This window comes from Jiella marina, from assembly GCF_024359545.1.
Taxonomy (GTDB): Bacteria; Pseudomonadota; Alphaproteobacteria; order Rhizobiales; family Rhizobiaceae; genus Jiella.
The window spans coordinates 1-56,231 of the sequence record NZ_JAKQZG010000006.1; the positions used below are offsets into that span (position 1 = coordinate 1).

The 56,231-nt window shown below is 63.5% G+C and carries 54 protein-coding genes, 2 tRNA genes and 1 pseudogene (1 of these 57 running past the window's edge); 22 read left to right on the plus strand and 35 right to left on the minus strand.

The features are described 5' to 3' along the window. Positions 1-324 precede the first annotated feature (324 nt). The gene (locus MF134_RS11875; protein ID WP_255339682.1) at positions 325-2,031 is read left to right on the plus strand and encodes a PAN domain-containing protein; all 1,707 of its coding nucleotides are present in this window, start codon (positions 325-327) and stop codon (positions 2,029-2,031) included. Between the two features lie 133 nt (positions 2,032-2,164). On the opposite strand, the gene MF134_RS11880 is transcribed toward MF134_RS11875, so the two are convergent. The 3 genes from MF134_RS11880 to MF134_RS11890 form a co-directional block, all read right to left on the minus strand. Further along, on the minus strand, positions 2,165-4,663 hold the full coding sequence (locus MF134_RS11880; protein ID WP_255339683.1) for a DUF1217 domain-containing protein: 2,499 nt from the start codon (positions 4,661-4,663) through the stop codon (positions 2,165-2,167). Between the two features lie 188 nt (positions 4,664-4,851). Then, positions 4,852-6,204: an adenylate/guanylate cyclase domain-containing protein gene (locus tag MF134_RS11885; protein WP_255339684.1), complete on the minus strand. Its 1,353-nt coding sequence runs from the start codon at positions 6,202-6,204 to the stop codon at positions 4,852-4,854. Positions 6,205-6,440: 236 nt separating this feature from the next. Further along, positions 6,441-7,130 carry an outer membrane protein gene (locus MF134_RS11890; protein ID WP_255339685.1) on the minus strand — a complete coding sequence of 230 codons (690 nt, stop codon included), beginning with the start codon at positions 7,128-7,130 and terminating at the stop codon, positions 6,441-6,443. Between the two features lie 564 nt (positions 7,131-7,694). Between MF134_RS11890 and uvrC the strand changes: the two genes are divergently transcribed. From uvrC to MF134_RS11905, 3 genes are all read left to right on the plus strand, one after another. Beyond that, entirely contained in the window at positions 7,695-9,782 is a 2,088-nt protein-coding gene (uvrC, locus tag MF134_RS11895) for an excinuclease ABC subunit UvrC (RefSeq protein ID WP_255339935.1), read from the plus strand. A gap of 113 nt (positions 9,783-9,895) precedes the next feature. Continuing rightward, a complete protein-coding gene (pgsA, locus tag MF134_RS11900) occupies positions 9,896-10,477 on the plus strand; it encodes a CDP-diacylglycerol--glycerol-3-phosphate 3-phosphatidyltransferase (protein WP_255339686.1) in 582 nt (193 codons plus the stop codon). A 777-nt stretch (positions 10,478-11,254) separates the two neighbouring features. Beyond that, on the plus strand, positions 11,255-13,276 hold the full coding sequence (locus tag MF134_RS11905) for a COR domain-containing protein (RefSeq protein ID WP_255339687.1): 2,022 nt from the start codon (positions 11,255-11,257) through the stop codon (positions 13,274-13,276). A gap of 4 nt (positions 13,277-13,280) precedes the next feature. Here the strand turns inward: MF134_RS11905 and MF134_RS11910 are convergent, their stop codons facing one another. Further along, positions 13,281-13,727 (minus strand): hypothetical protein, encoded by a 447-nt coding sequence (locus tag MF134_RS11910; RefSeq protein ID WP_255339688.1) that lies wholly within the window; start codon positions 13,725-13,727, stop codon positions 13,281-13,283. Positions 13,728-13,877: 150 nt separating this feature from the next. After that, positions 13,878-14,987: a hypothetical protein gene (locus MF134_RS11915; RefSeq protein ID WP_255339689.1), complete on the minus strand. Its 1,110-nt coding sequence runs from the start codon at positions 14,985-14,987 to the stop codon at positions 13,878-13,880. A gap of 129 nt (positions 14,988-15,116) precedes the next feature. Between MF134_RS11915 and moaD the strand changes: the two genes are divergently transcribed. From moaD to MF134_RS11930, 3 genes are all read left to right on the plus strand, one after another. Further along, entirely contained in the window at positions 15,117-15,368 is a 252-nt protein-coding gene (gene moaD, locus MF134_RS11920) for a molybdopterin converting factor subunit 1 (RefSeq protein ID WP_255339690.1), read from the plus strand. A gap of 2 nt (positions 15,369-15,370) precedes the next feature. Next, positions 15,371-15,877 carry a molybdenum cofactor biosynthesis protein MoaE gene (locus tag MF134_RS11925; protein ID WP_255339691.1) on the plus strand — a complete coding sequence of 169 codons (507 nt, stop codon included), beginning with the start codon at positions 15,371-15,373 and terminating at the stop codon, positions 15,875-15,877. A 211-nt stretch (positions 15,878-16,088) separates the two neighbouring features. Continuing rightward, positions 16,089-16,616, plus strand: a complete 528-nt coding sequence (locus MF134_RS11930) for a CBS domain-containing protein (RefSeq protein WP_255339692.1) — start codon at positions 16,089-16,091, stop codon at positions 16,614-16,616. Between the two features lie 82 nt (positions 16,617-16,698). Here MF134_RS11930 and ndk read toward each other — a convergent pair whose 3' ends face one another. From ndk to MF134_RS11960, 6 genes are all read right to left on the minus strand, one after another. Continuing rightward, entirely contained in the window at positions 16,699-17,121 is a 423-nt protein-coding gene (gene ndk, locus MF134_RS11935; RefSeq protein WP_255339693.1) for a nucleoside-diphosphate kinase, read from the minus strand. Positions 17,122-17,219: 98 nt separating this feature from the next. After that, positions 17,220-17,912 carry a glutathione S-transferase family protein gene (locus MF134_RS11940; protein ID WP_255339694.1) on the minus strand — a complete coding sequence of 231 codons (693 nt, stop codon included), beginning with the start codon at positions 17,910-17,912 and terminating at the stop codon, positions 17,220-17,222. 237 nt (positions 17,913-18,149) lie between these two features. After that, positions 18,150-18,224 (minus strand) — tRNA-Thr (locus MF134_RS11945). Between the two features lie 166 nt (positions 18,225-18,390). Beyond that, positions 18,391-18,996, minus strand: coding sequence for a 3-isopropylmalate dehydratase small subunit (leuD, locus tag MF134_RS11950; protein WP_255339695.1), 606 nt, complete (start codon positions 18,994-18,996; stop codon positions 18,391-18,393). A 158-nt stretch (positions 18,997-19,154) separates the two neighbouring features. Beyond that, complete coding sequence (locus MF134_RS11955) at positions 19,155-19,979, minus strand: manganese catalase family protein (RefSeq protein WP_255339696.1); 825 nt, start codon at positions 19,977-19,979, stop codon at positions 19,155-19,157. Between the two features lie 177 nt (positions 19,980-20,156). Continuing rightward, positions 20,157-20,606, minus strand: a complete 450-nt coding sequence (locus MF134_RS11960) for a ferritin-like domain-containing protein (protein ID WP_255339697.1) — start codon at positions 20,604-20,606, stop codon at positions 20,157-20,159. A 229-nt stretch (positions 20,607-20,835) separates the two neighbouring features. Between MF134_RS11960 and MF134_RS11965 the strand changes: the two genes are divergently transcribed. From MF134_RS11965 to MF134_RS11980, 4 genes are read left to right on the plus strand one after another with little or no spacing between them, the layout of a single operon-like run. After that, positions 20,836-21,744 carry an HpcH/HpaI aldolase/citrate lyase family protein gene (locus tag MF134_RS11965; RefSeq protein WP_255339698.1) on the plus strand — a complete coding sequence of 303 codons (909 nt, stop codon included), beginning with the start codon at positions 20,836-20,838 and terminating at the stop codon, positions 21,742-21,744. Next, complete coding sequence (locus tag MF134_RS11970; protein ID WP_255339699.1) at positions 21,741-21,947, plus strand: DUF1737 domain-containing protein; 207 nt, start codon at positions 21,741-21,743, stop codon at positions 21,945-21,947. Before MF134_RS11965 ends, MF134_RS11970 begins: the two co-directional genes overlap by 4 nt. Positions 21,948-22,007: 60 nt before the next feature. After that, on the plus strand, positions 22,008-22,277 hold the full coding sequence (locus tag MF134_RS11975) for a hypothetical protein (protein WP_255339700.1): 270 nt from the start codon (positions 22,008-22,010) through the stop codon (positions 22,275-22,277). Between the two features lie 36 nt (positions 22,278-22,313). Next, positions 22,314-22,991 carry a TIGR02117 family protein gene (locus MF134_RS11980; protein ID WP_255339701.1) on the plus strand — a complete coding sequence of 226 codons (678 nt, stop codon included), beginning with the start codon at positions 22,314-22,316 and terminating at the stop codon, positions 22,989-22,991. Positions 22,992-23,189: 198 nt separating this feature from the next. Here the strand turns inward: MF134_RS11980 and MF134_RS11985 are convergent, their stop codons facing one another. The 9 genes from MF134_RS11985 to infC form a co-directional block, all read right to left on the minus strand. Then, the gene (locus tag MF134_RS11985) at positions 23,190-23,918 is read right to left on the minus strand and encodes a glutathione S-transferase (protein ID WP_255339702.1); all 729 of its coding nucleotides are present in this window, start codon (positions 23,916-23,918) and stop codon (positions 23,190-23,192) included. A gap of 50 nt (positions 23,919-23,968) precedes the next feature. After that, positions 23,969-24,388, minus strand: a complete 420-nt coding sequence (locus MF134_RS11990) for a metallopeptidase family protein (RefSeq protein WP_255339703.1) — start codon at positions 24,386-24,388, stop codon at positions 23,969-23,971. A gap of 164 nt (positions 24,389-24,552) precedes the next feature. Then, on the minus strand, positions 24,553-25,170 hold the full coding sequence (locus tag MF134_RS11995; RefSeq protein WP_255339704.1) for a hypothetical protein: 618 nt from the start codon (positions 25,168-25,170) through the stop codon (positions 24,553-24,555). Positions 25,171-25,280: 110 nt separating this feature from the next. Then, a complete protein-coding gene (locus MF134_RS12000; RefSeq protein ID WP_255339705.1) occupies positions 25,281-26,558 on the minus strand; it encodes a c-type cytochrome in 1,278 nt (425 codons plus the stop codon). Next, a complete protein-coding gene (locus tag MF134_RS12005; RefSeq protein WP_255339706.1) occupies positions 26,555-27,385 on the minus strand; it encodes a cytochrome c oxidase assembly protein in 831 nt (276 codons plus the stop codon). Before MF134_RS12005 ends, MF134_RS12000 begins: the two co-directional genes overlap by 4 nt. Before the next feature lie 161 nt (positions 27,386-27,546). Then, positions 27,547-27,921: a hypothetical protein gene (locus MF134_RS12010; RefSeq protein ID WP_255339707.1), complete on the minus strand. Its 375-nt coding sequence runs from the start codon at positions 27,919-27,921 to the stop codon at positions 27,547-27,549. Between the two features lie 9 nt (positions 27,922-27,930). Then, on the minus strand, positions 27,931-30,570 hold the full coding sequence (ctaD, locus tag MF134_RS12015; protein WP_255339708.1) for a cytochrome c oxidase subunit I: 2,640 nt from the start codon (positions 30,568-30,570) through the stop codon (positions 27,931-27,933). Further along, positions 30,567-31,514 carry a cytochrome c oxidase subunit II gene (coxB, locus tag MF134_RS12020; protein WP_255339709.1) on the minus strand — a complete coding sequence of 316 codons (948 nt, stop codon included), beginning with the start codon at positions 31,512-31,514 and terminating at the stop codon, positions 30,567-30,569. Before coxB ends, ctaD begins: the two co-directional genes overlap by 4 nt. Before the next feature lie 515 nt (positions 31,515-32,029). After that, entirely contained in the window at positions 32,030-32,569 is a 540-nt protein-coding gene (infC, locus tag MF134_RS12025) for a translation initiation factor IF-3 (RefSeq protein WP_255339936.1), read from the minus strand. A gap of 341 nt (positions 32,570-32,910) precedes the next feature. Here infC and MF134_RS12030 point away from each other — a divergent pair, with 341 nt between their 5' ends. Then, positions 32,911-33,720 carry an alpha/beta fold hydrolase gene (locus tag MF134_RS12030; RefSeq protein ID WP_255339710.1) on the plus strand — a complete coding sequence of 270 codons (810 nt, stop codon included), beginning with the start codon at positions 32,911-32,913 and terminating at the stop codon, positions 33,718-33,720. Positions 33,721-34,009: 289 nt separating this feature from the next. Further along, positions 34,010-34,636, plus strand: a complete 627-nt coding sequence (locus tag MF134_RS12035; protein ID WP_255339711.1) for a transglutaminase-like cysteine peptidase — start codon at positions 34,010-34,012, stop codon at positions 34,634-34,636. Between the two features lie 705 nt (positions 34,637-35,341). On the opposite strand, the gene yacG is transcribed toward MF134_RS12035, so the two are convergent. The 5 genes from yacG to cysS form a co-directional block, all read right to left on the minus strand. Further along, positions 35,342-35,539 carry a DNA gyrase inhibitor YacG gene (gene yacG / locus MF134_RS12040; RefSeq protein WP_255339712.1) on the minus strand — a complete coding sequence of 66 codons (198 nt, stop codon included), beginning with the start codon at positions 35,537-35,539 and terminating at the stop codon, positions 35,342-35,344. Further along, entirely contained in the window at positions 35,536-36,213 is a 678-nt protein-coding gene (locus tag MF134_RS12045; RefSeq protein WP_255339713.1) for a Maf-like protein, read from the minus strand. Before MF134_RS12045 ends, yacG begins: the two co-directional genes overlap by 4 nt. 20 nt (positions 36,214-36,233) lie before the next feature. Next, complete coding sequence (infA, locus tag MF134_RS12050) at positions 36,234-36,452, minus strand: translation initiation factor IF-1 (protein WP_019994787.1); 219 nt, start codon at positions 36,450-36,452, stop codon at positions 36,234-36,236. A gap of 312 nt (positions 36,453-36,764) precedes the next feature. Then, positions 36,765-38,054 (minus strand): UDP-N-acetylglucosamine 1-carboxyvinyltransferase, encoded by a 1,290-nt coding sequence (gene murA / locus MF134_RS12055; RefSeq protein WP_255339714.1) that lies wholly within the window; start codon positions 38,052-38,054, stop codon positions 36,765-36,767. Positions 38,055-38,477: 423 nt separating this feature from the next. After that, positions 38,478-40,001, minus strand: coding sequence for a cysteine--tRNA ligase (gene cysS, locus MF134_RS12060; RefSeq protein ID WP_255339715.1), 1,524 nt, complete (start codon positions 39,999-40,001; stop codon positions 38,478-38,480). A gap of 443 nt (positions 40,002-40,444) precedes the next feature. Between cysS and MF134_RS12065 the strand changes: the two genes are divergently transcribed. Then, positions 40,445-40,624, plus strand: a complete 180-nt coding sequence (locus MF134_RS12065; protein ID WP_255339716.1) for a hypothetical protein — start codon at positions 40,445-40,447, stop codon at positions 40,622-40,624. 8 nt (positions 40,625-40,632) lie between these two features. Here MF134_RS12065 and MF134_RS12070 read toward each other — a convergent pair whose 3' ends face one another. Continuing rightward, entirely contained in the window at positions 40,633-41,274 is a 642-nt protein-coding gene (locus tag MF134_RS12070; protein ID WP_255339717.1) for an SOS response-associated peptidase, read from the minus strand. Between the two features lie 73 nt (positions 41,275-41,347). On the opposite strand from MF134_RS12070, the gene MF134_RS12075 reads away from it, so the two are divergent. From MF134_RS12075 to MF134_RS12090, 4 genes are all read left to right on the plus strand, one after another. Further along, positions 41,348-41,773, plus strand: a complete 426-nt coding sequence (locus MF134_RS12075; protein WP_255339718.1) for an NUDIX hydrolase — start codon at positions 41,348-41,350, stop codon at positions 41,771-41,773. A 135-nt stretch (positions 41,774-41,908) separates the two neighbouring features. After that, on the plus strand, positions 41,909-42,358 hold the full coding sequence (locus tag MF134_RS12080; RefSeq protein ID WP_255339719.1) for a TIGR02301 family protein: 450 nt from the start codon (positions 41,909-41,911) through the stop codon (positions 42,356-42,358). A gap of 100 nt (positions 42,359-42,458) precedes the next feature. Beyond that, the gene (locus tag MF134_RS12085) at positions 42,459-42,719 is read left to right on the plus strand and encodes a hypothetical protein (protein ID WP_255339720.1); all 261 of its coding nucleotides are present in this window, start codon (positions 42,459-42,461) and stop codon (positions 42,717-42,719) included. A 199-nt stretch (positions 42,720-42,918) separates the two neighbouring features. Beyond that, positions 42,919-43,896, plus strand: coding sequence for a hypothetical protein (locus tag MF134_RS12090; RefSeq protein ID WP_255339721.1), 978 nt, complete (start codon positions 42,919-42,921; stop codon positions 43,894-43,896). Between the two features lie 9 nt (positions 43,897-43,905). Here the strand turns inward: MF134_RS12090 and MF134_RS12095 are convergent, their stop codons facing one another. Both MF134_RS12095 and MF134_RS12100 read right to left on the minus strand, forming a co-directional pair. Then, positions 43,906-45,270 (minus strand): 8-oxoguanine deaminase, encoded by a 1,365-nt coding sequence (locus MF134_RS12095; RefSeq protein WP_255339722.1) that lies wholly within the window; start codon positions 45,268-45,270, stop codon positions 43,906-43,908. A 402-nt stretch (positions 45,271-45,672) separates the two neighbouring features. Next, positions 45,673-46,464: a creatininase family protein gene (locus MF134_RS12100; protein WP_255339723.1), complete on the minus strand. Its 792-nt coding sequence runs from the start codon at positions 46,462-46,464 to the stop codon at positions 45,673-45,675. Positions 46,465-46,591: 127 nt separating this feature from the next. Here MF134_RS12100 and MF134_RS12105 point away from each other — a divergent pair, with 127 nt between their 5' ends. Further along, positions 46,592-47,056: a MarR family winged helix-turn-helix transcriptional regulator gene (locus MF134_RS12105; RefSeq protein WP_255339724.1), complete on the plus strand. Its 465-nt coding sequence runs from the start codon at positions 46,592-46,594 to the stop codon at positions 47,054-47,056. A 97-nt stretch (positions 47,057-47,153) separates the two neighbouring features. Here the strand turns inward: MF134_RS12105 and MF134_RS12110 are convergent, their stop codons facing one another. From MF134_RS12110 to MF134_RS12135, 6 genes are all read right to left on the minus strand, one after another. After that, complete coding sequence (locus tag MF134_RS12110; RefSeq protein WP_255339725.1) at positions 47,154-48,608, minus strand: aspartate aminotransferase family protein; 1,455 nt, start codon at positions 48,606-48,608, stop codon at positions 47,154-47,156. A gap of 12 nt (positions 48,609-48,620) precedes the next feature. After that, positions 48,621-49,637: an NAD-dependent epimerase/dehydratase family protein gene (locus MF134_RS12115; protein ID WP_255339726.1), complete on the minus strand. Its 1,017-nt coding sequence runs from the start codon at positions 49,635-49,637 to the stop codon at positions 48,621-48,623. Further along, the gene (locus MF134_RS12120; RefSeq protein ID WP_255339727.1) at positions 49,634-50,092 is read right to left on the minus strand and encodes an EamA family transporter; all 459 of its coding nucleotides are present in this window, start codon (positions 50,090-50,092) and stop codon (positions 49,634-49,636) included. Before MF134_RS12120 ends, MF134_RS12115 begins: the two co-directional genes overlap by 4 nt. 95 nt (positions 50,093-50,187) lie before the next feature. After that, positions 50,188-51,579, minus strand: a complete 1,392-nt coding sequence (locus tag MF134_RS12125) for an FAD-binding oxidoreductase (protein ID WP_255339728.1) — start codon at positions 51,577-51,579, stop codon at positions 50,188-50,190. After that, on the minus strand, positions 51,572-53,011 hold the full coding sequence (locus MF134_RS12130) for a UbiA family prenyltransferase (protein WP_255339729.1): 1,440 nt from the start codon (positions 53,009-53,011) through the stop codon (positions 51,572-51,574). Before MF134_RS12130 ends, MF134_RS12125 begins: the two co-directional genes overlap by 8 nt. Before the next feature lie 155 nt (positions 53,012-53,166). Then, the gene (locus tag MF134_RS12135; protein WP_255339730.1) at positions 53,167-53,454 is read right to left on the minus strand and encodes a hypothetical protein; all 288 of its coding nucleotides are present in this window, start codon (positions 53,452-53,454) and stop codon (positions 53,167-53,169) included. A gap of 292 nt (positions 53,455-53,746) precedes the next feature. On the opposite strand from MF134_RS12135, the gene MF134_RS12140 reads away from it, so the two are divergent. Then, a tRNA-Asn gene (locus tag MF134_RS12140) sits at positions 53,747-53,821 on the plus strand. A 47-nt stretch (positions 53,822-53,868) separates the two neighbouring features. Here MF134_RS12140 and MF134_RS24195 read toward each other — a convergent pair. After that, positions 53,869-54,249: pseudogene (locus MF134_RS24195) on the minus strand (IS481 family transposase); the annotation flags it as partial. Positions 54,250-54,671: 422 nt separating this feature from the next. Here MF134_RS24195 and MF134_RS12150 point away from each other — a divergent pair. Next, entirely contained in the window at positions 54,672-55,412 is a 741-nt protein-coding gene (locus MF134_RS12150) for an outer membrane protein (protein WP_255339731.1), read from the plus strand. A 337-nt stretch (positions 55,413-55,749) separates the two neighbouring features. Next, positions 55,750-56,231, plus strand: the beginning of a protein-coding gene (locus MF134_RS12155; protein WP_255339732.1) for an RsmB/NOP family class I SAM-dependent RNA methyltransferase. The gene runs 823 nt beyond the window's last position; the window shows 482 of its 1,305 coding nt (coding positions 1-482); it begins with the start codon at positions 55,750-55,752; its stop codon lies off the right edge, out of view.

Below are 56,231 nucleotides of genomic sequence, written 5' to 3' on the forward strand. Positions count from 1 at the left end.
GAAAGCGCCCCCCGGGGCGCTTTTTCATACTTTACGGCCGCATGGATATCTCCGGCAGCCGATCGCTTCGGGTATTTGGTGGCATGACTTTACGACTTGCAGTGTTGTCACCGTGGACATTCACGCAGAGGAACAGGGAAGCCTCTCAAGGCAAAACTCGAATACGAGCAAAACGTCTTCGGCATGCTCTGGCTTTCCTTGCCCAACGAGGACTGAACTGGCATTGTCCCGCCAACCCTCGTCGGGCAAGACTGAATTGCATTTTTTCGGAGTGGCGTATTGGGCGTTCGGCGTTTCGTTTTGCTGTGCGTTGCTGGATTTCTGTTGTCGAGCCAGACTGGTCATGCAGCGGAATTCAAGCAGATTTTCCAGTCGGAGGACGACTTTCACGAGGAGACCGAGGACGGGCCCTGCGCTGCGCGCTTTTCCGGCGTGATCGGGTCGGCCGATGCGGAAAAGATCGGCATCGGCGGCAATGCGTCCTCAGGCGCGACGCTCTGCCTGGACAGCCCCGGCGGCAGTCTCGGCGTTGCCACCAAGCTCGGCGTCGACCGGGGCTGGAAAACCCGGGTCCTGCCGGGCGAGCATTGCGAGTCCGCATGCGCGATCGCCTTTCTGCGCGGCGCCTACACCACCGGCAACGGCATTCCGGGCGTCTACCACGAGGGAGCGATCTGGGCCGGCGCCAAGCTCGGCTTCCACTCCCCCTCGATCGATCTGCCCGATACGGCGCAGGTCGATCGCAAGGCGGTCGAAGACGCCTTCGAGTTCGCTTTCTCGGCGGCCGCGGAGGTCAACACGCTCCATCAGTCGACCTTCAGCGACGGCAAGCCCGTCATGAACCCCTATCTCTTCCAGCGCTTTCTCGAAACGCCACCGGACGAGATGTACTATATCGACACGGTCGGCGACGCGCTCTTGGCGAACATCAAGGTCTTCGGCGTCGATGCGACAGTGGACGTTACACCGAACGTCGCTCAGACCCTCTGCGAAAATGCCCTGATGGTTTCCGGCGGCTTCGAGCCCATGATCACCTCGCCGGGCCGCGATCCCAACCGCTCGGCCAGGCGTGTGTTCGAGAAGTTCACCGCCGACAATGAAGAGTTCAACAAGACCGGCTACGGAGCCGAGAGCGGGGGCTTCAAGGTCCGGATCATCGAGATGGGAGAGGACGGCATCCTCGCCGTCGCAGGTCATTATCCAAGCGGCGATTACCGCTACTTCCGGCAGTGCTATGTTCAGTTCGAAGGGTCGCGCTATCGCCCCAGGAACTCTTGGGGAACCGAGGGGTCGACGATCGATGTCTGGCTCGATTCCGACTACCGGATGCCGGAAAGTCGGCAGACCATTCTGGAGCGCTGGGACTATGTCAGAAAGACGACCCCCGTCGAGCTTCCCGACCTGGCGGTCTTCCCGTTCCAGGCCCGGCACGCGGACCTGCCGAAGACGGATCTCTACAAGCGATACTTCCTGAACGGCGAAGATGCCTCGTCACGCCCGGCAATGCAGGCCAGCGTGAAACCTCAGCCAACTCGGGAGCCTGCGCCGCTTTCGCTGATCGAGCATCTGGGACGGGACGTTGCGGGCGGCGATCTGCGCCACCTTGCCGTCGCCGACGGTAACGAGTGCCGCAAGACCTGCGAAGACGAGGACGCCTGCAACACGGCCACCTATGATCGCTGGAACAGGCTGTGTTTTCTGAAGAATGTCGGCGAGGGCTCGGAACTGCGCCTGAACGCGAAGGCGACGACCTATCTGCGGGCCGACCTGGAACTGCCTGAATCGCGCGACCGGAAAGACGTCCTGAAGCGTAACAACCGGATCTTCCCGGCGCGGCCCGACGAAACCGTCCGCGCCACTGATTACGAAGGCTGCGCGGACATCTGCCTGTCGAAGGGATGGTGTCTCGGCTTCAATTATCGGCCCCGCTCGGGCGGCAGCGACTCCTCGTGCGAAATGTACTCTGAACCACCGGAGTATGTGCCCACGCAGGAGCCAAGCCGCGACATCGGCTACGTGGTCCAGCCCTGACGCTCTGCCGAGCTGAGGCTCACCGGCAGGACCGATGACCGGCAGAGTGAGCCCTGCCCCGTCCGGGTCGTTGGCGCAACAGCCCTTGGGTTCCATTGCCCACAGACGGTCACGCCCGGCCCTGTGGGCCAGATCAGAGCAGGCTCGGTGCCGATCCGCTCAGAAGCGTCAGCGCCGGATTGGGGGCGGAGCCACCACCGTTCTCGATGTCGTACATGGCGAGGAATCGGTTCACCATCCGCTCGACATAGCGGGTGTCGGACAGCTGTTCGACATCGATCTTCTTTTCCAGGGTGCGGGCCTGAACGTCGATGTCGGCGCTGCTGAACTCGCTCGGCAGGCCGAGGGAGGTCAGGGCGAATTTCAAAAGCGCATCGTCGGCGAGGAATTCATAGACGTTGCTGATCTCTTCCGCCTGCCGCTTGAAATAGAGGGCCAGTCGAACGCCGCCATTCTCTGCGCCCGCTTCCTCCTCCATGCGCTGACGCAGATAGTAGTCCTGCGTGGTCAGCATGCTGGTCACGGTCTGCACAGTGTTCACGTCGCGCTTGATCGTACCATCGGTATCGAAATTGTAGGCCGCCGCGAATTCCAGATAGCGGTCGTCGCCATACTTGGCGGCAACGCTCTCGGAATTCGATGGATCGCTCGTCAGGATCGCCCTGATGTCGTCAGCCGTGAGTTTCTCGTTCTCCAGGCCGTAGGCCTCGAGCGCGAAACGGGTCAGTGTCTGGTTGGACAGGAAATCCTCGATCGTGGCGATCTTCGGCAATTCTTCATTGTAGGCCATCACTCCGCGAGCGGCATTCGCCAGTTGGCCGTCCGTGTCACCCAGGACCTTGTCGTAATAGGCTTCCATCATCCTGAGATTTCCGGCCTCATCGCTGGCAAGCGACAGATTGCCGTAGGAATCGACGTCAAAGGCCTCGGCCAGCTTGATGTACTGGGGAATGCCAAGCCGGTTGGCATAGCTTTCGGGATCGGACAGATCGCTCGTCAGGACGTTGCGAAGAACGTTGGGATCCTGGGTATCGGGATTGAAGCCGATTGCCTTCATCGCATAGTCGAGGGCCGCGTCGCTGGCCAAGAACTCGTCGATGTTCGAGATCGAGTTCATGCTGGACTTGAAGACCTGCGACTGTTCGATGACGTCGGTCAGGAGATCGAGATCGTCCTCGTCTTCGACCTTCTTCAGGAAGCGTTCGATCGTGGCGCCCTGGGCGTCTTCGGTCTGCAGCCTGCGAACGTCAGCGAGCTTGCCGTCCGCGCCGAAATTGAAGGCGGCGGCCAGTCGCACGTAGCGATCATCGTCAAGCTTGCGAGCAAAGCTCTTCGGATCGGACGGATCGCTGCGCAGGACGCGCATGATCGTCGACCGGCTCTCGGTCGCCGGATCGAGACCCACAGCCTTCAGCGCGTAGTTATAGACGGTGCTGTCACCGATGAAATCGACGACCGACTGGATGCTCGACAGATGAGCGGCATAGAGCGTGGCCGACAGTCTGTCGTCCTGGGCGGCGGCGTCGTAATAGTTGTCCAGATAGGCGCCGGTGAGCTTCTCGACGTTCTCGGCGGTCTGGGCACTGTCGCCCACGACATTGCCCATCGTGTCGAAGTCGAACATCCTGGCAAGCGCCATGTATTGCTGCTTGCGCGCCTTCAGTTCGGTCGTCGCTTCCGACATGCGGTTCAAGGCGCTGTCGGGGTCGGACTGATCGCTGGTCAGCATCTGCCAGACATAGGTCTTCGATTCGATCGAGGGGTCCAGGCCGACGGATGTGAGCGCAACATTGAGAAGGCGGGGGTTCTCGATCAGGTCATCAGCCGATTCGACGGATCCGATCGTCGCCTCGTAATAGTCCACCTGGAGTGCGGCGGCCTGTGGCGAGGCTTCCGCCCCTCTGTTGGTATAGTAGAGATAGGCAGTGCTGTTCGCCTCGGCCTCCGACATCAGCCCGCCATCAGGAACCGAGCCGTCTGTCTCGAAGGGCAGCATCGCCGCCAGAAGCAGGTAGCGGGTATCCCCCTTGGCGGCCATCTTGTCCGCCATCGTGCCGGTGAGCACGTCACGGATGAAGCTTTCCGACGCGACGGTGGAGTCGATCCCGGCAGCCTCGAGTGCAACGGCAAAGAGCTTCTCGTCGGCCAGGAAATCATCGACATCGTTGATCGAGCCGACATTCGCCATGAAGTAGTTGGCGTTCGCCGAGAGCGCCGTGGCCGCCTTCACCTGGTGCTGCGAATAGCCGTCGACCATGACGCTGCGCTGGGCGTTGGTCTGGGCGACGAGTTCGGGCTCCTCGCTCGCTGCAGCAAAGCTGAAGGCCTTGGCGAAATCGCGATAGCGCTCGTCGGAGAGTTGGTTGGCGAAGCTCTGGGGATCGGCGAGATCGCTTTCGAGCACCTTGCGGATCAGCGCCCGGGAGTCGATCTGCCCTTCCAGCCCGTACGCCGTCATGGCGTAGGAATAGAGCCGGTAATCATCCATGAACTCGTCGACCGAGGTGACGTTCTGGATGTTCTCGCGGTAGTATTCGGACAGCCGCTTGTTGACCGGATCCGAGGCAATGCGATCGATCACGCGTGACTGGTCACGCGTATAGAGCTGATAGGTCAGAAAGGTCGAAAGCATGGTGGCCCGGTCCGGTTCGAAAGCGCCCACACCGCCAGCTGGACGGCGGACGCAATGCGTCGGGGACGGTGCTATCCCATCATGCTTAACGATTTCTAAAGCGGGACGCGACTTATCAGACCATGCTTGCCGAGAGGTTGACGGTGGTCGCCAACCGAACTGCCTGCGCACCCGAATTCACGGGCCGCTCAAGGACTCGCTGAGATGGTCTCGTCAATCAGCCTTGGCGACGCCGAGGAGGCCTTGTCGCGCGGCGCCATCACCGAGAGGCCCCCTGTCCGACCCTCAAGCGCGACCGTTCCCATCGCACACCATTCCTCGAGGCACCCGGCCGCAACCACCACCTCCGTCGAGGCAAGAATGGATTGCTCGAAGCTCTTGGTTGTCTTTTCCAGCCGGGCCGCCACGTTGACTGCGTCCCCCAGCACCGTGAACTCGAGGCGGTCCCGCGAACCCACGACGCCGCAGAAGACCTCGTCCCTGTGGAGACCAACGCCGATCTTCACGGGCGGATCGACCTTTGCCTCGACACTCCACTCTTCGACCGCCGCGACCACGCGGCGGGCAAAGGCAAGCGCCCGTTCGGAATCGTCAGCCTCCGGTCTGGGGGCCCCGAAGAGAACGAGAGCGCCGTCCCCGATGAATTTGTCGACCACGCCGCCATGGTCCTCTGCGGTTTTCATGATGCGCTCCCTGAATGCGCTCATGAAGGCCGCGAAAGCCTCCGGCTCCATGTGTTCGGCGCGTGCCGTCGAGCCTCGCATGTCGACGAAGACGATCACGATGGCCTGGCGCTGACCGCGGGCCAGCCCGGCGAAATCCGTATCGACCAGCAGCGGGGCGAGTTCCTTCGGCAGAAACCGCGTCAGGTTCATATGAGCGGTCGTTTCGCGAACCGCCTCGTGGAGGATCCGATGGCCGCGACGGGTGACGACGTAGAGGGTCAGCGCAGCGGCCGTTATCATGGCGATGCGCACGAGGTTCGGGGGAACGCCGAAGCCAAGCGCCAGGCCGCCGAGCGCTTCGGATCGCTCGGCCATGGCCATGGGACGGGCGCCGATGGTCAGGGCGACGAGGCCCGCGACGAAGAGACCGGTCACGTAGATCTGCAAGGGAGGCCGATAGCGAAGCGCCGTGGCGGCGAGGATGATCGGAATCAGCCAGACCGGCGGGAAGACGGCGAAGAAGCCGGTCGAGACGTTCGCCGCAAACATCGTATAGGCAAGGCTGCCCAGAACGATCGCGACGTCCGCCGTCGTGGTCAGATAAGCCACGCGGATCACGCCGGCACCACGGCGAAGAGCGACCAGAGAGCCGATGCCGACCAGCGTCACGGCCAGTGTCGTGAGCGCCGCGACGCCCAGCTGATAGAGCGTTCCCCTGTCGTCCTGCGGCACGATGGCGGCAATCCACAGAACCATGAGGAAGAAGGCCAGACCACAGACGATCCGGACGATGGCGACCTGTTTCTCCGCCTGTCGGGCCGCTTCGTCGAGAAGTCGCTCGGCGGTCCCACCCGCATATGCCATCTCGTCACCCATGACCCTCGCATCGGCCGCCGAAGAGGCAGGCCGCGGAATGCTTGCATACCGATGGCGGGTACGGAAGGCACAAAGGCATTCGCGCCATGAAACCCTTCAGGATCACACCGGCTGACAGTCGTGACGCTGGATAGCTCGAAGCGAGTGATCTGTCGGCCGGCCACGCCGCCTGGACAGCAGAAGCGCCCGAGAGCCGCCGATGGGAGGCGCGCGGCGGGTGGCGAACACGGAAAGTGTCAGAACTTCACGGCCACGCCCGCTCGGATCGAATGCTCGTCGAAGCCCGAGGAGACGCTCGTGGTGCCAAGATCATAGGTCTTGTCGCCGAAATTCGAATAGCGATACTCGAGCCGCCCGGAGACGTTTTCGCTGAAATTCGCTTCCACGCCGGCGCCGACCGTATATCCGACACTCGTCTTCGTATCCGAAGCGCCGCCCAAGGACAGGGTGTTCTGCGAAGCCGCGATACCGCCTGTGGCGAAGGCCAGGAACGGATCGGCCGCCACGCCCACGCGCCCGCGCAGGGACCCGAAGATGTTCTGGTCGCCGTCGATCCGGCCCGCCAGGCCGGTGTTGAAACCGGACCCGTCGACACCCGCGCCGCCGATATCGGCTTCAATGCCGTAGACGATCGGCGCGGATTCGAAATTGTAGCCCGAATAGACACCGCCGACGAAGCCGTCCATGTCAAAGGAAGCACCGCCATCCTGGTCCACATTGGCGAAATTGTAGCCGACAAAGGCGCCGGCATAGGGTCCGGACCAGAGATACACCGGCGCGGTATCGCTCTCCGGAGCAGGCAGACTTCCTTCGTCGAAGACCACATCGGCCGCCCGCGCGGCCTGCGTCCCGACGAGCATCGGTGCGCCGAAAGCCAGTCCAGCTCCCAGAAGGATTGCGATTTTCCTCAGCATCGATTCAACCATCCATGCTTTCCCGCGGCCGTCGCTCCGGGTCCCTTTACCCGAACCGCCTGCCGCAAAAGGTTGTCGCCCCTCTTCAAACCATGCCGGCCAGGGCCGGACATGGTCCGGATCGCCGTTCGACACTTTGCTGTCGCCCTCGTCCGAAGGCTCCAACATTCGCGTCACTCAACCGCTGCCCTTATTGTCGGGTGTGGTCGGCTGTGTTGCAAGTGGGACTCGCACATGGCGAAAACAGGATCGAATGACGCTTCCGCGATCGTTCCGTGAAAACTAATCCATTTCTGTGGCAGGCGAGCAACAGGAGCGGAAACCGCTTCGTCATGTTGACCCGATGTGGCGCGGCAATGGATCGCCCCCTGCATTTGGCCACAGGAAGAATCATATAGGGTTCGCGAGATTGTTCCCCGCCAGAGGGCGGCGGAACCGATTCCGACGAATAAGGAGAGCAGCTTGGGCCGATCGCGTCCACAGAGCCAGACCCGCCATGCCGCAGACGCGATCTCGCCGACCGAGATCGACGACACGGCATTCGATCTTGCCGACGATGGGGAAGACGACGAGGGGATGAGCGACGAAGAGACCGAGGGCTCCGGAGACGCCGTGGCGGCTGCGGATGCCGGCGCCGGTCTCACGCCGTCGGCTGCCTCGCTCGTCGCGGCGATCGAATGGGACGAGGCAAGCCGCAAGGTCGATTCGGCCCTGGAAGGCGCGGAGCTGATCGCCGCGCTGGTCAAGCATCTGCCGAACGGGCCGGGCGTCTACCGCATGTTCGGCAAGGACGGCGAGATCCTCTATGTCGGCAAGGCGCGCTCGCTGAAGAAGCGCGTCGGCAGCTACGCCCGCCTTGGCGGCCACACCCAGCGCATCGCCCGGATGATCCGCGAGACGCGGGCGATGGAGTTCGTCACCACCCGCACCGAGACGGAAGCGCTTCTCCTCGAAGCGAATCTCATCAAGCGCCTGCGCCCGCGCTTCAACGTCTTGATGCGCGACGACAAGTCGTTCCCCTATATCCTGATCAGCCAGGACCACGCCGCACCGGCGATCCTGAAGCATCGCGGCGCGCGCTCGCGAAAGGGTCGCTATTTCGGCCCCTTCGCCTCGGCCGGCGCCGTCGGCCGGACGATCAACGCCCTGCAGCGCGCTTTCCTGCTCAGGACCTGCTCGGATTCGGTCTATGACAGCCGCACGCGGCCATGCCTCCTCTACCAGATCAAGCGCTGCGCCGGCCCCTGCACCGGCGAGGTCGACGAGGCGGGCTATGCGGCCCTCGTGAACGAGGCGACGGCGTTTCTGTCCGGCCGCTCCAACGAGGTGAAGACGTCGATGGCAAAAGCCATGCAGGCGGCCTCGGACGATCTCGATTTCGAGCGCGCCGCGATCTATCGCGACCGTCTCGCCGCGCTTTCCCACGTCCAGAGCCATCAGGGAATCAATCCGGAAGGCGTCGAGGAGGCGGATGTCTTCGCCATCCATCAGGAGGGCGGACTCACCTCGATCCAGGTGTTCTTCTTCCGCACCGGCCAGAACTGGGGCAACCGCGCCTATTTCCCCAAGGCCGACCCGTCGCTGGAGCCCGAGGCCGTGCTCGGCGCCTTTCTCGGCCAGTTCTATGACGACACGCCGCCGCCCCGGCTGATCCTGCTACCGAAGCGGATCGAGGATGAAGCCCTTCTCGCAGAAGCGCTGTCGATCAAGGCCGAGCGCAAGGTTCAGATCCAGGTGCCGGCGCGCGGCGCCAAGCGCGATCTCGTCGACCACGCCGCGTCGAACGCGAAGGAAGCGCTCGGTCGCCGTCTCGCCGAAACCTCGACCCAGGCCCGGCTTCTGGAAGGATTGAGGGAGACATTCGGCCTGTCCCAGACGCCGCGCCGCATCGAGGTCTACGACAACTCCCACATCATGGGCAGTGCCGCCGTCGGCGCGATGATCGTCGCGGGGCCCGAGGGTTTTGCCAAGAACCAGTACCGCAAGTTCAACATCAAGGGCGAGGACATCACGCCGGGCGACGATTTCGGCATGATGAAGGAGGTCATCCGCCGCCGCTTCACCCGTCTTCTGAAGGAGCATGGCGACGCCCTACCCGCTCTCGCTGATACGGCCAAAGCCTCCGAGGCCGCGCCGGCGGAAGCCGCCGCCGAGAACGATCTGTCCCGCGACCTGACCGACGACCTTGCCGAGGATACGCCGATGCCCGCCTGGCCCGACCTCGTCCTCATCGACGGCGGCAAGGGCCAGATGTCGGCGGTGCGCGAAATCCTCGAAGAGCTCGGCGTTGCCGATCGCGTCCTCGCCATCGGCGTCGCCAAGGGCGTCGACCGCGAGGCCGGGCGCGAGCGCTTCGTGATGAAGGGCCGCGAGCCTTTCACGCTGCCGCCGCGCGATCCGGTGCTCTACTTCGTCCAGCGCATGCGCGACGAAGCCCACCGCTTCGCTATCGGCACCCACCGCGCCCGGCGCAAGACCGAGATGGTGAAGAACCCGCTCGACGAGATCGCCGGCATCGGCCCGTCGCGCAAGCGCGCGCTTCTCCATCATTTCGGTACGGCGAAGGCGGTGTCGCGAGCGGCCTTGAGCGACCTCACCGAAGTGGAAGGCATCTCCGCCGCCATGGCGCAGTCGATCTACGATCATTTCCACGAGAATGGCTGACGAAACGGTCACGGCTCGCGATCATTTTCGCCGTCTGCGCTGCGCCGCGGTTGACGCAGGCCACCCGTCCGCGCTTTGAGAGGGCCGGTCGAAAACCGGCAAGCGAACGTTTCATGGCGTCCAAGGCCTACAGCCTTCCCAATATCCTGACCTATGCCCGGATCGTCTGCGTTCCGCTGGTGGTCATGTGCTTCTTCCTGGAAGGGCAGCTGCGCAGTCCCGACTATGCGCGCTGGACGGCGCTCGGCATCTTCATCGCCGCCTCGATCACCGACTATTTCGACGGCTATCTCGCCAGAGCCTGGCAGCAGACCTCGACCATCGGGCGGATGCTCGATCCGATCGCCGACAAGCTCCTCGTCGCCGCCGTCCTCCTCCTGCTTGCAGCGGAAGGCTCGATCGCCGGCTGGAGCCTGTGGGCCGCCATCATCATCCTGTGCCGCGAAATCCTCGTCTCGGGCCTGCGCGAATATCTCGCCGAACTGAAGGTCTCGGTGCCGGTCACCCGCCTCGCCAAATGGAAGACGACGATCCAGATGGTGGCCATCGCCTTCATGCTAGCAGGCCCCGCCGGGGACAAATACTTCCCCGCCACCACCGAGATCGGCCTGGTCCTGTTGTGGATATCCGCCCTCGTCACCCTCTACACCGGCTACGACTATTTCCGCGCCGGGCTGCGGCATATCGAGGACTGAGCCTAGATCATCGGACTCCGTCGGTTCCGCGTCTTGCGCCACTCCGCGCCGCACGCATAAGCTGAACGCCAATCAAGCGTTGCAGGAACACACGTGTCAGACAAGGACGAAGCCTATCAGGAGGCGCTGAGACGAATTGCGGCTTGGCGAGAGGGCGAGGAGCTGAATCTCGCCATTGACGGCCTGGAAGAGATCCCGAAGGAGATTACGGCGCTCAGTGGGCTGACGGCGCTCGTATTCTGCGGTTTCACTGGCGGGTGGCTGATATCCGCATCGATCCGTGATCTTTCCGCCATCGCAAACCTAAGAAACTTACAGTCTCTCGATTGCTGCGATACGCAAATTAACGATCTCTCACCAGTCGCAGGACTTCAGAAACTCCAAGATCTCGACTGCTCCTTTACACAGGTCAGCAATCTCTCTCCGCTTGCAAAACTCGAAAATCTTCACTCAGTTCACTGCGCTTATGCAAAGATTAGTGACCTCTCCCCAATCGCGAAAATCAAAAGCCTCCAGTATTTCGACTGCGCATACACGAATGTCAGCGATCTCTCACCAATCGCACAACTCAAAAACCTTCGGTCCCTCAACTGTTCGCGCTGCTCCCTCAGCCGGGACTCGCTGCGGATCGCGTCGAGCCGAACCCTCACGACGCTGATTTTCGAACCGGGTCGTCTTGAAGACGTCCCCTCGGAAATCCTCTCGGCTTGGCATCGTGACAACTGCCTCCCGCGGCTGCGGGCGCATCTGAGAGATTGCGGAGACGAGCCGCATCGCATGGCGGATGTGAAACTGATGATTCTCGGCAATGGACGCGTCGGGAAGACCCAGCTTTTTCGCAGGCTGAAGGGTTTGCCCTTTGCGCCGGTCTCCGATTCCACCCACGGCATCGTCATCGACAGCCTGCAGGCACCGGATCAGGAAGAGGGACGCTTCAATGTCTGGGATTTCGGTGGGCAGGACATCTATCACGGCACCCATGCGCTGTTCCTGAAGAGCCGAGCAGTCTTCATCCTCGCTTGGACACCCGGCATGGAGGAGCGCGCAACCCATCTTCATGAGGGCATGGAGTTCAAGAACTTTCCGCTGCCCTATTGGCTCGACTATGTCTGGCAGTTCGGCGGCGAAGAGGCGCCGGTCATCGTGGTGCAGACCCAGGCCGACAAGCCGGGCGACGACCGCCAGCTCTCCCCCGAAGCCGCGGCCGCGCTTGATCGCTTCCGCTTCAAGAAAATGATCCAGTTCAGCGCTAAGGACAAAGGCCGCGGCATCGCGGCGCTGAAGGAAGCTCTGTCCGAAGCCTATGACCAGATCGACCGCCCCCTGATCGGCCCCGGCCGAGCGAAGGTAAAACTACAGGTTGCGGATTGGCGCAACGAGGATGCCGTTCGCGCGCCGACGGACCGCCAACGCCAGATCATCAGCCGACCGTCCTTCGACAAACTCTGTGCCGACGCCGGCAACATATCCGATCACGGCCTGTTTCTGCACTTCCTCCACAACGCGGGCACGGTGTTCCACCAGCCCGGCCTCTTCAACGACGATATCGTCATCGACCAGGGCTGGGCGCTCGACGCCATCTATTCGGTCTTCAATCGCGAGAAGCGGGTGTTTCCCTTCCTCAAGGCCCATGGCGGCCGATTCACTCGCGCGGACCTTGCCGCACTTCTTTGGGACGATGCCGGCTATTCCCCTGCCGAGCAGGAGATCTTCCTCGACATGATGCAGAGCTGCGGAATCTGCTTCCCTTATGATCATCGATCGCAGGGAGAGACGATCTTCATCGCGCCAGACCTCTTGCCCAAAGACCGGCCCTACGACCTGATCCAGAAATGGGACGACGATCTGCCCGTACAGACCGCGACGTTCGAGTTCGGCCTCCTGCCCTCTTTCGTCCTGCGGACGATCATGGCCGAGATCGGCGACCAGGCGGGTCTTGCCGGCGATTATTGGCAGGACGGGCTCTTCGTCTTCGAGGCGGACACGAAATCGCGCGCGCTGATCGAACAAGGAATGGCGGAGAAGGGCTGGTCCGGTGCGATCGTGATTCAGACCCAGAAGGGCGACGCCTCACGGCTTCTCGATGAATTGGCAAGGCAAGTCGAACGCATCGCCTCACGACACGGCCTCAATTTCGAACTCGACGAGAAGGCCCCCGATCATGGCGCGAAGCGTGAGATGAAGGACATGGCCTTTATATCGGAACCGAACGACGCGCCGAAATGCTACGTCTCCTACGCCTGGAAGGACGACCGATCGGATGCGGGCAAGGCGCGCGAGGCGGATGTCGACCGGCTTTGCACGGAGGCAGAAGCGAGAGGCATCCGCATTCGCCGCGACAAGTCTGAACTCGGCTTCGGCGACAGCATCTCGAAATTCATGCGCGAACTCGGCAAGGGCGACCGTGTCTTCATCTTCCTCAGCGAGAAATATCTGAAATCCCCTAACTGCATGTTCGAGCTGAGCGAAATCTGGCGCAATGCGCGGATGGAGGCGGACGAATTCCAGCAGCGCGTGCGGATCTACACACTCGACGATGCCGGTATCTGGACCGCTGACGACAGGCTCGAGATTGCCGAGTATTGGTTGGAGAGGCACTCTGCTTTCGGCGAGAAGATGGCCAAGCATGGGCCGCGCATCGCTGCCACGAGAGATATCGAGAGTTGGAAGAGAATGGACCGACATGCATCGGAGATCGGCGACATTCTCGCGGATATCGCCGATCGCGTTCAGCCGCGAACCTTCGAGGATTTCTTGAAGTACGGCTTCGAAGGCCTCCTGCCTGAGGACGAGGCCTGACCGCTCACGCCTCGATGACGAGCTTCGCGGTGATCATGCCGGCTTCGGTGACGAAGGCGCGGTGGTCGCTGGCCTGGAGGGTGATGGTCAGTTCGTGGCGGCCGGGGGCGAGCTGGCCGATCGACTTTTCCGGCGCGTAGGCCGAGGCGAGTTTCCTGTTGCCCTCGTAGATATGGACATGGCCGACGGCCTCGCGGCCGGTCACCGTCTTGCAGATCTCGATGAAGCGGAAGTTCTCGGCATCGATGGCGACGGTCCAGTCACCGGCCGCGTCCTTCGTCGCGCGGGCCTCGATGACCGGCATGGGCTGGTCTTCGGCGAGCTTGACGAAGAGTTGGGCCGGCGGATCGCGATCGGCCGCAATCAGCGATGTCGCGGTGAAGGTCACGCCCACGAAGAGGGCGCAGACGAGGCCGGTGCGGGCGCGGGGGGAAGCGAGGGCGGCGAACATCGCGAGAGATCCTTCGACGGATTGGCTTGAAAGCGTTCACCGCAACGAGTGGAAGGGCCAGAGCCTCCAAAGGCCCCGGCCCTTCGCTTTTCTCGCAAGGATGGGGCGCCCGCGGCGGTGGCGCCCCATCCAAGGCCTTGCGGACGACCCTCAGGCCGCCTGCTCGGCAAGTCGCGCAAAGCGCTTGCGCCGGATCATGCGCTGGATGCCGAGGCCGAGGCGGCGGGCCGCGGTGGAGCGGCTGCCGGCGCCGGCCATCAGGAGAACGAAGGCCATGGCGTAGAGATTGGCGTGGAAGAGCGGCGTCTCACCGAGCGTCAAGGCAAACATGGTGAAGGCCGAGATCAGGAAGATCGCGATCGGCCGCACCAGGATGCCCGCGACCAGAAGCAGACCGGCGGAGACCTCGACGAAGGTCATCACGAAGACGATCACGCCGTAGTCGATCCCGAAATTGGGGAACTCGCCGTGCTCCAGGATGGCGACGAGCATGGTCGGGTGCATCAGCTTGTAGGCGATGCCGAGATAGGCGAAGTTGGCCCCGAAGATCGCCATCAGGACGCGGTAGACCGTCGGGGTGACCGCCAGGCGGTCGAGCAGCGTCGAAGCCGGCAGGCGGCCCGCGACGGCGGCCGGCAGGGACAGCCGGAAGCGGCCTGCGCCGGCAAAGGCCAGATAGAGGCCCGGGACGAAGAAGTGCCCGGCATAGGCAATGAAGGTCTCGCCGAAGAGACCGAGGCCGAGAACCGCCAGCAGTGCGACGCCGAGGCCGGCGAAGCGCGTGCCGATCCCGCTCACGAGAACCAGGGACAGGAGGACCTGCACGAGGGCCAGGAAACCCCATGCGTCGACTAGGAGCTTCAGCTGCATGTCCGGCACGAACAGGGTCGGCGCCGTGCCGATCGCGACGTTCGGGGCCGGCAGAAGGCCGAGACTGGCGGCAAACAGCATGATCGCGAGACCGATCCGGACAGCGAGCGGTCCGAGATCGCCGACCCGGTCCGCCAGGGGCCGCATCACGCGGTTCTCGATCGCCTGCCAGCGTGTCTCGGACACGACCGCCCCGAAGACGACCGCGGCCAGCGCCGCGACGAGCGGGGCAGAGTAGAAGACATTGGTGAAGATTGCGGGCTTCGGCGCGGCGGCGAGTTCGAACATTTCCTGCGGCGTCAGGAGCCAGGCCTCGTGCGCGCTGGCGACGCCGGTCAGGCCGAGGGTCGCAGCGGCGGCGATGGCGGCTCTGGTGGAGAAAGTCTTCATGGCGAACACCCCGTGTCATCGATCATCCATGTCGGGGCGAGTGGAAGAGCGAGACGCCGATCCGCGGGCCTCTGGACAAAGCGCGTCCTCACGGCCATCTCCCCGTGCAAGAGGAAGAGGACGAACCCGATGAAGCTTGCCTATTTCGCCTGGGTCCGGGAACGGATCGGCCTGGCCGAGGAAGAGGTCGAACTGCCGGCCGGCGTCGTCACCGTCGAGGATCTTCTGCGCTGGCTGAAGAGCCGCGGCGAGACCTATGACGCCGCGCTCCAGGCGCCGGAGATCATCCGCGTCGCCATCGACCAGGAGCATGTCGACCATTCCGAGCCGCTGGCCGGCGCCAAGGAGGTGGCGATCTTTCCGCCGATGACGGGGGGCTGAGGATGGCGAACGAAACCAACGAGCCCCGGACTTCCCCGCCTGACATGGCATTCGAGCCGCTGATCCGCGTTCAGTCCGAACGCATCGTGACCGATGCGGTCGTCGGCCCGCTGGCAGGCAACGGATCGGTTGGCGCGCTGGTGACGTTCACCGGTTACTGCCGTGACGAGGGCGGACGGTTGAAGGAGCTGGAGCTCGAACATTATCCGGGCATGGCCGAGCGGCAGATCGCAAAAATCGCTCAGGACGCCGCCTCCCGCTGGCCCCTCCTCGGCTGCGCGGCAATCCACCGGTATGGCCTGATCGCCCCCGGCGAGGAGATCGTGCTGGTGGCCTGCACGTCGGCGCATCGCGGCGCCGCCTTCGAAGCGGCGAGCTTCCTCATGGATTTCATGAAGACCCGCGCGCCCTTCTGGAAGCGCGAGCATCTGGTCGACGGAAGCGTCGGCGGCTGGGTCGAAGCCCGGGACACCGACACTGCCGCCGCCGACCGCTGGCACAGGCTCTGAGCCAGCCCGCTTCCCATTCATCGTCGGTCGTCGGTCACTGCAAAACAGACAGTATCGTTTGCAATCATTTTCCCTCAGCCATAATATTGCACCGCAGTATCGCCGAGATTTTATTCAAACCATCTCTTGGAGTGTCAGGTATTTTTGACGCCCCTCTTTGACAGCAAGGGAAATGAACTAGTTTCCCGACTGTCAATTGGGAGGGCACCCGATGAAAATCCAGGACAGACCGGAATTTCGCGACAAGCCGAAACCCTTGTGCTTCGGCCCCGAAGACACCGTGATGACGGCGGTGACGGCCATGACGGACCGCAATGTCGGCTCCGTGATGGTCGTGGACGACTACGAGAAGCTGATCGGCGTCGTGACCGAACGCGACGTCCTCAAGCGGCTCGTGGGCGGCAAGCGCGACCCCGAGACCACCAAGCTGCGCGAGATCATGACGGCGAAGCCGCGGGCGGCGCGGGCGGATGACGATCTGATCGAATGGATGCGGATCATGTCGAACGAGCGCTTCCGCCGCCTTCCGATCGTCGACGAGAACAACCGCGTCGTCTCGATCATGACCCAGGGCGACTTCGTGTCCTACACCTGGCCGAACCTTCTGCATCAGGCCCGCGAAGTCACGCGGTCGAGCGTCGGGCGCAACTACCAGATCCTTCTCGTGATCGGCAGCGTGGCGCTCTACACCGTCGTTCTTCTGGTCGTCTTGTCGGCCTTTTTCGGCAACAGCGCATGAAAAGACCCGCCCGCGGCCGGCAAGCCGCGGGCGGGTCGATCAGGCATCCTCCGACTGACGGAAGCCGCGGGGCGGCTCCGGCTCAGCCGACGATTTCGGTCTCGGAGAACCAGTAGGCGATCTCCTGCTTGGCGGTCTCCGGGGCGTCGGAGCCGTGCACCGAGTTCTCGCCGATCGACAGGGCAAATTCCTTGCGGATCGTGCCCTCGGCGGCGTCGGCCGGGTTGGTCGCGCCCATCACTTCGCGATTCTTGGCGATGGCGTTCTCGCCCTGGAGAACCTGCACCACCGTCGGACCGGAGGACATGGAGTCCACCAGCTCGCCGAAGAAGGGCCGCTCCTTGTGGACGGCGTAGAAGCCTTCGGCCTCGCGCCGGCTCATCCACACGCGCCGGGACGCGACGACCGTCAGCCCGGCCTCTTCCAGCTTCTTGGTGATCGCGCCGGTCAGGTTGCGACGCGTGGCATCGGGCTTGATCATCGAGAAAGTGCGTTCGAGCGCCATGTTGGCTCCTTGTGTTTGGTCTGAATGGGAAATCGGCGCGAGCTATAGCGACGCGGCCGCCGGGGAGCAAGCCGCCAGGGCTCACTCCCGATCTCCGATCAGGCCGCAGCGGGAACCTTGGCCGCCTCGCTGTCGTGCAACGTCAGGCAGCGCTCCACCCATTCCGTCACCGGATCGTCCTTCGGCAGGAAGTCGTAGGGCGAGGACACCCGCGCCCATTGGAAGGCGCCGAAGACGATGTAGTCGGCAAAGAGCGGGGTCTCGCCGCCGATAAACGGCTGTTGCTTCACGATCGCGCGCAACGGCTCCAGCGACTTCAGGAAGGGCTCCACCCGCACGTCGCGATCGGCGATGAAGGCCTCCAGCGTCGCCTTGAAGGCCGCCTCGCGGCTCTCGCGGAAATACTGCCGGTCCGACTCCCCAAGACAATCATGGATATCGAGAAGGGCGAAGCGGGCGATCGCCGGATGGATCGTGCGCTGTGACCAGCTCTCGACGAAGCGCGAGAGCTGGCGTCCCCCCTCCCCGCCGAACAGGCTCGGCCGGTCGGGATAGGCCGTTTCCAGATATTCGGCGATGGCAAAGGAATCCGACACCAGCGTCTCGCCGTCGCGCAGGACTGGCACCGTCTTCGAGACCCCATTTTCCAGCGCGGCAATGCCGGTGAACGGGACCGGCGCAGTGGTGAAATCGAGCCCCTTGTGCCGCAGCGCCATGCGCGCCTTCCAGCAATGCGGTGAAAACGGCCGGGAAGAATCGCGGCCCACGAGTTCATACAGCGTGATGGTCATTCGGCCCTTCCTGTAGTGGGGACGGCGCTCACGCCGTACAGGATCGAGACCTATCAGCCGCGAGCGCCTCCACCAAGATGGAAGCTACGCGCGGATACCGGAGGGGTACGCAGCCACAGCCTTCGCGAGAGATCATATCGCCAGGCGCGCCGTCAGCATGAGAGGAGCAAGGCGCGACGCAACACGGGCCCACCGAGCAGGTGACGCCTACGGAAGCTGATACATCCTTGAAATCGCTGGTGCTGCCGGAGAGATTTGAACTCTCGACCTCTCCCTTACCAAGGGAGTGCTCTACCCCTGAGCTACGGCAGCGCTGCGGGCGCCTTCTTTGACGATTTCGCGCGGCGCGTCAACACCCGATCATGGCTTTGTGCGCGACCGGCCGTCATGGCCGGGTCGCGGCTCTCGCGGCGCGCCGGATGCTCCTACGGCTTTCGGCTGGCGCCGGGCTTGCGCCAGCGCCTATGCGAAGTGTGTGTCAGGCCCAGGGCCGGTCTTCGGCCATCTTCGCCTCGAAATCCTCGATCCTGTCCGCCCGCTCCAGCGTCAGGCCGATATCGTCGAGGCCGTTCAGCAGGCAGTGCTTGCGAAACGGATCGATCTCGAAGGTGATCTCGCCGCCATCCGGTCCGGAAATCGTCTGATTCGCCAGATCGACGGTGAGGCGCGCATTCGAGCCGCGCTCGGCGTCGTCCATCAGGAGCGCGAGCTGCTCCGGCGTCACGCGGATCGGCAGGATGCCGTTCTTGAAGCAGTTGTTGTAGAAGATGTCGGCGAAGGACGTCGAGATCACGCAGCGAATGCCGAAGTCGAGAAGCGCCCACGGCGCGTGCTCGCGGGACGAGCCGCAGCCGAAATTGTCGCCGGCGACCAGGATCTCGGCCTTGCGATAGGCCGGCTTGTTGAGGACGAAGTCCTCGTTCTCGCTGCCATCCTCGTTATAACGCAGTTCGGCAAAGAGGCCGGTGCCGAGCCCGGTGCGCTTGATGGTCTTCAGATAGTCCTTCGGGATGATCATGTCGGTGTCGACATTGACGATGGGCAGCGGCGCGGCGACGCCGGTCAGCTTGTCGAATTTCTGCATGGCAACTCCACCCGAACTTGGTCTCAGACTTCGAGACGGCCCATAGCACGTTCCACGGCTGGCATGAAACGCCCCGCCCCCGGCGCCAGTGCAACGAAAAACGGCGACGCATTGGCGCCGCCGTTTCGTGTTGATCGCAGCTTGCCGCGAATGCGGTCTTACATCTGCTCTTTCTGGGCACCGGAATTCGGCCGTGCCTTGCCGAGGCTCGGGGCCTGGCCTTCGGGCTCGGGCTGCGACTTCACGGTGAACTCACCGCGACCGTCGAGCGAGCGGCCGGACGACCAGCGACCCTGCGGTGCTTCCTTGTCGAGAAGCGTGTTCAGATAATAGTAGGAGTGCTGCATCGCCTCGTGATGCTCCGGTGTCGAGTTCGGGATCGGCAGCGAGGCCGAGAGACCGCCCATTTCCTCGATCACCGCCAGCCACTGCTGCTGGTGATAGGTGTCGCGGGCGATCAGGAAGGAGAGCATGTCCTTCATGCCGCTGTCCGCGGTCATGTTGTAGAGCCGCGAGGCGAGAACCCGGCCGCCAGCCTCGGCAGTGGCGTTCGCCAGCATGTCCGCCCCGACATTACCGGTCGCGTAGATGTGGCTCATGTCGAAGGGCACGCCGTTCGAATTGACCGGCATGGCCGACAGTCCGGAGGACAGGAGATGGCGCGGATTGGCGCCGCCGAGAATGGCGTTGACCACGGGATCCTTCGCGGCCTCCTCCTGTTCGGTCACGGGCGCGCCTTCCAGATTGAGCGCGACGGCGTGGCCAAGGAATTCGATGTGCGAGAGTTCTTCCGTGGCCGTCGAGATCAGGAGATCGCGGATGCGGTCATCACCGCGGGCGCCCATGGCCTGGAAGAAATACTGCATGGCGACGCGGATCTCGCCTTCGACACCGCCGATCGCCTGTTGCAGGAGCTTGGCGAACTGCGGATCGGGGGTATCGACGCGAACCGTGTACTGAAGCTTGGAGGAATGGTGAAACATTTTTCGTCCCTTCTTGACTGGCGCCCGTGATCGGGGCGCGCGCATGCCGTCACGGCCCAAGGCCCGCCCCTTTCTCAGGGCGGCCCGTGGTCGATCGGACCTGCGACTGGCTGTTTGATTGAGTGATACTGGATGAGGATCAGCCGCCTCGGGCGGCCGACCCTGTTGCCACAACGATCAGAGCGAGGCGGCCGTCTTGTCCATCCATTCGCGATGGCGCTTCTCGTCGGCCAGCGCCTTGGCAAAGAATTCGCGCGACTTCTCGATGGCGTCCGCGTGATGCGCTGCGCGCTCATAGGCGGTGACGGTGTCATCCTCGTTGGTCTTCATCGCCTTGAGGATCGCCTTGTCGCCGCCAAGCTGCATCAGCGCGATCTTGCCGGTGGTCAGCATCTGCTTGGCGTCGCCGCCCTCCGGCGCATCGACACCGACCTGCTTCGCCATGGTGTGCAGCACGTCGAGATGCTGCAGATGGTCCTTCTTGAACTCTGCGATCTGGCTGCTCAGCGCTCCGTCCGACAGCTTCTCGATCGTCGAATCATAGGCCGCGATCGCATCGTGCTCGAGATAGATGAGATCCTTGACGAGAGTCTGGATCTCCTGTTCCTGTCCTACCATAGTAGCCATGACAGCCTCCTGTAATCGTTTGGAACAAGAAGCGCGATGGACTTGCGATTGTTCCGCAGGCCGACAGATCAAGTGAGAACCCAGCTAATCATCACAGTTTCGCCACAAGTTATCGATCGTCCTATTCTTAAATCATTATAATGTGCGCCTTGGAAAGCATGGGCAGACCAGCAGCTCGCGCTGCGCCGAAACCCTTGCGTATGGGGGCATTTTGAAAGAGAGGTCGCACATGACCGAGGCTGCCTGTCCCCTGCGTTCCGTCCTCTTTGTCCCCGCAGCGAACGCTCGTGCGTTGGAAAAATCGGCGGGCCTTGCCGCCGACGGACTGATCTTCGATCTCGAGGCTTCGGTGGTGCCGGACAGAAAGGACGAAGCACGCGAGGCGCTCCGGGCGCACCTTGCCGCGGCTTCCACGTTCACCGGCTTCAAGGTGGTTCGGATCAACGCTCTCGACACAAGCTGGGGCACGGAAGATCTGCTGATGGCCCGGGGGGCGAAGGTCGACGCCATCCTCCTGCCGCGCGTCGAGAATTTCGACACGATCGTCGAGGCGGCGACAGCTCTCGACGAGATGGACGCGCCGCCCTGGCTCCAGCTTTGGGCGATGATCGACACGCCGCTCGGCATCCTGAAGCTCGGCAAGATCGCAAAAAAGGGCGCGCGACTTCGACTTTCCGGCCTCGTCGTGGGCACGAATGCCCTGGCAAGCGCCACTGGCATCGCTCCCGACATGGAACGGAGCGAACTCCAGCCCTGGCTGATGCAGATCGTCCTGATGGCCCGGGCCAACGGGCTTGCGGTCCTCGATGGCGTCTTCCGCGACCTCGAAGATGCTGACGGCCTCGCCCGCGAATTCGCGAGCGCCCGCCGCATGGGCTTCGACGGCAAGACGCTGATCCACCCCTCGCAGATCGCGCCGGCCAACGCCGCGTTCGCGCCGAGCGAGGAGGAGATCGCCTGGGCGGAACGGGTCATCGCGGCATTCGATTTGCCGGAAAACCGGGACGAGGGCGTCCTTGCGATCGACGGGCGGATGATCCTGCCGCAAGATTGCGAAGACGCCAGAAGGCTCCTCGCCCGTCACCAGGCCATCGCCGCTCGACAGAAATCAACGCAGAACTCCCGGAAAGAACCATGAAACTCTACCGCTTCCTGTCCGGCCCGGACGATTCCAGCTTCTGCCACAAGGTGTCGGAAGCCCTCTCCAAGGGCTGGGATCTGCATGGCTCGCCCACCTATGCCTTCGACGCCGAGACGAAGACCATGCGCTGCGGCCAGGCCGTGACGAAAGAGGTGCCCCGCAAGACCTACGATCCGGCAATGAAGCTCGGCGAGCAGTAAGGGAACCGCCCTCGGTGAGCGGAGGTTTGCCAAGTTTGGGCAAACCGTCAGGAGAGCGACATGGCTTCATCCCACATCGTCATCGACCACAACGACATCAAGAATTTCGCCGAGCGCACCGATGGCAAGCCGGCGATCGTCTCGGACACCAAGGGCAATGGTGGCCCCGGCATGCTGCGCTTCGACCATGGCCGCGACAATGACGGGCTGGAACAGATTTCCTGGGACCGGTTCTTCGAAATCTTCGAGGAGCAGCAACTGGCGCTCATGCTCGACAAGTCCGGCGACAATCCGAGCTTCAACAAGTTCGTCAGCCGCAATCAGGACTGAGGGAGATTGCATGCGGACAGACGGTGGCGGCGCGCTGTGAAACTCGGCACACGCGCCGCAGTCTGCCTGCTTGGCCTGCTGCTCGTCGCCATCGCCCTCGGCGTTGCGATCCCGAGGGACGGGGCAAAGGAGCCAGGCGAGCATGTGGGGTCAGAGGGTGAGCGCATCCTTCTCGTTTCGGGCCCCATTCATACCGATATCGCTCTGCCGCTGACGGGGAAGAGCCGCGCACGGTTCGGATTCCTGGAGGAATCGGGCCTCCCGATCGACCGGCCCGACGCACTGTGGCTTCTCGTGGGGTGGGGTGGGCGGAGCTTCTATATCGAAACGCCGACCTGGTCCGATCTCAAACCGATGCCGATCGTTCGGACGATCACGGGTGACCGATCGGCGCTGCATCTGGAACTCGCCGGCGCCATCGACCCGTCGAGCCCGCAGGTTCAAAGCTTCGTTCTGGCGCCGACCGCCATGGAAAATCTCCGCAGCGCCATACTCGATAGCCTGCAACGCGACGATTTCGGCCGCCCGAGAGAGATCGCAGGCGCGGGCTACGGGCTTTTCGACCGGTTCTACGAGGCGAAGGGCCGCTTTCAGATCCTGATCAACTGCAACAGCTGGACGAGCGCCATGCTGCGGGAAGCCGGGATCACGACGGGGCTGTGGACGCCCCTGCCGGTTCTCCTGTCGCTGTCACTCGATCTCCACGCGCATTGACGAGCCCGCTTACCGGCCGCGTTTCGCTCGTGATGGCGGTTGCGGACGCCGGTCATGAGGTGTCGGCGACGCGCCGGCCAGCATCGCGAAGGTCGCGGCAATCAGGCTGGGAATATCCCGGATCGACATGGATTCCTCCGACGATGACGCATCTCGTCGGAGGCAGTGGAAAGGGCAGGAGGATCCCGGCCCTGCCGCTTACGCTTCGTCCAGCTCGGGATAGTGGCGGAAGAGGCCATCCTCGTTGAAGGCCATGCGCCGGTCGCTGGCGAGATATTGCGCGATCGCCGGGAGGGCGGCGACCCTCTCGCAGAGCGCCATCACCTGCGGATAGTCGCCGGAGATTCGCGCCATCAGCTTGGGAAAGGCGTATTTGAGGCCCTCGACGGTGTGATAGAGGCCGAGATCGACATAGCTGATCTCGCTGCCCAGGAGTTGGCTTGGACCGGACGGATTGGCTTGAAGCAAGGCCTGGTACCATCCGAGGAATTTCGGTGCCCGCTCGTTGCGAAAGCCTTCCGCCCGGCGGCGCGCCTCGTCCTTCTGGTCGTCATAATAGAGGCCCGTGCCGACCGGATGATGGGTGTCGTGGATCTCGGCGGCAAAGTCCGCCGTCGTCACGGCAACCGCGCGGGCGAACAGCCGATCGGCCTCGAGGGCGGGTGCCAGTCCGTGCTTCTCGCCGAGATAGGCGACGATCACCGGCGTCTGCGACAGCACGATCTCGCCATCGACCAGATAGGGCGGCGCGAAGGGGATCTGCGGACCGTATCGGCCCTTGAGACCCGCCGTCATGGCCTCCATCCCGGCGCCCTCACCCTCTTCGCGGGCGACGTCTCGATAAGTCGCGCCCACGGCTTCGAGAACGAGGCGAACATACTCGCCGCGCCCCGGGATGAAGGGCCAATAATACAGATCGTAGGACATCATTTTCCTGTTCGTGTTCGATCGCGTGCCTTTAGACGCCGGGCGGCGGATCAATCCGCTTCGCGCTCCAGGGCTTCCATGTCGTCGTCCGAGAGACCGAAATGGTGGCCGATCTCGTGGATCAGCACATGGCGGACGATGGCGTCGAGCGAATCGGCGTGCTCGGCCCAATAATCCAGGATTGGCCGGCGATAGAGGAGAATCCGGTTGGTCATGGCGCCGGTCATCTCCACACCCATCTCGCCGATCGGCCGACCTTCGAAGAGCCCGAGAATGTCGAAGGGAGACTGAAGCTCCATCTCGCGCATCACGTCCTCCTCGGGAAAATCCGCGACGATGAAGCGGATCTCGCCGCACAGCGTGCGAAACTCTTCCGGCAGATCCCGATAGGCTTCGATCGCCATCGCCTCGATCTCTTCGAGGCTCGGCGCCGGGCGGCGCCAGCCCGCTGCATTCTGCATCATGCTCATCCTGGGCGCCTCCCTCTTGAACGCCTCGCATCGTCAGGATTCGCAGATAGGGACACCGCCCGCGACAAGAAAGAGCGGCGGCGGGCCGGCGAAGCATGGATGAAGCCATGGCTGTACGAAAGTTGAGGCAGGAAGCAGTCTCGCGCCCGTTCGAAGACGCTCGCCTATTGGACGGTACTCATGACCTGCAGCGCCTGTTCCGCGAGCCGATCCGCGTTCGATGGCTGGGTAAAGAACACGAACTGCGCCACCTGATCGCTGTCCTCGACCATAAAGAAGGTGGAATACAGGATCTCGAGGCCATCGATTTTCGCCTGATAGCGCACACTGCCGAAGCGTTTGCCGCCGAACACGTGATCATCCTGACCAAGGGCTTCGACCCTTTCGAAACCCGCCGCGCGTTGGGCATTGTCGAGGATGATCTCCGGCATTTCCTCGAACTCCATCAACGACTTTTCCGTAATGACGAAGAAATACATGTCCTGATTTTTCGTCTGGAAGCCGAATTCGGCGTTTTCGTGCAGCTTCGAAAACGCCCAATTGCCTGGATCCACGCAGAAGGAAAGGTCGATGGTCTCGCTGTTGAAAGTCTGGCAGTCCGCAGACTGCTCAGCTTGGGCGTCGCTGTCGTCCTTTGCGCCCTCTCCGGCATAGTGCCACGTGCCATCGTCATGCAGAACGATCTCTCGACCCTCAATGGTCGTGCGGCCGAACTCCGCGGCGGCGGCTGAACCGGCGATGATGAGAAGCGATGCGCTTGCGAGAGCGATGCGATAATCCATGGAGCAATTTCCTGCCTTAGGGGCAATCATGCTCAATGAACCCTACAGGAGATGACAGATCAAGCATTTGAAGTCGAACGGCTTCGTACGCGCGGCTATAACCGAGAGGGCTACCTGCCCAAAGGCTGGGCCGCATACCAGGCGGAGACGGCCTCGATCTGCTCTTCGGTCATGTGGACGGCGATCGGGGTCATCAGATGCGAAAAGCGCGTTCCGCCGCGGGTGATCCCATGATCCTTCCAGAGCTCCAGATGAGTTTCGAGATACCAGGCCGGCTGCCCCGAGAGATAGGGATAATGCTCATTCTTCTCGCGCCCCTCCGCGCCATGGCAACTTTCGCAGGCGGGGATCTTGCGCGCCGGCAGGCCCGAGAGCGCGATCAGCCGCCCGAGTTCCAGAACGGCCTCCTCTTGTTGCGGCATGCCGCCGGCTGCCGCCGCGGCAACCAGTGAATTCGTTCCGCGCGCACCAACGGGCAGAACTTGCGGCGGGATGCCATCCGGGCGCACGTCGTTGGCCGCGACGGTCTCGCTGCGTCCGCCGTCGGCCGGCGTTGGAAGCGGCTGTTCGGCGTACCAATTCGCCAATCGCGCCAGCGTCTCGTCGGAATAGCGTTTGGCTGGCGGCTGCATGAATCCCGAATGTCGGAAGCCTTTGGAAAAGGCCTCGAGCGTGGCGGCGAGATAAGTCTCGGGCTGGCCGGCGATCACCGGAAAGGCGCCCTCGGCCTTCCCTTCCCCGCGCCCCAGCCCATCGCGGCCATGGCAGCGAGCGCAGTCGGTCAGCGCTTCCTGAAAGATGCCGTCGAGGGAGGCAAGGGTTTCGCCGCCGGCTTCCATCGGCTCCCTGCCGCGCTTGGCCCCGAGTGCCAGATCCGCGTAGGTTTCCGCCGACATACCCGGCAGCGCGCGCAGGAACGCCACCTGCGCCCAGACCTCGTCCTCGCGCTCCTGGGTCGGCCAGGAGGGCATGCCGGAATATTTGATGCCGTGCTGGACGATCCAGAACAGTTCGCGGTCGGCCCATTCCTCCACCTTGCCTTCGAGACGCGGCGGTGCCGGCGTCATGGAAAGGACCACCGGCGACTGGGGCACCCCGGGCGCGCCGTGACAACCGGCGCAACCGGTGGCGAAATGCCCCGCTGCGCGCTGGACGAGCGCCGGATCGGCCAAGTCGATGTCGTTGGGAACGCTGATCCCCAAAGACTGGCGCGCGACGGCGTTCTGCATCGTCCAGTGCAGGAACCAGCCGACCGGCGCGAAATGCCCCGAGGAGGCGGCGATCGACACGAGCCCCGACAGGCTGACGACGAAAGGCGCCGCCGCCACGAGCCCGAGGGCGACGATCAGGCGCTTGCCGGTGATGGTGAAGGCGACGTGCTTCTTCATCGCGCGCGCTCCCCGCCCCGCACAGGCTCAAATCGTTCGCCGAGCACCGAAGCAAGAAGCGCCAGCCCGCCCGCCAGAAAGACGAGTCCGCCGACGATCAGCATGATCACCCCGCCGAGCTGCTGATCGCCGAGCGGCGTCAGGTTCGCGGCGGGCGAACAGAGCGCAGCGCAGGCATAGAGCGGGCGCGGCGCCAGCAGGAGGAGCGCGCCGAGTAGGGTCATGTGCATCGAGGTGAGGAGCAGTGCCCCGACGCCTGCGAGCTGCGCCCGGCCACCATCACGTCTTGCGACACCGATCGCCGTCAGCCAGACGAGGACGCCGGCGAGAAGGAACGAGGCTTGTTCGGCGGCGAACATGCCGGCGTTGACCCGCGCCACATCGTGGAGGGCGGGTGCATGCCAGGCCCAAACGGCGAGGAATTCGAACAGCGCGGCGACCATGGCAAGCGAGGCCGGAAGCTTCAACACGTGATCCGGCACCAGCCGCGATATGCCATAGGCGACAAGCGGCACGGCGATGGCGACGACGCCCATATGCATCACCATATGCGCGGCGAAGGAGCCAGCCGCCAGCACCGGCAACGGCCCGAACCACAACGCCACGAGAAATGCGACGCCGAGAGCGAGGGCGACGGGAGCCGGTGATATCCACGAAGCGGTGGGGCTGGACCTGTAGCCGAACCGCCCGGCACTGACGTCGCTCGGTTTCTCGCTGGAGCCCCCATGGTTCGACAGGCTCACCATGAGGGTGTGGGAGGGACTCCGCAGCAGGTCGAAGGAACTCGTCGCCCAGCGAAGACGCTGAGCAGACGCGAGTGCAGCCACCGGAAGCTCCGCACCAAGCGTGTGCGCAGCCCTCATCCTGAGCCTGTCGAAGGACGAGGGCGCCCCGGCGCCAGGCATCTTGGACGAGACTACCTGAGCCGCGCTCGGCCCAAAGGCAGACGGCTCCCGCTTCCTTGAAGCCAGCCAAGCCATCGCCCCACTCATCGGCAATCCGCCACGAAAAGCGCCGGCAGGGCGACGAAGACCACCGAGACGAAGGACAGGGCAGCCAGCAGCAGCGTCGAGAACTCGAGGAAGCGCTCGCGGCCGGTCGCCGTGTCGGTGTCGTGGACCGACCCGCCGCCATGGCCTTTCCACTCCCGCCGGGCGCGCCAGAAGATCAGACCGATCGCCACCAGCGCGATGGCCGTGATCACCGCGATGAGAATGCGCGGGCCGGCGATCGCCTGAAAGATCGCGACATTGGGCACGCAAGCCGCAGCCGCCACGATGTAGGACACGAGGAAGTGGAGCGCCCAGATCGTCGGAGCGGCGATCAGGGTCCAGAGATTGTCGCGGGTTTCGCTGTGGATCATCGCCTCACCTCAACTCGCAAGCGGCAGAAGCGCGACGGCGACGGTCGCGATCAGGGCGGTGGCGGCCATGAAGTGCCAGTAGAGCGCCGTGTTGGCGATATCGATGTCGAACTCCGGCGTCAGCCGTCCGGCGAAGGAACGCACCAGACAGTAGATCAGCATCAACGCGCCCGCCGCACCGTGCACCGCCGTCCAGATGACGAGGACCCAGACGGTCGCCGGATAGACGTGAACGACCGGATCGAGCCCGTTGAAGTATGGCCCGGCCAGGATCGCCGCCGAGGCGGCAAAGGCGAGGAGCGCCGATCCTCCGATCAGGGCCCGCGCCAGCAACACGCCGCCGGCCTTGTTGATCGAGAGAGCCATCTGGCTGGCGATCCAGGCCGCGAGGAACAGGGCGAGCGACAGGGCCGGCCACAAGATGCCCGGCTCCGCCATGCCGGCGGGCGGAAATTCCTCGTGGATCGTGAAGAAGAACAGATAGCCGAAGATCAGCGAGAGAAACGCCGTTCCGTCGCCGACCATAGTGATGAACATCGCCCACCAGCCGACCGATTTCGGACCGGAGACGTAGAGAGGAAGCTTCAGCCCGAGACCGACATCCTTCTCCCCCTTTTCCGGGATCAGCGCCGTCCCGCGCCAGAGCCAGACGAAGATCGCGATCGTCGCGAGCACCATTGCGCCGATGGTCATGTACCACCAGTGGAAGGTCGCGAAGATGAAGACCGCGGCGAGGAAAACCGCCGCCCACATGGTCATGAAGGTCGGCCCCGGCACGCGCAGGCACTGCACCGGCTCGGCGTCGAGGACGCTCGTCACCATGGTCTCGCGCTTCAGTTCCTCAGCATCCGGCATGTAGAACCGGCCCATGTCGACGTCCTCAACGAAGTTCTTCTGCTGCCACAGCGGATAGCGAGTGGTCACGATCGGGATCGAACGCACGCCCCAGCCCTTGTCCTCCTGCTCGGCGAGCCATTCCAGCGTGCCGGCGTTCCAGACGTTGCGGGGCGCATAGGGCTGTTTGCTGCGCGGACGCAGAACGTCGAAGACGACGATCAGGAAGCCGGCCGCGAAGACGAAGGCACCGACGGAGGAAATCAGGTTCGGCAGTTCGAGGCCGAGGCCTTCCGGGTAGGTCCAGATGCGGCGCGGCATGCCCATCAGGCCGGAAAAATGCATCGGGAAGAAGCCGACATTGAAGCCGACGAACATCAGCCAGAAGGCGGTCTTCCCGAGCTTGTCCGACAGGGTCTTCCCCGCCAGCATCGGCCAGAAATAGTAGACGCCGGCCACCACCGGAAACAGCATGCCGCCCAGAAGAACGTAATGGAGATGGGCGACGACGAAATAGGTGTCGTGCGCCTGCCAGTCGAAAGGGGCGAGCGCCACCATGACGCCGGTGAGCCCGCCGACGACGAAGATCGCCAGCGAGCCGGAGACGAAGAGCATCGGGACGGAGAAGATGACCCGACCGGTCAGGAGCGTCGCCAGGAAGACGAAGATCTGGACGCCGGTCGGGATCGCCACCGCCTCGGAGGCGGCCGAGAAGAAGCCGAGCGAGATCGACGGCAGGCCGGTGGTGTACATGTGATGCACCCACAGGCCGAAGGAGAGAAAGCCCGTTCCGACAGCCGCGAGCACGATCCAGGAATAGCCGAGGATTGGCCGGCGCGCGAAAGTCGGCACGATCATCGCCAGAAGCGCGATCGCCGGCAGGAAGACGATGTAGACCTCCGGATGGCCGAAGATCCAGAACAGGTGTTGCCAGAGCATCGGGTCGCCGCCGCGCTCGGGATCGAAGAACGGCCAGTTGAACAGCCGTTCCAGCTCGAAAAGGATGTCGCCGGCGATCAGCGGCGGAAAGGCAAAGAGGATCATCCCCGCCACCACGAGCACGTACCAGGCATAAAGCGGCATCAGATTGAGCCGCATGCCCGGCGGCCGGCATTTGAGCGTGCCGACAATCAGCTCCACCGCCGCCGCGATCGAGGCGACTTCGATGAAGGAAAGGCCAAGCAGCCAGATGTCGGCGCCATAGCCGGGTGTGAACCGCTCCTGAGTGGTGAGCGGCGGATACATGAACCAGCCGCCGGAGGGCGCGGCGGAAAACAGGATCGAGCCGCAGACGAAGATGCCGCCGATCAGGAAGCACCAGTAGCCGAAGGCGGAAAGCCGCGGAAACGGCAGATCGCGCGCCCCGAGCATCTGGGGCAGGATGATGATCGCCACCGCCTCGAAGATCGGCACGGCGAAGAGGAACATCATCACCGTGCCGTGGAGCGTATAGACCTGATTGTAGAAATGACCGGTGAGGAAGTCGTTCTCGGGCACCGCGAGCTGCACGCGGATCATCAGGCCGAGCACGCCGGCGAACAGCATGAAGGCGAAGGAGGTGGCCGTGTACCACAGCCCGACCTCGGTATTGTTCACCGCCGACCAGTACTTCCAGCCCTTCGGCGCATCCCAGACCCAGATCAGGCGCTCTTCCTGCGCCTTGCGGACCTCGGGATCGTCCTGATTCACATGGCTGGCACCGACCGTGGCCGGTTTCGGTGGATACGGAAATTTCGGCGTCGCCGGATCACTCTTGTCGGCCTCGGTGATGCCGAGGCCGCCGGCTCCGCCAGACCCCGTCGTCGCGTCGCTCATTTCAACGCCCCCAGCCACGCGGCGATCTCATCGATTTCTTCCTGCGGCAGGACACCGAAGCTCGGCATCTCGACGCCGGGCTTCACATGCTCGGTCGCGCGGATGAACTCGGCGATGTTTTCCTCGCTCATCTCCAGAAGACCCGCGCCGAGCGTCCGGCGGGAAGCGAGATGCGTGAGGTCCGGACCAACCGCCCCGTCGGCCTCGGTTCCACGCACGGTGTGGCAGGCAGCGCAGCCATTGGCGAGAAACAGATCCGCGCCTCTGCCCGATGTCACGGCGGCCGGCTCGGCCTGGGCTGCGACAAAGGCCGCATAGTCCGCTTCAGAGACGGCGACCACGCGAAAGCCCATCTGGGCGTGGGCATCGCCGCAGAATTCCGCGCAGACGCCGTTATAGACCCCCTCGCGGGTCGGCTCCACGACGAGGCGGTTCACCCGCCCGGGCATGGCGTCCATCTTCCCGGCGATCGCGGGCACCCAGAAGGAATGGATCACGTCCGGGCTGCCGATCAGGATTTCGCTGCGCTTGCCGACCGGCAACCAGAGTTCGTTGGCGCTTTCGACTCCGCCCGCCGGCAGGCTCTTCACGACACCCGGTTCGCCTTCGACGTCATAAGCGATCCGCCACCAGAAGCGCTCGCCCGAGACGGCGATCGTCGGCCCGTCAGCCGGTCGCCGCAGTTTCGGCATCAGCATCAGGCCCCAGACCAGGAGCGCTGCCAGCACGATGGTGGGAAAAGCCGCGCCGAAGACGATGAGACGGGTACCGGCCTTGTCGCTGAAGACGGTGGCATTGGCGCGGGTCGCGTAGACCGACATCGCCATCACGACGATCCAGATGACGACGGCCCCCACCAGCATGACGAAGAAAAGCTCGGCAACCTGCGCCGCTTCCGTCCCCGCATTCGCGAAGATCGACTGTTCCTGCGAGCAGCCGGCCACGGCCAAGCCCAACAGTGTAGGGAGAACGACACGTGCGGGGCCCTCTAGTGCCGACAAAACGGCGTCGAACTTGCCGACAGGCCACATTGTCACTCGATGCGGCCGCCGTGCCGGCATTCTCGTCCTCTCGCCAAGCCGGCTTCCGCTGCTCTCGCGCGAGAAAGCCTTGTCGCGTCAACACATAGCTTGCGCGAGCATCCCGGCCAGAGCGGCGGACCGTCAGTCCGACATTTTTTGGGGCTTGGAGGATGGCGGGCTCTCTTCACGCCCGCCAATACATCTTGCACGTCCAGAACCGGCCATCACGCGAGCGGCAGCCGCACGTCGCGGCAACCGATCTCGCGCGATCGCACGTCAGAAACAATCTCCTGCGATTGAAACCGTCGCGCGGCCAGTACCGCAGCTTTCGGGAGGGTGGCCGCCCTCCCTCGCGCGCAGAGGATCCGTGGAAAACCCATCAAGGGCCCCACGACTTCCGGAAAACGCAAATTCTTCGCGAGCGTCGGCGTTCGTGGTCAGGCGCGCGGCGCGAGCACCATCATCATCTGACGACCTTCGAGCTTGGGTTCGGCTTCGACCTTGGAAATCTCCGCCGTTTCCTCGCGCACGCGGTTCAGAAGCTGCATGCCCAGTTCCTGGTGCGCCATTTCACGGCCACGGAAGCGAAGCGTGACCTTCACCTTGTCACCGTCCTCGAAGAACCGACGCACGGACTTCATCTTCGTCTCGTAGTCGTGCTCGTCGATGTTCGGCCGCATCTTGATCTCTTTGACCTCGATGGTCTTCTGGCGCTTGCGCGCCTCGGCGGCCTTCTTCTGGTTCTCGTATTTCAGCTTGCCGAGATCGAGAATCTTGCAGACGGGCGGATTGGCGTTCGGAACGATCTCGACGAGATCCAGCCCGGCTTCCTCGGCCAGCGAGAGCGCTTCGCTCGTCGCGGTCGGGCCGCGGTTCTGGCCCTCGGCGTCGATCAGCTGAACCTGCGGAACCTTGATTTCCCTGTTGGAGCGCGGCCCTTCCTTCTGGGCCGGCGGTGCACGAAATGGTCTGCGAATGGTCGTACTCTCCTGTTGTTGACGACGATAATTCGGCTTTGCCAAATGAGGAGCGAAGACGCGCTTCGAACTGTTCCCGAAACCGCATCGACTGCACCCATCCATTTATTATAGCACTCGTTCAACGAGTTTTCACCCGTGCAACGCGGTTTTGAGCAAGCGAGGGTGCAGGTTTCGAAAAAGAAGCGCATTTCGGAGGTCGCCATTGCGGTCCCTGAGGCGAATACTTCAGAACCCGCTGGTGTCGCCGCAGTCCGCCGTGTTCAGCGTGACGACACTCGAAGAGACCCCGTGCCGGATTCAGCCTGCCGAAACCGGCCAACCCTGGAGAGGGCAGCATCTTGGCGCAATCGGACGACACTACGCTCGACACACCCGGAACCCTCGAAATCGGTGAAGGACCGGCCCGTCGCCGCATCGCCTACCGGGTGCGCAGCGGCAACGAGCCAACCATCGTCTGGCTGGGCGGTTATCGCTCGGACATGCGCGGCACGAAGGCCGAACACCTTCTCGCCTTCGCCGCCGAGCACGAACTCGGCTATTGCCGGCTCGACTATTCCGGCCACGGCGAATCCGGCGGCCGCTTCGAGGACGGGACCATCGGCAGTTGGACCGACGATGCCGCTGCGGTCATCCGCAGCCTTGGCGCCAAGCGTCTGGTTCTGGTCGGCTCTTCCATGGGCGCCTGGATCGCGCTTCGTCTCGTGCAGCGAGCCGCCGAGTTCGACACGAAGATCGCCGGCATGCTGCTTCTGGCGCCGGCTCCGGACTTCACCGAACGGCTACTCTCCCCCAAACTGAGCCCCGAGCAGCACGCGGAGATCGCCGCAAACGGGCTGTTGAAGGTCCCCTCCGAATATTCCGACGAGCCGGACATCTACACGCGCGAACTCTTCGAGGACGGGCGGCGCAACCTCGTCATGAACGAACTGATCGACACCGGCTGCCCGGTGACGATCATTCAGGGCATGGCTGATCCGGACGTGCCCTACGAGCACGCCCTCGCCCTGGTGGACCATCTGCCCTTCCACGGCACCGTCCTGAGCCTCGTCCGCGATGGCGATCACCGCCTCTCCCGGCCGCAGGACCTCGCGCTGATCTCGCGCAATCTTCTCGATCTCGTGGAGACGATCCGCGGCGAAACCGGATGATTTCGGAAGAGCAGAAGCCGCTTTCCGGTTTTCCACAGATCACTGTCGCCGACATGTCACACAGCCTGCTCTAAGCAGCCGGCTATCTTTCATTTCCAAGGATTTAGGGATTGCCTCGAAAGCATCGCGGCGGCACTCTTTCGACGTGTCGGCGATGCTTTTTAGCCGCTGTTTTCTCTGAACCTTTCGCGAGACTTCCATCCGCACTGCACAATGGATTGACAGAAGTTCGCGTTGCTCTGAACATAAGCATAATCGAGATATACCCAACCTGCGCATGAGGGGACGCATGGTGGAATTTCGCGCGATCGGCGCCACGCTCTTGCTTTGTCTGCTCGTCGGCGGACTCGCGGTCAAACCGGCTTCCGCCCAGATGCGGGGCTCCTTCATGAAGATCGGGGTGAGCGCTCCGAAACCGATCGGGCACGCGGAATTCTGCACCCATTATGCGGACGAATGTCGCACTACCGAACAACGGTCGAACCCGGCGCCTCTGCAGCTGACGCCGGACATCATCCAGACCGTCGCCGCGATCAACGTCGCGATCAACGCCAAGATCAAGCCCCGGTCCGATCAGGACATTTACGGCGTCGAAGAGCGCTGGACCTATCCGGGCGAAGAAGGTGACTGCGAGGATTTCGTTCTCCTCAAGCGCAAGACGCTCCACGAGCGCGCCAGGATCGATCTCGCCAACCTGCTGATCACCGTAGTGCGCAAGACGGATGGCGAGGGCCACGCGGTCCTGACCCTGCGCACCACCGACGGCGACTTCATTCTCGACAATCTGAACTGGCGCATCCTGCCATGGGACGAGGCGCCCTATGCCTTCCTGAAGCGGCAGAGTTCGCTCGATCCCGGCAAATGGAACCGGATCGCCAACGGCCGGGAAGTGCTGGTCGGCGCTGTCAGCGAATAGGGCCGGAGCGCAATCCAGCCGCCAAGATCCGGCAGCCGGACTGCGAGCTTTCACGCCCTGCGAGCGGACTAACTGTCCTGGTCCCGAAGAATTATTTCCGATTTTTTAATTGCTTGATATCCGCATGCCACCGCACCCTCTAGAATGGTCTTTGGTCTCGTGGCAGCGTCTTTCGGATAGTCCTGCAACCCAGCAGACTCCAAGCACTGCCGCCGACCTTGCCGACGTCTTCGGGGCAGCCTGAACCGCTGGTTGCGTAGAGGATGCCCGGTTCGCCATCGTCGAAATCCGTCAGGGAGGCCGGATCGCCTATGCGCACGGATGAAGACCGACAACTCGCGGAAGAAGTCGAGAGCGCCCTCCGCGCCCTCGGGATCGCCAGCTTGAGGACACAGCATGGTGCCATCGCGCCGGCCGTTTCCGACCTGCGCGGCGAGTCGATTCCGGCGACGCAGACGTCCGCAGGTGGCGATGATCACTCTCGTGCGGGCATGCTGCCGGCGAAGGGAGAAAGCGGCGGGACGGAAAGATCAGCCCCGGAGGCCCCGGCCGCCGTCTTTTTCGGGACACGCCAACGTTCCGAAAGGCATGATCCTCTCACGGGCCCGGACGAACCGGATCAGGGAACAGAGTGGGGTCATCCCTCCGGCAGCCGGCCGCAGGAATAGCGCCACGGCCCTGCCGCCTCGCCGATCATTGACCGCCTCAGCGCTCTTCGTTTTCGCTTGATTCTTCCTCCAGCGGACCGGGAATGACGTAGCTTCCCGAGAGCCAGCGATTGAGATCGATGGACTTGCAACGCGGCGAGCAGAACGGAAAAGCCTGCCGATCGGACGGACGGCCGCATTCCGGGCAGCGCCGTTTCGGCCGCATCGGCGTCGGCTGGTTCGCAGCTTCGCTCATGGCAGAACCGCCTTCTCTTCGTCCTCGCCGCTTTCGGCATCGGGCGGAAGATCGACCTCGGGCGCCCGCCAGCGGGCGTGAATGTCGTATCCCTCGCCGTTCAGAAGCGCCAGCGTCTCGGCCAGAGGCAGGCCGACCACATTGGTGTAGGATCCGACGAGCCTCAGAACGAAGCCGCCGGCCAGTCCCTGGATCGCATATCCGCCCGCCTTGCCGCGCCATTCGTCAGAGGCGACATAGCTCTGGATATCGAGCCGCGACAGGCGCTTGAAACGCACCCGGGTCTCGATCAGGCGCTGGCGCAGGGCTCCCGTCGGGCCGATGACGCAAACCCCGGTATAGACGCGGTGGGTGCGGCCGGAGAGCGTGCGCAGATTGGCGACCGCATCCTCGGCGAGCGCCGGCTTGGGCATGACCTGCCGGCCGACCGAGACAACCGTGTCGGCTCCGAGAACGGTCGCCGGCCCGTAGTCCAGTTCACGCAGGCGCCGCGCTGCGACCTCGGCCTTGCCCTTCGCCAGGCGCTTGGCGAGCGAGCGCGGATGCTCGCTCTTCTGCGGCGTCTCGTCGATATCGGCCGGCATCAGCCGGTCCGGCTCGATCCCCACCTGTTGCAGGAGTTCGAGCCTGCGCGGAGAGCCGGACGCCAGCACCAGGAGTTGGGAGGCAGACATGAGAACGCTGCGGCGATCGCTTACTTGAAACGATAGGTGATGCGACCCTTGGTCAGGTCGTAGGGCGTCATTTCCACCAGCACCTTGTCGCCGGTGAGAACGCGGATGCGGTTCTTGCGCATGCGCCCCGCCGTGTGGGCGATGATCTCGTGATCGTTCTCAAGCTTGATCCGAAAGGTCGCATTCGGCAGGAGCTCGGTGACGACACCCGGAAATTCGAGAACTTCTTCTTTTGCCATTCGCTTCTTTGGTCCTGAACAAGAGAGCCGATCCGGCGAGCCCATCTCGCGCGGTCGGCTCCAAGATTTTGCCTTGTCGCCGCGTCGCTTGACGCGGCCTGATCGGGCGACGCTCGCCGACGATCGGCGCCATCGCCCCTGACTTTCATTCGATGCGTCCGCCGGTCACTCCGGCATCTCGCTGAAATCCACCCTCGCGCGTCCGGTAGACGCGAGCCGTCGGGAAACGCCCTTTAAATCGGCGCAATCGCAACAAAAAGCAAGGCGCCGCTCGGCTTTTCGCGTTTCTCGTGCCGTCAGCCTGCCTTCCAATCAGCCGGAAATGCGCTCGATTTCCGCCCCGCAACGGCCCAGCTTTTCCTCCAGCCGCTCGAAGCCGCGATCGAGATGATAGACGCGGTTGACCAGCGTATCGCCTTCCGCAACGAGACCCGCAATGACCAGGGAGACGGAGGCGCGCAGATCGGTCGCCATCACCGGCGCGCCCTTCAACGCCTTCACCCCCTCGACCCGGGCAACCTGGCCCGACAGCGAAATCTTCGCGCCGAGCCGCGCCAGTTCCTGCACATGCATGAAGCGGTTCTCGAAGATCGTCTCGGTAATCGTGGCAATGCCGTTCGACTTCGTCATCAGCGCCATGAACTGCGCCTGAAGGTCGGTCGGGAAGCCCGGATAGGGATCGGTCGTTACGTCGACCGCGTTGATGCCGCCGCCATTGCGCTGAACCCGGATGCCGTTTTCGACCGGAGTCAGGATCGCGCCGGCCTCGGAGATCGCCCTGGCCGCGGCCGGCAGAAGATCGGCATGCGTGCCGGTCAGTGTCACATCGCCGCCGGTCATCGCGACCGCCATGGCGTAGGTCCCGGTCTCGATCCGGTCCGGCAGCACCCGGTGCCTGGCGCCGGAGAGCGCCGCAACGCCGTCGATGCGAATGGTCGACGTACCGGCGCCGTCGATTTTCGCGCCCATTGCGGTCAGGCAATTGGCGAGATCGATGATCTCCGGCTCGCGGGCGGCGTTTTCAAGGACAGTCTCCCCCTTCGCGAGCGTCGCCGCCATCATCAGCACATGCGTCGCCCCGACCGAAACTTTCGGCATCTTGTAGCGACCGCCGACGAGGCCGCCCTTGGCGCTCGCCACCGCGTAGCCCGCCTCGATGTCGATCTCGGCGCCGAGCGCTCGCAAACCGTCGATGAAGATGTCCACCGGCCGCGTGCCGATGGCGCAACCGCCAGGCAGCGAGACCTTGGCCTGATGCATGCGCGCCAGAAGCGGCCCGATGACCCAGAAGCTCGCCCGCATCTTGGAGACGAGCTCATAGGGGGCGGTCGTGTCGACGATGTTGCGGGCGTTGAAATGGATCGTGCGGCCGAGCCCCGCCTCCTGGCGCAGGCGCTTGCCCGTGACGGAAAAGTCGACGCCGTGATTGCCGAGAATGCGCGTGAGCCCCTCGACATCGGCGAGATGCGGCACGTTTTCGAGCGTCAGCGTGTCGTCGGTCAGGAGCGAAGCGATCATCAGCGGCAGCGTGGCGTTCTTCGCCCCGGAGATCGGAATCGTCCCGTTCAACTCGTTGCCGCCGCGAATGCGAATGCGATCCATATGCGCTCCTGCCAGCCGTTTCTCGACATCGGTGCTTCGGCCTAGCGGGCTCGACGCGATGCGAATTGTCGTTTCCCGCGCCGCGGCTCGTCCAGTGACGCGCCAAGGCTGAAATTCCGTTCGTCCCACGAAATTGGGGCAAGTCGAGGGACTCGCAGCCGGTGCTCACCAACGGCGGACCGGCTTCTCAGCAACTCGCACGGCCGCCCCGGGGGATTTCCCGGGCAGCCGGACAAAACCGATGCATACGTCCCAACGCTGGCTCTCTACACCAGGTCATGAGGTGAGACAAATCGGCGCAATTTGCGGGCGTCGTCATTTCGCTGGGCGTGCCGAAACGCGGCCTAGAACGAATGAAACCGAGCCTCTCCAATTCGTCATCCCGGCTCAAGGCCGGGATGACGACCGCAGAAGGGAGAGCGCTCAGCGCTTCACCTCCCAAGTGGTCACGCGCTCTCCGGTCTTGGGGTCCTTGCCGTCCTTGAGTTGGATGCCCTTGGCCGCCAGTTCGTCGCGGATGCGGTCGGCTTCAGCCCAGTTCTTGTCGCGGATCAGGGCAAGGCGATTATCCACTGCTGCGTTGATAAAGCTCGCATCGACATCGGGAGCTGTGACGTCGAACCCGAGAAGAATAAGAGTTTCTTTAACTTGCCCGGCTGCGTTCAGGCGGTCTTCGTCAAAGATTGGATCGCCATCTTCTTCTGCAAACGGCTGCTCGGAACCTGATACCCACTCGTCCCAATGTCGGCCGAAAGCCTCATTCGAAAGTCGAGAGAGTTGAGAAAGCACAGTAGCCATATCGAGATCGTTCTTCAGCACCTCTACCAACTCGTAAGGCTCACTACCGTGATGCTCAGCTAGGTCAGCCGCTCGCTTAAATTTCCGCAGCAGGTTTTCCGCCTCCTCCAGCCGCCGCACCGAAAAGTCGATTGGCTCGCGGTAATGCGTCATCAGCATGGCAAGGCGCAGCACTTCGCCCGGCCATTTCCGGCCACCGAACTTTTCCGTTTCCAGAAGCTCCTGGATGGTGACGAAATTGCCTTCCGACTTCGACATCTTCCGGCCTTCGACCTGAAGATAGCCATTGTGCATCCAGACCTCGGCCATCTTCTCGGTGCCGTGGGCGCAGCGGGACTGGGCGATCTCGTTCTCATGGTGCGGGAAGATCAGGTCGAGCCCGCCGCCATGGATGTCAAAGGTCTGGCCGAGCGTGGCCGCGCTCATCACCGAGCACTCGATGTGCCAGCCGGGGCGCCCCCGCCCCCAGGGCGAATCCCAGCCCGGCTCCTCAGGCGAGGAGAGCTTCCACAGGACGAAGTCGCCGGGATTCTTCTTGTGTTCGTCGACCGCGACGCGCGCTCCGGCCCGCATCTCCTCGAGCTTTCGCCGGGACAGGCCGCCGTAATCCTCCATCGAGGTCACGTCGAACAGCACTTCGCCGCCGGCCTGATAGGCATGCCCCTTCTCAATCAGCGTCGCGATCATCGAGACCATGTCGTGGCCGTCGTCATGGCCGGAGACGAAGTCGGTCGCCCGCGGCTGATGGGTCGGCTCAAGATTGCCGAGTGCTGCCGCGTCCTTCTCGAACTGCGCGGCGGTGGTCTCCGTCACCTTGCGGATCGCCTCGTTCAGCGGCAGGTCCGGATAGTCGCGCAGCGCCCGCGCGTTGATCTTGTCGTCGACGTCGGTGATGTTGCGCGTATAGACCACCCGGTCATCGCCATAGAGATGGCGGAGCAGGCGATAGAGCACATCGAAGACGATGACCGGCCGCGCATTGCCGATATGGGCGTAATCGTAGACCGTCGGCCCGCAGACATACATGCGCACCCGCCGATCGGCCTCCGGAATGGCGTCGTTCCGCCAGTCCAGCGGCCGGAACGCCTCCTTCTGCCGCGTCATCGTGTTGAAGAGCGTGAGGCCGCGAAAGCCGTCGTCCTTCGTCATGACAAACCCTTTTCCAGAGCGCGCCCTTTTCCAGAGCAGGCCCTTTTCTCGAACCGGCGGGATGCAGACGGGCCAGAACCGACCCGTCGTCTTTGCCCGCGGCACATACCGGATGTTTCCGGCCATGGCGATGCATGTTTCGGGTCGCCGTTTCTGCGTCGCGCCCCACGCCGGCTGGGAAGCCCCGGCAATACCCACGATTCATGACCGGCCGAAACAGAACTTGTAGCCGTCACAAAGCTGAAACAATGGCGCCGCCAAAAGCGGATTTGACGAAAATTCTTACCAAATTTCAGAGGCTTCACTGTAACTCGGCGGACACGTCCACGCATCATTGGCGCAATGTTACCGCGCTAAGGAGGATCGGGTCAGTTTCGGTCTTCAAACTGGCGCAATTGGAGGGCTTCCCAGCAGAGCCCATGCATCACCACGGACCACATGCCATGACCACCGACACTCTCGAATTCCGCTCCAAGCAAGAACGCGACAACGAGATCGACCTCGTACGGAACTATCGCGACATCGCGATTCCGGCGATCGCGGCCGCCAGCCAGGCCTGCCGCAAGTCGACCAACGCCGCGAAGGCTCCGCTTGCGCGCATCGCGATGACGCCGGCCGAGTAGGGCCGACCTCAGTCATCCGCCGCAGCAAATGAAAGGCGTCCCGCAATCGGGGCGTCCAGGATGTCGCCGATATCGTCCGGCCCGTTCGTCCGGCAGTCCAGCCAGCGCTCGTAGTCGCCGGGATCGACGATCACCGGCCTGCGCTCGCCAAGGCCGTGAAGCTCGGGTCCGGCCGGCGCAGTCAGGATCGCTGCCGTGTCGATCTCGCTGCCATCGCCTGCCATGTAGGGCTCGAATAGCCCGGCGATCGCAAAGACCTGCGCCCCGGCGAGGCTGATCTCGAGGAGCTTCCCGGCGCCCTCGCCCGCCTGCCGCTTGCGGTGAAAGGCCGTCGCCGGCACGAGACAGCGGCGGTGTCGTAAGGCGCCGCGAAAGGCGTTCTTCTCCGCGACCGTCTCGGCCCGTGCGGCGAACATCACCGGCGGCGTGTCCTCCCCGCGATACCAGGACGGGGTCAGGCCCCAGCGCGCCAGCTGCGCATGGCGCCCTTCCCGCCAGACTTCCACCCGGCCTTCGCTGCCAGCCAGAACAACCAGAATCGGTTGCGTCGGCAGGATGCGCGGCCGCGGCGGAAACGGATCGATCTCCTTGAGGCCGAAATGCTCGGCCAGCACCTCCGGCGAGCAGGTCAGGGCGAATCTTCCGGCCATCTCGCGTCTCTCACCCTCTTTCGATTGACACCCGGCTTGGACCTGCACGTCGACGACCATATCTCGAAGGTCGATGAGCGATTCCGCAAGCCCCCTTCTCGGCGTCTCGACCTGCCTCGTCTCGCCAGCCGGCATTCTCCTGGTCCAGCGCGGCAAACCGCCCTTTGCCGGCCTTTGGAGCCTCCCGGGCGGCGGCGTTCGCTTCGGCGAGAGACTTGAGGAAGCCGGCCGCCGAGAAGTCCGCGAAGAAACCGGCCTTGTCGCGGACTCTCTGACATTCATCACCTTTCACGAAGTCATCGACACGAGGTCCCATGCCGTCATCGCCGTCTTTGCCGGCAGGGTCGACGGGACGGTCGAACCGAAAGCCGCTGACGACGCCCGTGCCGCCGGCTTCCGCAGCTTGGTCGACATCCGCAGGTGCGAAGGCGAAGGTCTTACGACGCCGCGTCTCGCCGCGGTCGTCGAGCGCTGCTTGGCGGGCCTCGAGGTACCGTAGAGGCCGCTTTTCGCTCGCATTTTCATCAAATCCGATTGGTGGCTGTTGCCTGAACAGCGCAGGGTGAGGATTTCGGGCCACGCAGCGCACGCCGCGGCTTGCGTGACCTTTAACGAATGATGAATGTTATTGCCCATGCGACCCAGACGACTCACTCACGCGATGGCGATCGCCGGCATGCTTCTCGTCGCCGGCGCGGCGCACATGCCCGCTGCCCACGCGCAGGAGGAAGAGGCGGCCGAGGAAGCCACGGAAGAGTCGCAACCGGCCGAACGGCCGAGCAATGCGCCCTATATGCGCCCCATGAGCCGGCTTGCGACGATCCTCGGATCGATGCATTTCCTTCGCAAGCTTTGCGGCGACGAGGAAGCCGGCGTCTGGCGGGACGAGATGAACACGCTGCTGGAGGCCCTCGCGCCGAGCGACGCCGATCGCCGGCACCTGATCGCGAGCTTCAACAGCGGCTATCGGGCTTTCGAAGCCACCTATCGCAGCTGCACGGATGCGGCGCGGGTGGCGGCGAATCGCTATCGCGAAGAAGGGGCGACCCTCGCGAGAGAGATCGGCTCCAGATATGGAGCTTAACGTTTGATTAGGGATCGCGCGAAAACGCGAGTCACTGCCTGCGCAATCATGCTAGGTCTTAACGAGGCGTGAAAGCGGCAAGGAAAATTGAGGGGGTCCGATGATTGATTTGCAGAGTGCCGAACTGGACGAGATGATCCAGGCGGAAAAGAAGCAGGTGGCCCTCGAATACCACAACGAGGCCTGGGCCGACGGCATGTCGGACGGGATCGAGACGGAAATCCTGGCCGAGACCGCCATCGTCACGGCTTTGACGGAACTCGTGCGTCTTCATGGCGAAGACGACGTGCTGGACATGATGGAGACGCTTCGCAAGCGGCTGGAATTCGGGGAATTCCGCGCCGACCGGACGTTGCAGTAGCACGCGTCGCGATCGCCGCGCCAACCAGGCTCCGCCGCCGCTTCGAGCGCGGCAGCCGTTCGCCATTGGTACCATTTGGGCCAACGTCACCGGACCGGATTGCGATCCGGGAGCCGAGCCACGACATGGCGGCGTGGATAAGCTCACGTCGATTGGCACGAGATTTCAGGACACTCCAGGGCGAAGGGGACGAAGATTGATGCGCCGATCGACGAGCATGCTCTTCAAGGCTGGCGTCTTCAGTCTGGCGGTCCTCGGCTCGCTTTCCGATGCCTCCGCCTTCTCGCTGTTCGAGGGCGAGGACGGCAGCGGTATCAGCAAGGAAGGCATCATCGCCGTGCCGCTCCCGCCGCTTCCCGGCACGGCCGCTCCGAGCGCCAAGCCGGACGCGGAGCCGAAGCCAGTGCAGGGGCCGCAGCTGCCCCGCGATGGTGGCGCGCGCGGCGCTTCCCCCGACCCCGGCGACGAGGCCGAGGGCACCGACCAGGGCGAGCGTCCCTTTCCGCCGGACGATCAGTCGACGGGAGCCATCGTCAAGCCCGCAGCGCCGGCAGACGACAAACGAGATGCAGATGCCGATGAAAAGAGCCCAGGCGCCGACGAGCGTGGAACGGGCGGACGGGTCAGGCCGGCCGCTGCCGGCGATGACGATGGACCGGCGGCGATTCGGGAAGATGGCGCGGAGGAACCGCGCCTCGCCACGCCGCTGCCCGTGGAAATCGGCCACGGTGAAGCGAATCTGCCGGCCCCCGTCCGCGACCTTCGTGCGAAGCTGATGGAAATCGCCCGAACCGGCGATATCGAGAAGCTGCGTCCCTATATCGAGACGGGCGCGGACGGCACGGTGCTCAGCTTCGGCGCAGACATCGACGATCCGATCGAATTTCTGAAATCCGCCTCGGGCGACGGCGAGGGCATCGAGATCCTCGCGATCCTCCTGGAAGTGCTCGAATCCGGTTACGCCCGGACCGAACCGGGCTCGGAGAACGAGATCTACGTGTGGCCCTATTTCACCCAGGTCGATCTGTCGAAGCTGACGAAGCCGCAGCTCGTCGAACTTTTCGAACTGGTCACGGCGGGCGACTATCGTGCCATGCTCGATTTCGGCGCCTATAATTTCTACCGCGCGGGCATCACGCCGGAGGGCAAATTGCAGTTCTTCGTCGCTGGCGATTGACGGCCGCGATCAGGCGAAGCGGCGCGCTGCCTCGCCGTGCCGAGCCCGCAGGTCTTCGAGATCGATGCCGACAGGCCGGCCATCCATAACCCGCCATTGTCCGCCGACCATCACGCGGTCGGCGCCCTGCGCGCCACACAGGACCAGGGCCGCGATTGGGTCGTGCGCGCCGGAAAAGCGCAACTCGTCCAGGGTGAAGAACGCGAGGTCGGCCTGCGTGCCGACGGCGATGCGTCCCAGTTCCGGGCGACCGAGACAAGCGGCCGACCCTTCGGTCGCGAGTTGGATCGCATCGCGCGCCGTGAAGGCCGAGGCGGAGCGATAGTTCAACCGCTGCACCATCAAGGCCGTGCGCAGTTCGGCAATCATGTTCGACCCGTCATTCGACGCCGAGCCGTCGACGCCTAGGCCGACCGGCGCACCGGCCTCCTGCAATTCGCGAACCGGGCAGAAGCCCGAGGCGAGGACTGCATTCGAGGCCGGGCAATGGCAGACGCCCACCTTGTGGCGGCCGAGCTTCCGGCATTCTTCGGTGGTGAAATGAATGCCATGACCAAGCCAGGTCCGCGGCCCGAGCCAGCCCACTTCCTCCAGATAGTCGAGCGGACGGCAGCCAAAGGTCTCTTCGCAAAAGCGGTTCTCGTCCTCGGTCTCGCCAAGGTGGGTGTGCAGCCGGCAGTCGTGCTTTTCGGCCAGAGCCGCCGTCTCGCTCATCAGCCGGCGCGTCACCGAAAAGGGCGAACAGGGCGCGAGCGCGATCTGCAACATCGCGGCTTCGGATCGATCGTGATAGCGGCCGATCAGCCGCTCGCTGTCGGCGAGGATCGTATCGGCGTCCTGCACGACGCTGTCCGGCGGCAGGCCGCCGTCCTTTTCCGAGAGATCCATCGACCCGCGCGTCAGCGTCACCCGGATGCCGAGCGCGGCCGCCTCTTCCACCTCGATGTCGATCGCATCGTCGAGACCGGCCGGAAACAGATAGTGATGATCGGCCGCGGTCGTGCAGCCGGACATCAAAAGCTCGGTCAGGGCCAATCGCGCCGCCAGCCGCATGCTGTCGGCATCGAGCCGCCCCCAGATCGGATAGAGGCTCTTCAGCCAGGGAAAGAGCTCCTTGTCGATCGCCTGCGGATGGGCGCGGGTCAGCGTCTGGTAGAAATGGTGATGGGTGTTGATCAGGCCCGGCAGGACCACATGGCGGGAGACGTCGACCGTCTCGTCGACGAGCTCGCTCGGCTCCGCCCCAGCAGGAACGAGTTCAACGATCCGCCCACCGGCAACGACCACGCCGCCGCCAGCGCGTTCCGCCAGAATCGCCAGCGGGTTCTTCAGCCAAACGCGGCGAGTGGCGCCCTGCGGTTCGGATGCTGGCATGGCAGGTCACCTTTGCTTGGGCGCACGGAGGGAAGACGGTCCCCCCTATGTGAAGCGGCACTGGCCCCCTCTGGCAATCCCCCAACTTGCGTGGCGTTGGCCATCGTCGAAGGACGTGGGAACGCGCTTGCACTAAAGCGCGTGCGTCCAATTGGACGCACAAGGGACGCTCTATCTTATTGAATCCACGCATCGTGCTTTCCGAAAATCGATTCCGATTTTCGGGCCGATGCTGTAGCGCCCCTCACCCTGAGCCTGTCGAAGGGTGACTTTTGCGGACTTCGGACGATCAGATGCGCTCCGGACAATTGTCCACAGGTTCCCAGGCGATCTGCAGCGGATTGCACTCCCTCGCCCTTCGATAGGCTCAGGGTGAGGGAGTGCCGGTATGCCGCGGCTACCTCAAACCAAATCCCCGAGATCAAACGCCAGCACATCCTCAACAAACCCAATGAACCGATCCGCCTGATACTCCGCGATCTCTTTACCGATCTCCGGTGTCGCGTGCCGCGCATCGCCGACGACACCCTCGGCATTCAAATCGCCCGCCATCCAGCCGAAGCCGAGGCGGCCATGGGCGCGCAGATGGGTGTGGCGCTCGGACAGCGTCCTTTGAAGGGTGGGGAAATCCCGGATGGCATCGTTGCGCACGACGTCGGGATAGAAATGCTGCATCAGCGCCGTCTCGACCGCGCCGCCATGGATGCCGTGATCGATCTCGTCCGCCGGCAGCAGGCCTTCTGGATAGCCGAAGCGCAACCAGGAGCAGGTTCCGACCAGCATCTTGTGAGAACGGCGCAACTCCAGCGCGACCGTGTCCATCACCGGCGTGTTGCCGCCATGAGCGTTCACGATAACGAGCCGCCGGAACCCCGATGCGGCTAGACCTTCGCCGATCTCGATCAGCGCCTGGGTCACCGTCTTCCAGTCGAGGCTGAGCGTGCCGGGAAAGCCCGTATGCTCGGTCGATTTGCCGAAGCGGAATGTCGGCAGGAAGGTCACCGGTCGCGCGGCCGGCATCCGGGCAATCGCCAAATCCACCATGGCGTCGGCCAGAAGCGCGTCGGTTCCGAGCGGCAGATGGGGGCCGTGCTGCTCGACGGCGGCAATGGGCAGGACCGCAACCGCGTCGGCGAGCTCGGGGCCGGCGGCAGCCAGTTCGGCCGATGTCATCTCCTCGAAGCGGCGTCGCATCGGTCCCTCGTCGATCCCGTTCACGCCTTGATGCCCTGACCGAAGATATGTGGCAAGTCCTTGCATTGGCTGGACATCGCCCTTGCGCTCGACCATCTTGACGGTGATTCGCGATACGGGAGATCGGATGGCGCGGAAAAGGAAGAAAGGCTCCGTCACGGGCCAGCTCGTTCTTGCCTCGCGAAGCGCCAGAACCGCCTTGATGCACGATCTGGATGCGCTGGGGCTTTATCCCGGCCAGGACAGCGTGCTGGTTGCGATCGGCGACGAAGACGGCATCACGCTCCGCGATCTCGCCGTGAAGCTCTCGGTCAAGCCGCCGACGGTGACGAAAACCATTGCGCGGCTGGTCGCCCAGGGCCTCGTCGAAAAACGCGCTTCCGGCAACGATCTTCGCCAGAACCGGGCGTTCCTGACTGTGGCCGGGCATGCCGCGGTGGGCAATGTGAAGAAGGCCCAGAAATCCTTGGAGCGCCGGGCGCTGAAGGGTTTTTCGACCAAGGAGCGCAAGGCGTTCCGCAAGTATCTCCAGCGGTTGGGAGAGAATCTGGGGGCTTCCGCGGCCCCCGAGATATCCGACCCCGAAGGCTGATGCTCCCGCACCCCGAGCGCTGAAAAAAGCCAGCCCTCGCCCCGGGGCTCCGCAAGAGCGGCATCGGGGGCGAGGGTGATTGTTCGAGCGCTCAGGCTCAGCCGAGCTGCGACTTCACGAAGTCCTTGACGATCGAGACGATGCCGCGCGACAGGAGATCATCGAGCGCGTCGCAGAACTGGTCGACGTGATCTTCCGAACAGATCAGCGGCGGCTCCAGACGGATGACGTTGCGGTTGTACTCGGTGAAGGCGACGAGGACGTCGTAGTCCCTCAAGAGCAGCGCCCCGATGAAGCCCGACAGCGAGCCCTTGAGTTTGTCGTCGAGCATCGCCACCATCGGCCGCAGGGCCAGCGGCAGGGTGCGCGAGAAGTCCTGGAACTCCAGTCCGATCATCAGACCCTGGCCACGGACTTCCTTGATGATGGTCGGATATTTCTCCTGAATGGCTTTCAGACGATCGAGGAGATAGGCGCCGGTTTCGGCCGAATTGCCGATCAGGTCCTCGTCGTAAAGGACGTTCAGTCCTTCGATCGCCGTGATGCAGGCCTCACCGATGCCGCCGAAAGTTGCCTGTGCGTGGATCATCGCGGTCTTCGGGTTGCCATAGGCCTTCATGTAGACGTCGCGCTTGGCGATCATCGCACCGACGGCCGCCTTGCCGGCGCCGAGCGACTTGGCGAGCGCCGTCACGTCCGGCACCACGCCATGATGTTCGAAGGCGTAGAACTTGCCCGTCCGGCCATAGCCGCACTGCACCTCGTCGGCGACCCACAGCACGTTGTGGCGGTCGCAGAGCGCGCGCACGCCCTGCCAGTATTCCGTCGAGGCGCCGATGATGCCGCCGCCGCCCTGCACCGTCTCCAGCACCACGACGCCAACGTCGGAATCGTTCTCGATGACCCGTTTCAGGGCTTCGAGATCGCCATGGGGGACCTTGTACGTGTTGCCGACCAGCTTGAATTCGCCCTGATAGAGCGGCGAGTCGGTGATCGACAGAACACCCTTGGACTTGCCGTGGAACGAGTTCTCGGCATGGACGATCTTGCAGTTCTTGCGGCCGGATGCGCGTTCGGCGACCTTGATCGCCGCTTCCATGGCTTCCGAACCGGTCGAGCCGAGGAACACCATGTCGAGTTCGCCGGGCGAACAGGCGGCGAGGTTCTTGGCGAGCGCCGAGGCGTATTGCGACAGGAACGCGATCGCGATCTCATGGCGCTTTTCCGCCTGGAAACGCTCACGCGCCGCCAGGATCCGGGGATGATTGTGGCCCTGGGCAAGCGAGCCGAAACCACCGAAGAAATCGAGGATCTTTCGGCCGTTCTGGTCGATGTAATACATCCCCTCGGCGCGCTCGACCTTCACCTTGTGAAAGCCGAGAAGCTTCATGAAGTGGAACTGGCCGGGATTGATGTGCTGTTTGAACAGATCGGCCATCGTTTCCACCGAGAGCGCCTTGGCGTCCTCGACGGAAAGGAGCTGCGGCTTTTGCGGGCCGCGGCGCAGGCTGTCGTCAAGGGCCGGCGCGGAAATCGTCGGGCGGTCGAGCATCGAAAGGGCTCCTTATTCGGCCGGCTGGGGATGGGAGGCGAGCTTGCCGGAGGCTGCCTGGCGCTTGGCGCGGTATTCGCTGTAGGCGGCGATCAGCATGTCCTCGTCGCGATACTGGGGCACCCAGCCGAGCTGGCGTTCGCCCTTCGACACGTCGAGAACGCATTCCTCGTCCGCGATGAGATACTGCTCCGGATCCATCAGCGGCATGTTGAGGGCGTCGAGGAGGTCGAGCGTGCGCTTGACCGCCCAGCCAGGCGTCGGAACGAGAATCGACTTCGATCCGGCATGCTTGATGAGATCGCCGAGAAGCTTCTTCACCGGCGGCGGGTTGAGCGAGCCGAGATTGTAGGCCTCGTTCGGGACGCCCGCCTTCCAGGCGAGACGCGCGGCTTCCGCGCAGTCGAAGACCGAGATGAACTGATACGGGTTCTTGCCCGAGCCGATCATCGGAACCGGAAAATTGTGGTCGATCAGCTTGAACAGCTTTTCGAGAATACCCAGCCGGCCCGGGCCGATAATGAGGCGCGGCCGGAAGAGCGAGATGTTCATGCCCTTCTTGCGCCATTCGGCGGCCAGAACCTCGGTGTCGAGCTTGGACTGGCCATATTCGCCAAGCGGGGAGACCGGATGCTCTTCGGTCATCGGATAGGTCACCGTATGACCGTAGATCATGTCCGTGGTGAAATGGACGAGGTTCGGCGCGGCGGCCTTGTCCATTGCCTGGATGATGTTCTCGGTGCCGAAATAGTTGACCGGATAGAAGAAGTCGTGGCGCTTCGCCCGGACCTGGATCGGCGAGAGCATCTTGGCCGACAGGTTGTAGACCATGTCCTCGGGCGCCATCGGCACCTTGGCACAGTCTGCCGGGCGGGTGACGTCGCAATGCATGAAGCGGACGCCGGCGCCGTAATGGGGCAGATCGCTCTTGGCGATATCGGCGACGATGACCTCCTCGCCATCGGCAAGGAGCTTCTTGGCAAGGTGACGGCCGACGAATCCGTCACCGCCGAAAAGAACGTGTTTCATTGGGACACCTCTGAGGGCTTGGACATCCGGGACTGGGAGACTTGATTGGCGGCAACGTCGACCGGCTCGTCGACATGCGGCTGGCTGCCGCTCTGGGCGATGAAGAAGGTTCCGCCGCAGATCAGGGCAATGCCGAGAATACGCATCGCATTCACGTCTTCGCGGAAGACGAAATAGGCGAAGACGGCCACCGCCACGTAAGCGAGCGACAGGAACGGGTAGGCGAAGGAGAGATCGACCTTCGAAAGCACGAAAAGGTGCGAGGCCATGGAGATCACGAAGGTGAGGAGCCCCAGAAACACCCAGGGGCTGAACACGATCTGCAGGATCTTCAGGATCGGATTGACCCCGGCAAAGCTCAGCTCTCCGAGCTGCATCATGCCGTATTTCAACATCACCTGCGCGGCCGCGTTGGTGAACACGGTAAACAGGATGAAGGGGATGTACTTCGTCATTCGCCCGTCCTCGGCTGCATCGGCCCTTCGTTGCCGGGCCGCTTTCGTGCGTTTCTAGCGACCAAAGCTCAGAGATGGGTTAAGTCGACGCTGGGTCAGATGCCGTCTGCAACTGTTCTTGCCGGTACGGTAAAGGAAGCGCTCAGCGGTTCGCTCGAATTGTCCGCAATCGACTGCGTACGGCCGGAAGCAAATCGCATAGCGGTGCGCGTCCAGAAATCGGAGAGGATCGCGGGATCCCGGAGCGCTTCCAGACGGCGCCAGTTCGCAAAGCCCCGATCGAAGCTTTCAGCCGACATGCGGGCATCCTTGTAGGGATTGACCGCCCCGCCCGCTTCGATCGTGATCCGGTCGAGCTCGGCGAGGAGCTTCAACGTCTTTTCGCCACGATGGGGAAAGTCGAGGGTCAGCGTGTAGCCCGGCCGAGGAAAGCTGGTGAGACCGGGACTCGGGCGGTCACCGAAGCGCTTCAGCACGGTCAGGAACGAGCCATGCTTATGGCTTTTCGCGCATTCGATCAGCGCCCGGACCACGGTCTCGGCATCGCCCACGGGCACGACACTTTGATGCTGGTGAAGCCCGCGCGGTCCGTAGAGCCGGTTCCAGGCGCCGACCCGATCGAGCGGATAGAAGAATCCGTCGAAGGGCACGGTCCGGCTGTGGGTCCCAGCCTTCGCCTTGCGATAATAGGCCTCGTTGAAAGCCTTGAGGAACGGTCCCTGTAGCGGGCTGATTGGCGGCGTGAAGGGCACGCTTGCCAGCGGCGGCCGGGCCACCCCGGTGCGATCGCCCGTCTCCGCATGATCGCCGGCGATCAAGTGCCCGCGCCCGAGCGAAGCGCCGCCCGCCAGCGAGTCGATCCAGGCGACGGCATATTCATGCCGCGCGTCCGCCTCGTCGGCGAGGTCGAAATAGTCGGAAAGCCGGTCGAAGCGGGTGGTCGTCTCGACGATCGAGAGCGAGGGCACCTTCATCAGGCGGATTGTCGCCTGCCGAATTAGACCGGTCAGCCCCATGCCTGAAATGGTCGCGGCAAAAAGCTCGGGCTCTGCGACGGGTGTCAGGGTCAGCCGGCCACGATCGGAGCGCTCGAGTTCGATCGCCTCGACCCAGCACCCGAAGGTGCCGCGCCGGTGGTGGTTCTTGCCGTGGATGTCGTTGGCGATCGCCCCGCCCAGCGTCACGAACTGGGTGCCGGGCGTGACTGGCAGGAACCAGCCGTCGGGGGCCACATGGCGAGTGATCTCGCTGAGGAGAACGCCGGCATCGGCGGTGAGCAGCCCTGAGGCTGGATCAAAGTGGTGGATCCTGGGAGAAAGGCCCGCACGGCTGTCGATCAGCGTTCCGCGGTCGTTGTGGCAGGAATCGCCATAGGAGCGGCCATTGCCGAAGGGCAGGAAGCTGCCGCCGATCCAGTCGAGACGATCGGCGCCGATCGCAGGCCGCTCGGCGCGACGGAGCCGGCCCCAGCTCTGATGGTCACGCATAGGCGGCCAGGAGGAACATCAGCCCGCCGATGGCGACCATCATCTGGCTGCGCCAGTCCTGCAGGATGAAGACGACCGGATCGTCATGCATCTGTTCGCGCCGCGCCAGCACCCAGATGCGCACGATGATGTAGAGCAGGATCGGGCACAGCGGCCAGACGAGATAGGGTTGGGTGTAATGGGCCGCGACCTCGGGGCTGTTGATGTAGAGCGCCAGCACCATGACCGAAGCGAAGCCGGAAGCCATGCCGGCCTGGCTCAGGGTTTCGAGATCTTCCGACACATAGCCGCGACCGGTCTTGGTGCGCGAAGCGCCGATGCCGAAATCCTGGAGCTCCGTGAAGCGTTTCACCAGGGCGAGCGAGAGGAAGAAAAACAGCGAAAAGGCCAGCAGCCAGAAGGAGGCGCCGATCGAAGTGGCCTCGGCGCCGGCGATGATTCGAACCGTGTAGAGCCCCGCGAGCGTCAGCACGTCGATCAGAAGCATCCGTTTGATGAAGAAGGAATAGGCCGTCGTCGCCACCATGTAGCCGGCCAGCACGAGCAGATAGAGCGGCGGGAGAAACAGGCCGATCACGATGGACGTCGACAGCAGCGCCCCCGCCAGGAGGAGTCCGGTCGGTATCGGCAGGGCGCCGCTGGCGAAGGGCCGGTTCTTCTTGGTCTTGTGCTTGCGGTCGGCGGTGAGATCGAGAAGGTCGTTCACGAGATATACCGAGGACGCGGCGAAGGAGAAGCTGAAGAAGGCCGCCAGCGCAGCGAGGACCATCCCGAGGTTGAAGAAATCATGGGTCAGAACCAGCGGCACGAAGACGAGCACGTTTTTCGCCCATTGATGAGGACGCATCGCCTTCAGAGCCGCCTTCGCCCGGCCGAGACCGGATTCGGCGATGAGATTCGATCCGGTCGCACGCTGCCAGCGCCCGGCGACCCGGTCCGGGGCCACCACAGTTGCTTCGGTCGCCGCGTCCAGAAGACAGACGTCCTCGCGGGAATTGCCGTAATATTCAAAGCCGCGTTCGTCACATTCGCCCGCGATCCGCTCGAGCTTGCGACTCGCGGTCAGATTGACCGCGTCGCAGGACGCCATGACATCGTCGAAGAGGCCGAGATGGTCGGCGACCGCATGGGCGAGCCGCTCGTTCGCCCCGGTTGCGAGCACGATCCGCCGCCCCTCGCCCTTGGCCACGCGTAGCGCCTCGACGACTTCCGGACGGTAGGGCAGGAGCGCCGGGTCGAAATCGATATTGCGCGCCAGTTCCGCTTTCAGCCGCGCCTTGCCGGCGGCGGCCCATCCGAACACCTTCCATAGGGTTGCCGGTTGCTGACGAGCCGTCAGGAAGAGCGATTCCCACAGAAGGTCGCTGCGAATCAGCGTGCCGTCCAGATCCACGAAGATCGGGCGGTCGAGGTGAGGAACGCGGGCATCCAACGGTCAGGCCTCCTCTTGGGAATGCAAATGCATTCCTTCAGGTTACCTTCGCATTGTTGCCTTGGCCGGTTTCCTTCGGGTGAAGACGACCGATACAATCGGCCCGGCTCACGATTCTTCGTGTGGCTGGTAAACGCAGGATGAAGAAAAGAGCTTCAGGTCGATGTTTCCGTACGCCTGCGCCGCCAGCGTTCGGCCTTGACGGACGAACGGCGCCGAAGCCGTCGCACGGGGGCGAAATCGACCGAAAGAACCACGAGCCCGAGCGGAATCATCCAGAAGCCCAGAATCGGAAGAAATCCGAAGACCCCGCCAACCACCAGGCCCGATCCCAGACTTACTCTGGCCCACCGGCTTGCCGGCAGCGGAAGCCTGCGCCCGAAGAGATGCAGATGCCTTCGCCTCCCCTCCCCGTTGCGTTCGCCCTCATCGGCCTCCGTCATGGTCCGCGCCTTCCCGTACTCGACGATCACCGGAACCCCGCACGGTCCGCCAAGCCATGCACGGCTTCTCCACGGCCTTTGTCCCGCCTGTTCCTTTCGCCATGGGTGGTAGATGGCCCTGCAAGAGCCCCGTTGCAACGCGGGTTTCCAGCCGCCCCGCGCCGAGCCGCGGCGGGGGCACTCCGGCGGCAAGTTTCGGCTCCTCGACAATCTTCTTCGCTTTTTCGACCGAAACGTCTTGGCAAGTCGCCGGTGGCTTTGCTATAGGCCCCTTCCACGCGGCAAGGCGCATTCCCCGGTAGCTCAGTGGTAGAGCACTCGACTGTTAATCGATCGGTCGCTGGTTCGAATCCGGCCCGGGGAGCCACCGCGTTTATTGTCTGACCCGGAGACATGGGTAACAGACCGCACCTGAGACATCGGTGACAATCTCGTGCCGGACGGATTGTCGATGGTTTGCAAGGTTCTCTGTTCCAGGTCGATATATCCCAGATCATAAGTCATGGAGCTGACGAGGCAGATGCCCTCGTCGAATTCCTTGATGCCGAGCCTGCTGCTGCACGATGCCGGCGCCGGGTGGCGGGGTCGCCTTCTTCAGCGTCAGATGCATGCGCTCGTGCCGGCCGTTTTCCTGCGGACAGCCCGGCCTGATACGCTCGGGGTGGTGCCGAGCCTGAACCACCAGACAGCGATCTTCGATAAACCGAGTCGAGCGCGGGAACGATCGAAAGCCACTCCATCGTCGATTCTGATTGCCTGTGGAAGGCCGAAATCCCCGAGCGCGGCGAAGGCGTCGACGCCTACGGTCAACGTGACCGTCCGGTCAAGAACGGAATGAACGGTCGAGACCACCGGTGGCTTGATCTGATCGCGCCACCGCCGTTCGCGGATCTTGGGCGATCAGGGAAGGCGCGAGCACAGGCCCGAATTGTCACTTCCTGCCGTGGCTCAACGGAAGCGACTTCTCCGCAAGGGAGTACGGCGATCGCGCACTCGGCTTCGCTCGCGTCCTCGTGCGCGATCGGCTCCAACGTTGCTTTCGTCTTGTCGACCTCGCGATTCGGAGAGAACTGCCAACACCGTCCTTGCGTCAGAAACGGCAAAGCATGGCTTTTTTGCCACAGTCCATACTGCAGTGATGAGTGTTGCCCTTTGGGCATATGTTTTTGCGACCAATGGACGCATGATTTTAACGCAGTTTAAAAAGGACAGATCAAATGCGGAACCTTCTCATCACATCGCTGACGACTTGCGCGGTCGTCTCGTTTGTCAACTATTCTCATGCCGCCGACGTCATTTACGACCCGGCGCCAGTACCGCCGGCCCCCGTGGTCGAGGAAACCTACGACTGGACAGGCGCATACATCGGTATCTTCGGCGGTGCGGCCACCGGTGATGTCGACTACGATCTGGGTGTCACGGGATTGATCAATCTCAACGTCGGAGCCAGCAACTCCGCCGGTGGTCTTTTCGGCGGCGCTCAGGCCGGTTTCGACTATCAGATGGGTAGTATCGTTCTTGGCGCGGTAGCCGACATCGCGGCAAGCGACATCGATTCAGAGCTGAGTGTCTCTCTGGGCGGCCTCGGCTCGGCGACCGCCAAGTCCGAACTCAAGTATCTGGGCACAGTGCGCGCTCGGCTTGGCTATGCCATGGATCGCTTCATGGTCTATGGACACGGCGGTTTCGCCTATGGCGAGACCGAGCAGTCGCTTTCCGTGACGGGTCTCGGCACACTCACCAACGATAACAACGACACCAAGACCGGCTATGTCGTCGGCGCTGGTCTCGAGTACGCCGCGTTCGACAACATTTCGTTCCAGACCGAGTACTCCTATGTGGATCTTGGCACCGACTCGATTTTCTCTCAGTCCTTCGGTGGTGGAGCCCTCAATCTCAATCTCGACGAGTCTCTCGACTTCCACACTGTGAAGGCGTCCATCAACTACCGCTTCTAGGCGCGATCTTCATCGCGGCTGGCAAAGCAGAGAAGACCTCCAACACGGACGGAAGAGTAAGCACGCCACCTGGCCCATGGCCGGGAGGCGTGCTTTTTCATGTGCATTCGATGAAGCTTGATATCGTACGCACCGCGGCTCCCCCCACATGGAGCACAACCGGCGTGTCGATCGCATGCTTCGATCGTCTCTCTCCATGGCATTTGCGAAAACGGATTCCGATTCGAGCGGCTTTGCTGTAGAGGCGGCGGGCCTCGGGCCGAATGGGCCGACTGACAAAGCAGCAGGATCGCGAACCCATGACAATCTCCACCCCGAACGATCGGTATCGCGTCCCATGCGCCTAGGGGGACGGATTTCGGCGGCGATCGAGGTTCTGGACGATATCGAGTCCCGTCGGCGGCCGGTGGCCGACGCGCTGAAGGATTGGGGCCTCAACCACCGCTTTGCAGGCTCGGGAGACCGCGCGGTGATCGGCAACCTTGTCTATGACGCGTTGCGACGCAAACGCTCCTATGCCTTTCGCATGGGGGATGACGGCGCGACGGCCCTCGTCTTTGCCGCCGCGATCGATGCTCTCGCCCTGACGCCGAACGATCTCGCCGCCAAGCTCGAGGGCGACCGGTTCGCGCCACAGCTGCCACCGACGGATCAACTCGAAGCGTTCATGGGCGCAGAGATCGCCGGCGCTCCGGACCCGGTGCGGGCCGATGTGCCGGACTGGGTGGCGCCGCATATGGCCGAGGCTCTCGGCGAAGGCTGGGTGGACGAAGCCGAAGCGCTGTGCGAACGCCCTCCCCTCGATCTGCGGGTCAATCT

Bases quoted from the DNA above. Each gene is read 5' to 3' on its own strand.
- MF134_RS12095 (WP_255339722.1), bottom strand. From the start codon at position 45,270: ATGCCAGCATCCGAACCGCAGGGCGCCACTCGCCGCGTTTGGCTGAAG.
- MF134_RS11985 (WP_255339702.1), bottom strand. From the start codon at position 23,918: ATGTCCTACGATCTGTATTATTGGCCCTTCATCCCGGGGCGCGGCGAG.
- MF134_RS12110 (WP_255339725.1), bottom strand. From the start codon at position 48,608: ATGCTCGACCGCCCGACGATTTCCGCGCCGGCCCTTGACGACAGCCTG.
- uvrC (WP_255339935.1), top strand. From the start codon at position 7,695: ATGAGCGACGAAGAGACCGAGGGCTCCGGAGACGCCGTGGCGGCTGCG.
- MF134_RS11915 (WP_255339689.1), bottom strand. From the start codon at position 14,987: ATGAAGACTTTCTCCACCAGAGCCGCCATCGCCGCCGCTGCGACCCTC.
- MF134_RS12085 (WP_255339720.1), top strand. From the start codon at position 42,459: ATGATTGATTTGCAGAGTGCCGAACTGGACGAGATGATCCAGGCGGAA.
- MF134_RS11990 (WP_255339703.1), bottom strand. From the start codon at position 24,388: ATGAGCATGATGCAGAATGCAGCGGGCTGGCGCCGCCCGGCGCCGAGC.
- MF134_RS12135 (WP_255339730.1), bottom strand. From the start codon at position 53,454: ATGACGGAGGCCGATGAGGGCGAACGCAACGGGGAGGGGAGGCGAAGG.
- MF134_RS11970 (WP_255339699.1), top strand. From the start codon at position 21,741: ATGAAACTCTACCGCTTCCTGTCCGGCCCGGACGATTCCAGCTTCTGC.
- infA (WP_019994787.1), bottom strand. From the start codon at position 36,452: ATGGCAAAAGAAGAAGTTCTCGAATTTCCGGGTGTCGTCACCGAGCTC.
- MF134_RS12080 (WP_255339719.1), top strand. From the start codon at position 41,909: ATGCGACCCAGACGACTCACTCACGCGATGGCGATCGCCGGCATGCTT.
- moaD (WP_255339690.1), top strand. From the start codon at position 15,117: ATGAAGCTTGCCTATTTCGCCTGGGTCCGGGAACGGATCGGCCTGGCC.
- MF134_RS12070 (WP_255339717.1), bottom strand. From the start codon at position 41,274: ATGGCCGGAAGATTCGCCCTGACCTGCTCGCCGGAGGTGCTGGCCGAG.
- MF134_RS12125 (WP_255339728.1), bottom strand. From the start codon at position 51,579: ATGCGTGACCATCAGAGCTGGGGCCGGCTCCGTCGCGCCGAGCGGCCT.
- MF134_RS12010 (WP_255339707.1), bottom strand. From the start codon at position 27,921: ATGATCCACAGCGAAACCCGCGACAATCTCTGGACCCTGATCGCCGCT.
- MF134_RS11930 (WP_255339692.1), top strand. From the start codon at position 16,089: ATGAAAATCCAGGACAGACCGGAATTTCGCGACAAGCCGAAACCCTTG.
- MF134_RS12035 (WP_255339711.1), top strand. From the start codon at position 34,010: ATGGTGGAATTTCGCGCGATCGGCGCCACGCTCTTGCTTTGTCTGCTC.
- MF134_RS12045 (WP_255339713.1), bottom strand. From the start codon at position 36,213: ATGTCTGCCTCCCAACTCCTGGTGCTGGCGTCCGGCTCTCCGCGCAGG.
- pgsA (WP_255339686.1), top strand. From the start codon at position 9,896: ATGGCGTCCAAGGCCTACAGCCTTCCCAATATCCTGACCTATGCCCGG.
- MF134_RS12065 (WP_255339716.1), top strand. From the start codon at position 40,445: ATGACCACCGACACTCTCGAATTCCGCTCCAAGCAAGAACGCGACAAC.
- MF134_RS11890 (WP_255339685.1), bottom strand. From the start codon at position 7,130: ATGGTTGAATCGATGCTGAGGAAAATCGCAATCCTTCTGGGAGCTGGA.
- yacG (WP_255339712.1), bottom strand. From the start codon at position 35,539: ATGAGCGAAGCTGCGAACCAGCCGACGCCGATGCGGCCGAAACGGCGC.
- MF134_RS12120 (WP_255339727.1), bottom strand. From the start codon at position 50,092: ATGACGAAGTACATCCCCTTCATCCTGTTTACCGTGTTCACCAACGCG.
- MF134_RS11975 (WP_255339700.1), top strand. From the start codon at position 22,008: ATGGCTTCATCCCACATCGTCATCGACCACAACGACATCAAGAATTTC.
- MF134_RS11880 (WP_255339683.1), bottom strand. From the start codon at position 4,663: ATGCTTTCGACCTTTCTGACCTATCAGCTCTATACGCGTGACCAGTCA.
- MF134_RS12115 (WP_255339726.1), bottom strand. From the start codon at position 49,637: ATGAAACACGTTCTTTTCGGCGGTGACGGATTCGTCGGCCGTCACCTT.
- MF134_RS11960 (WP_255339697.1), bottom strand. From the start codon at position 20,606: ATGGCTACTATGGTAGGACAGGAACAGGAGATCCAGACTCTCGTCAAG.
- ndk (WP_255339693.1), bottom strand. From the start codon at position 17,121: ATGGCGCTCGAACGCACTTTCTCGATGATCAAGCCCGATGCCACGCGT.
- MF134_RS11910 (WP_255339688.1), bottom strand. From the start codon at position 13,727: ATGTTCGCCGCCCTCGCTTCCCCCCGCGCCCGCACCGGCCTCGTCTGC.
- MF134_RS12075 (WP_255339718.1), top strand. From the start codon at position 41,348: ATGAGCGATTCCGCAAGCCCCCTTCTCGGCGTCTCGACCTGCCTCGTC.
- ctaD (WP_255339708.1), bottom strand. From the start codon at position 30,570: ATGAGCGACGCGACGACGGGGTCTGGCGGAGCCGGCGGCCTCGGCATC.
- MF134_RS12000 (WP_255339705.1), bottom strand. From the start codon at position 26,558: ATGAAGAAGCACGTCGCCTTCACCATCACCGGCAAGCGCCTGATCGTC.
- MF134_RS12090 (WP_255339721.1), top strand. From the start codon at position 42,919: ATGCGCCGATCGACGAGCATGCTCTTCAAGGCTGGCGTCTTCAGTCTG.
- MF134_RS11925 (WP_255339691.1), top strand. From the start codon at position 15,371: ATGGCGAACGAAACCAACGAGCCCCGGACTTCCCCGCCTGACATGGCA.
- MF134_RS11885 (WP_255339684.1), bottom strand. From the start codon at position 6,204: ATGGGTGACGAGATGGCATATGCGGGTGGGACCGCCGAGCGACTTCTC.
- MF134_RS12105 (WP_255339724.1), top strand. From the start codon at position 46,592: ATGGCGCGGAAAAGGAAGAAAGGCTCCGTCACGGGCCAGCTCGTTCTT.
- leuD (WP_255339695.1), bottom strand. From the start codon at position 18,996: ATGCAGAAATTCGACAAGCTGACCGGCGTCGCCGCGCCGCTGCCCATC.
- MF134_RS11955 (WP_255339696.1), bottom strand. From the start codon at position 19,979: ATGTTTCACCATTCCTCCAAGCTTCAGTACACGGTTCGCGTCGATACC.
- MF134_RS12150 (WP_255339731.1), top strand. From the start codon at position 54,672: ATGCGGAACCTTCTCATCACATCGCTGACGACTTGCGCGGTCGTCTCG.
- cysS (WP_255339715.1), bottom strand. From the start codon at position 40,001: ATGACGAAGGACGACGGCTTTCGCGGCCTCACGCTCTTCAACACGATG.
- murA (WP_255339714.1), bottom strand. From the start codon at position 38,054: ATGGATCGCATTCGCATTCGCGGCGGCAACGAGTTGAACGGGACGATT.
- MF134_RS11965 (WP_255339698.1), top strand. From the start codon at position 20,836: ATGACCGAGGCTGCCTGTCCCCTGCGTTCCGTCCTCTTTGTCCCCGCA.
- MF134_RS11995 (WP_255339704.1), bottom strand. From the start codon at position 25,170: ATGGATTATCGCATCGCTCTCGCAAGCGCATCGCTTCTCATCATCGCC.
- MF134_RS12100 (WP_255339723.1), bottom strand. From the start codon at position 46,464: ATGCGACGCCGCTTCGAGGAGATGACATCGGCCGAACTGGCTGCCGCC.
- MF134_RS11905 (WP_255339687.1), top strand. From the start codon at position 11,255: ATGGCGGATGTGAAACTGATGATTCTCGGCAATGGACGCGTCGGGAAG.
- MF134_RS11940 (WP_255339694.1), bottom strand. From the start codon at position 17,912: ATGACCATCACGCTGTATGAACTCGTGGGCCGCGATTCTTCCCGGCCG.